The organism is Streptomyces nanhaiensis (genome assembly GCF_046614825.1).
GTDB lineage: Bacteria > Actinomycetota > Actinomycetes > Streptomycetales > Streptomycetaceae > Streptomyces > Streptomyces radiopugnans.
Genome location: NZ_JBKJFM010000030.1, coordinates 1 through 44,252, shown reverse-complemented (window position 1 = coordinate 44,252; position 44,252 = coordinate 1). Strand labels below are relative to the sequence as shown.

Genomic DNA, 44,252 nt, shown 5'->3' with positions numbered 1-44,252 from the left:
AGGGCGATGTCAGGTTAAGCGCATATATGACAGGTATGGTGGATTGCGTGCGGGGCGGTGTCCGCCCGGCCGCCGCCCCCGGGGCCGGAGGCGCGCAACCCGGCCAGCAACCGCCCGCGCCGGGACAGCAGTTCGGTGCGCCGGGCCTCCAGCCGCCACAACTCGGCGTCGATCTCCCGCACCTGCTGCGGCACCGGGCCGGTGAGCGGCAGCGCGCACCGGGGGCAGGCGGCCGCCGGCGGACCGGGGGCGAGTGGCAGTGAGCAGCCGGGGCAGTAGGCAGGCGGTGGGAGGTTCGGCATGCGCGGAGTGTGGCGCGTACGAGGGCGATCGGTCATGCGCGGTGGTACTCAGGGCCGTCTGAGTACCACCGCGCCCCGTGCGGAGGGAGGGTGACGCGATGGGCCTGAGCCACTACCGCTTCCGCAGCGTCTGGGATCTGGACACACCGCCCGGGGACGTCTACGCCGTCCTGGAGCGGGCCGCGGAGTACCCCGAGTGGTGGCCGCAGGTGCGCGAGGTCGTCTGGCGGGAGGACGGCGGCGGCGGGGGAGGGGAGCGGGCGGCCGGCTCCGCCCGTATCCGCTCCCTGCTCCCCTACGACCTGCGGATCACCGCCCGGCTCACCCTCCGAGACCCCGCCGCCCGGGTCCTGGCGATCGAGCTGGACGGCGACCTGGAGGGCTGGGCCCGCTGGCGGCTCGCCCCGCGCGCCACCTCGCACGGCGCTCCGCACGGCTCCGCCCCGCGTGCCGTCAGCGGCACCCGGGCGGTCTTCGAGCAGGAGGTGGAGGCCCGCAGACCCCTCCTGAGGCTGCTGGCGCTGCCCGGCCGTCCGCTGTTCGCGGCCAACCACGCGCTGATGATGCGCGCCGGGCACCGCGGGCTGCGCCGCCGGCTGGGGGAGGGCCCACCGGGAGGGCGCGGGAAGGAGTTTGGATGAACACCCGCGATCCCTGTATGGTTCTCGTCGTGCCGCAGGGCACCGCGAGGGCGATTAGCTCAGCGGGAGAGCGCTTCGTTCACACCGAAGAGGTCACTGGTTCGATCCCAGTATCGCCCACCGCCCGGGAGGCCGGTTCCGTCAGACGGAACCGGCCTCCCGCGTTTCGCGCCCATGCTCCCGGCCCGTCTCCTCCGGGACGGTCCCGGACGGCTCTCGGACCGCTCCCGGCTCGGACCGCTCTCAGACCGCGGCCGGGACCTCCGTCCGCAGCGGCCACGCCGGATCGACCACCTCGTCGGACCCGTTGCGGGCGAACCACGCCTGCAACCCGCGCGCCTGGGCCGCGTGCCAGACCGACTGCAGGGTGTGCAGCTCGGCCGGCGACAGCGAGGACAGCCGCCGCGAGTGGCGGCGCCCCACCTCCCGCACGACCTCCAGCGCCGCCGTGGCGTCCGCGGCGGCGTCGTGGGCCTCGGCCAGTTCCACGCCGTAGTGCTCGCACAGCGCGGCCAGGGTGCGGCGGCCCTTGCGGTAGCGGTCCAGGTGCTTGTCCAGCACCCGCGGGTCGAGCACGCACAGCGTCCCGGAGCCGGAGGTGTCGCCCAGCGAGGCGCCGTGGTGCCGCCGCAACTCCCGGTCCAGCAGCGTCAGGTCGAACGGCGCGTTCATCACCACCAGCGGCAGCCCCTCGGCGGTGCGCTCCGCCAGGGCCGCCGCGATCTCCCCGAGGGCCTCCGCGGGGCGGCGGCCGTGCTCGCGCAGATGCTCCCCGGTCAGGCCGTGCACCTCAGCCGCCCGTTCGGGCACCGGCACCCCCGGGTCCACCAGCCAGCGCACGGCGCGCACCTCGGCCCCCGGTGCGTCCTGCACCACCAGCGCGGCCGAGACGATCCGGTCCCGCTCCGGATCCACCCCCGTGGTCTCGGTGTCGAATGCGGCGAGCGGTCCCTCGTACCACACCGTCATGCTCTGCTTCCCCTCCGTGTCGAGACCGGGACCGTCCCGGCGGGCGGGCGCACACGGCGGCGCGTACGCCCGTCGCCCGTCTTGATACCTCACCCGGCTCGCGGCCAACCCCGGCCGCCCTGGACCGGGCCGTAACCGTTTCGCGGCGGGGGCGTCCGGCTCGGTACGATTCACGGTGCGCGGCGATCGCCCGCGCCTCGGGCCGATCCCGAGACGGGGAGACCCGAGACGACAGCAGTCAGGAGAGACCGGTGACGGACGTCCGTGTGATCATCCAACGCGATTCCGAGCGGGAAGAACGCGTGGTGACCACGGGCACCACGGCCGCCGATCTCTTCGCCGGCGACCGCGCGATCGTCGCCGCCCGCGTCGGCGGGCAGCTGAAGGACCTGGCGTACGCCGTCGCCGACGGCGACGAGGTCGAGCCCGTGGAGATCTCCTCCGAGGACGGGCTGAACATCCTGCGGCACTCCACCGCGCACGTCATGGCCCAGGCCGTGCAGGACCTCTTCCCCGAGGCCAAGCTCGGCATCGGCCCGCCGATCAAGGACGGCTTCTACTACGACTTCGACGTCGCCGAGCCGTTCACCCCGGACGATCTGAAGCGCATCGAGAAGCGGATGCAGGAGATCGTCAAGCGCGGCCAGCGCTTCTCCCGCCGTGTGACCAGCGACGAGGAGGCCCGCGAGGAGCTGGCCGGCGAGCCGTACAAGCTGGAGCTGATCGGCCTCAAGGGCAATGCGGCCGAGGCCGCCGAGGGGGCCTCGGCCGAGGTCGGCGCGGGCGAGCTGACCATCTACGACAACCTCGACGCCAGGACCGGCGAGCTGTGCTGGAAGGACCTGTGCCGCGGTCCTCACCTGCCCACCACCCGCACCGTCCCGGCGTTCAAGCTGATGCGGTCGGCCGCCGCGTACTGGCGGGGCAGCGAGAAGAACCCGCAGCTCCAGCGGATCTACGGCACCGCCTGGCCGTCGAAGGACGAGCTGAAGGCGTACCTGGAGTTCCTGGCGGAGGCCGAGAAGCGCGACCACCGCAGGCTCGGCGCGGAGCTGGACCTGTTCTCCATCCCCGAGGACATCGGCTCCGGCCTGGCCGTCTTCCACCCCAGGGGCGGCATCATCCGCCGCGTGATGGAGGACTACTCGCGCAGGCGGCACGAGGAGGCGGGCTACGAGTTCGTCTACACCCCGCACGCCACCAAGGGGAAGCTGTTCGAGAAGTCGGGCCACCTGGACTGGTACGCCGACGGCATGTATCCGCCCATGCAGCTCGACGAGGGCGTGGACTACTACCTCAAGCCCATGAACTGCCCCATGCACAACCTGATCTTCGACGCGCGGGGGCGCTCCTACCGCGAACTGCCGCTGCGGCTGTTCGAGTTCGGCACCGTGTACCGCTACGAGAAGTCGGGCGTCGTCCACGGCCTGACCCGGGCGCGGGGCTTCACCCAGGACGACGCGCACATCTACTGCACCAAGGAGCAGATGGCGGACGAGCTCGACTCGCTGCTGACCTTCGTGCTGAACCTGCTGCGCGACTACGGCCTGGAGGACTTCTACCTGGAGCTGTCCACCAAGGACCCGGAGAAGTTCATCGGGACGGACGAGAACTGGGAGGAGGCCACCGAGACCCTGCGCCGGGCCGCCGAGAAGCAGGGTCTGGAGCTGGTCATGGACCCGGGCGGCGCCGCCTTCTACGGCCCGAAGATCTCGGTGCAGGCGCGCGACGCCATCGGCCGGACCTGGCAGATGTCGACCATCCAGGTCGACTTCAACCTTCCCGAGCGCTTCGACCTGGAGTACACCGCCCCCGACGGCTCCCGGCAGCGGCCGGTGATGATCCACCGCGCGCTGTTCGGCTCCATCGAGCGGTTCTTCGCCGTGCTGCTGGAGCACTACGCGGGCGCCTTCCCGGCCTGGCTGGCACCTGTCCAGGCGGTCGGCATCCCGATCGGCGACACCCATGTGCCCTACCTGGAGGAGTTCGCCGCCAGGGCGAAGGCGAAGGGGCTGCGGGTGGAGGTGGACTCCTCCTCGGACCGGATGCAGAAGAAGATCAGGAACGCCCAGAAGAGCAAGGTGCCGTTCATGGTCATCGCCGGTGACGAGGACATGGCCAACGGCGCGGTCAGCTTCCGCTACCGCGACGGCTCGCAGAAGAACGGCGTGCCCCTCGACGATGCGATCGCGGAGATCGCCAAGGCCGTCGAGGACCGCGTCCAGGTCTGACCGCCGCACAAGGGGGCGTGCCTGCGGAGCACCGGTGCTCCGCAGGCACGCCCCCGTCGTCGTCCCGCCCCACCGGCCCGCCGCGGCCCGGTGAAGTCCTATGCTGGCCCGCATGAGCAGCGAGCCGGAGCAGCAGATCGGAGTGGGGTCGCCGGACGCCTTCCAGCGCCTGTGGACGCCTCACCGGATGGCCTACATCCAGGGGGAGAACAAGCCGAGCGGCCCGGGCGCCGGTGACGGCTGCCCGTTCTGCACGATCCCGGCCAAGTCCGACGAGGACGGGCTGGTGATCGCCCGGGGCGAGCTGGTGTACGCGGTGCTCAACCTCTACCCGTACAACGGCGGCCACCTGATGGTGGTGCCCTTCCGGCACGTCGCCGACTACACCGGTCTCACCGAGGAGGAGACGGTGGAGCTGGGCGACTACACCAAGCGGGCCATGAAGGCGCTGCGCGCGGCCTCCGGGGCGCAGGGGTTCAACATCGGCATGAACCAGGGCGAGGTCGCGGGCGCCGGGATCGCCGCCCACCTCCACCAGCACATCGTGCCGCGCTGGGGAGGCGACACCAACTTCATGCCGGTGGTGGGCCACACCAAGGTGCTGCCGCAACTGCTGGCCGACACCCGGCGGATGCTGGCCGAGAAGTGGCCCGCGGGGGCCTGAGGCACCCAGGCCCCCGCCGCCGCACGCACGGCAGGCACCGCAACACCGCGCAGACCACCGCGCACGGCCCGCGGGGCCCGTACGACCGGAAACCGGTACCCGTACGGATCACGCGGGCCGTGCGCGAGGCCCGGAGGGGCTGATCAGGCGTTGTACGCGTCTGCGTTGCCCGGCTCGGCGGCCTGCACCTGGCCGCTGAGGCTCAGGGAGCGGGCGTTGAACTTCTCGACGTCCACGTTGTTCTCCTTGAGCACCTTCAGGGCCGCCGTGTGCACCACCCGCAGCACCGGGGTGGCCGCGCGCAGGGCGTCGTCGGCCATGAAGCGGTGGCGCCAGGGCTTGTCGGCCCACACGTGCCGCAGCCCGAAGGGCTCGGGAAGGCTCAGCTTGCCGCCCAGGAAGTCCAGCACCGGCGGGAACCACGTCAGCGGGGCGCGCGCCGCCAGCCGCACCACCTCGCGGGCCTCGATCAGCGGCAGCTCGATGTCCTTGGTCTCCCAGAACCGGACGGTCTTGGAGACCGTCTTCTTCCTCGGCGAGGGCTTGGAGAAGAACACCGGGTGCACCGGGCCGAGCGCGTGGCCGGTGACCTCGATGCGCAGGGTGTGGTGCAGCACGGTCACGTTGACCAGCAGGGTGAGCACGAGCTGGCCGTCCCACAGCACGAACTGGACGCCGAGGTAGTGGCGGTTGCCGCTGCCGAACTGCTGCTCGTTGCAGATCCGCTGGACCTCGAACTCCTTGACGCTGTACGCCTCGACGTTCTGGCCGTCGGGCCGGGAGACGTCCGAGGCGCCCTCCCCGACCGGGGCGACGACCCAGTGCCGGACGGAGGGCCTGGGGAAACCGCCGGTGTGCAGCGGGGTGCGCTCCAGCATCCGGAGCTGGTCGTGGATCGCGCGCGCCACGTCCCAGCTGCGGAAGGGGTTGATCTCGGTGCCGGGGGAGGCCGGCACCAGCTCCTCGGCGAGCTGCCAGCTCCCCCAGCGGGTGCCCATGCCGAGTATCCCCTTGGGGCCGGCGTAGAAGACCACGTTGCTGCGCTGCTCGGCCGTCAGCTTGGCCAGGTTCAGCCTGATGCTCTCCGCGCCCGCGTCGCCGGGGGCGTGCGGCACCGCCTCGGGGATCTTGGCGCCGATGCCGCCGCCCGACAGCAGGCCCTCCCAGCGGGAGCGCAGGTCCTTGGCGTACCGCTCGCAGATCTGCTTGGCCAGCAGCCAGCCCACGACCGGGGCGACCAGCATCACGCGCAGGTAGATCGCCCAGAAGCCGGTGAACGGCAGCTTCAGCACGAAGACCGCCGCCAGCACGCCGAGCGCGACGAGCACGCCCATGCCCAGCGCCCCGGCCCGGCGGTCCTGCGCGCCCGCCAGCGTCCGGCGCAGCTGGAAGCCTCCGAGCCACAGCAGGACGCCGGGCAGGAAGAGGACTCCGAAGAGCACCATCACCGCCGTCAGCCGGGCGTCGCGCTCCCGGCGGATGCGGTTGGCCGCCAGGCAGTGCTCGACCACGACCTGCGGCTCGCAGCCGAAGGACTGGATCAGCGCTTTGCGGGCGCCGCCGAGCATCCGGGACTGGACCGCGCGGGAGAAGGCCTCGCCCAGGTTCGGCTCGAACAGCGAGAAACGGGGCGCGGAGACCTTGGCCGCGTCGTTCGCCGCGAGCAGGTCCGTCACCGGGCCGTCGCGGTAGGCGGCCGAGGCCAGCGCCTGGGTGGCGGCGGTCTGCCCGCCGCCCGCGCCGGTCAACGGGACCTGCGCGCCGGGACTGAAGTCGTACGCGCCGTTCCCGTCATCGAAGCCCGCCAATGGTGCCCCCACTCCGCTCGCGCCGTCCGACGTCAGGCTCGTACCGACCGTTCCCAACCACGGCCCGCCGCACACCTTCTCGGTGCCCGCCCGTGCCGGACCCGACGCCGCGGCGTTCAGCGTACCGTCACCGCGGGGTCACGCCACGCGGCTTTCGGCCTGCCCGCGGATCCGCTCCGCGACCTGCCGCGGCACCGGCTCGTGGCGCAGGTAGGAGCGGGAGAAGCGGCCCGTGCCGTGCGAGAGGGACCGCAGGTCCACCGCGTAGCGGCCGATCTCCGACTGGGGGGCCTCCGCGCGCACCAGGGTGCTGCCGCCGGGGATCTGCTCGGTGCCCACCACCCGGCCGCGCCGCCCCGACAGATCGCTCATCACCGCGCCCACGTACTCGTCGGCGACCGTCACCCGCACCTCGTCGACCGGTTCCAGCAGGTGGATCCGCGCGCCGGCGGCGGCCTCGCGCAGCGCCAGGGCGCCCGCCGTCTGGAAGGCGGCGTCGGAGGAGTCCACCGAGTGGGCCTTGCCGTCGACGAGGGTGACGCGCACGTCCACCAGCGGATGGCCGGTGGCCACCCCGCGTGCCGCCTGGGCCCGCACCCCCTTCTCCACCGAGGGGATGAACTGGCGCGGCACCGCGCCCCCCACCACCTCGTCGGCGAACTCGACGCCCGAACCGGCCGGCAGCGGCTCCACGGTGATCTCGCAGACGGCGTACTGGCCGTGGCCGCCGGACTGCTTGACGTGCCGCCCCCGCGCCGAGGCCCGTTCGGCGAAGGTCTCGCGCAGGGCCACCCGGTGGGGCACGGCGTCCACCCGGACGCCGTAGCGGGTGCGCAGCCGCTCCAGCGCCACGTCCCGGTGGGCCTCGCCCATGCACCACAGCACCAGCTGGCGGGTGTCGGGGTTCTGCTCCAGGCGGAGGGTGGGGTCCTCGGCGGTCAGCCGCGCCAGCCCCTGGGAGAGCCTGTCCTCGTCGCTCCTGGCGTGCGCCTGGACGGCCACCGGCAGCAGCGGGTCGGGCATCACCCACGGTTCCATCATCAGCGGATCGCCCTTGTCCGACAGGGTGTCGCCGGTCTCGGCCCTGGTGAGTTTGGCGACACAGGCCAGATCGCCCGCCACGGCCAGCGGCACGTGCCGCTGCTGCCCGCCGAAGGGGCTGGTCAGGGCGCCGACGCGCTCGTCCACGTCATGGGGCCGCCCGGTGGGGGCGCCGTCGTGGTCCGTCAGCCCGTGGCCGCAGACGTGCACGGGGACGTCCGGGCGCAGGGTGCCGGAGAAGACCCGCACCAGCGACATCCGCCCGACGTAGGGGTCGGAGGACGTCCTTATCACCTCGGCCGCCAGCGGGCCGTCGGGGTCGCACTCCAGCGGGGGGCGGGGCCGTCCGTCGGGGGTGGTGACCGGGGGTATCTCGCGCTCCTGCGGGGTGGGGAAGCCGCGGGTGACCAGCTCCAGCAGCTCCACCGTGCCCAGGCCCTGCCGGGCTCCCTCCGCGGCGGGGGCCGCGGCCAGGACGGGGTGGAACACACCGCGGGCGACGGCCTTCTCCAGGTCCCGCACCAGCGTCTCCACCTCGACGTCCGCACCGCCGAGGTAGCGGTCCATCAGGGTCTCGTCCTCGCTCTCGGCGATGATGCCCTCGATCAGCCGGGCGCGGGCGTCGGCGATCAGCGGAAGGTGCTCGGGGTCCGGGGCGCGCTCGGCGCGCTCGCCGGTGGAGTAGTCGCAGATCCGCTGCGACAGCAGCCCGATCAGCCCGGCGACCGGTGCGTGCCCGTCGGGTCCCGGCTCTCCGAACATGGGCAGGTACAGCGGGAGCACGGCGTCGGGGTCGTCGCCGCCGAAGACCCGCCGGCAGATGTCGGTCATCTCCGCGAAGTCGGCGCGGGCCGCCTCCAGACGGGTGACGACGATGGCGCGCGGCATCCCGACCGCGGCGCACTCCTCCCACACCAGCCGGGTCGACCCGTCCACGCCGTCGGCGGCCGATACGACGAAGAGGGCCGCGTCCGCGGCCCGCAGGCCGGCCCGCAGCTCCCCGGTGAAGTCGGCGTAGCCGGGGGTGTCCAGGAGGTTGACCTTGACCCCGTCCCACTCCAGGGGGACCAGGGAGAGCTGGACCGAGCGCTGCTGCCGGTGCTCGATGTCGTCGTGGTCGGAGACGGTGGTGCCGTCCTCGACCCGGCCCGCGCGGACCAGCGCACCCGAGGTCCGGGCGAGCGCCTCGACCAGTGTCGTCTTCCCCGCGCCGCTGTGGCCGACCAGCACCACGTTCCGGATGGAACCGGGCCGGTCGGCCACCGGCGCCCTTCCCGCGGCCCCGGTGTGCGTGCTCGTCCTGTCGCCCATGTCCTCCGCCTCCCGGTCCGTGCGGCTGGGTCGGATGGTCGTGCCGGATCGCACGAGAGGTGCTCCTTCGAGCTTTCCACCGCCACCGGAGTACGTCCATACGTGGCATTAGCCGCTACTCGGCGTAAGAGCGCGGGAAATCTCCGTTCGCGCGCGAAGCGCGCCCGACAGGGCGAAACCGGCCTCCCCGGTCCGCCCTTCGAGGCCGCAGCCGCGGCCGCCGTGACGCACCGGCGGCGCCCCGGACGCGGCTGGCTACGATGGGCGCGCCGACGGCCCCCCGGCCGCCGGCCCACCTCGACCTCCGGGAAGGCCATGCTGAACAAGTACGCGCGTGCGTTCTTCACGCGTGTTCTCACACCGTTCGCCGCCCTGCTCCTCCGGCTGGGGGTCAGTCCCGACACGGTCACGCTCATCGGCACCGGCGGAGTCATGGCGGGGGCGCTGGCCTTCTTCCCCCGCGGCGAGTTCTTCTGGGGCACCGTCGTCATCACCCTGTTCGTCTTCTCCGACCTGGTCGACGGCACCATGGCGCGGCAGTCGGGCCGCTCCAGCCGCTGGGGCGCCTTCCTGGACTCCACCCTCGACCGCATCGCCGACGCGGCCGTCTTCGGCGGCATCGCGCTGTGGTACGCGGGCGGGGGCGACGACCCGGTGCTGTGCGCGGTGGCGATCTTCTGCCTGGCGAGCGGCCAGGTGGTGTCGTACACCAAGGCGCGCGGCGAGAGCATCGGCCTGCCGGTGAACGTCAACGGCCTGGTCGAGCGCGCCGAGCGGCTGGTGATCACCCTGGTGTGCGCCGGGCTCGCCGGGTTCGAGACCACCTTCGGCGTCCCGTACATCGGGATCCTGCTGCCCGTCGCCCTGTGGGTGGTGGCCGTGGGCAGCCTGGTGACGATCCTGCAGCGCATGGTGACGGTCCGGCGGGAGGCCGCCGAGGCCGAGGCCGGCCGGGCCGGGGGAGAGGCCGCCGGGCCGGGACGCGACGGAGCCGCCGCGACCGAGCAGGGGGGCGGCAGCTCGTGAGGGAGCGGATGACCGACGCCCTGTACGGGCTGGGCTGGGGCGCGGTCAAGCGCCTCCCCGAGCCCGCGGCCGCGGCCCTGGGCCGCACCATCGCCGACGCCGCCTGGCGGCGCCGGGGCCAGGGTGTGCTGCGCCTGGAGGCCAACTACGCCCGGGTGGTCCCCGGCGCGGGCCCCGAGCGGCTCGCCGAGCTGTCCCGCGCGGGCATGCGCTCGTACCTGCGCTACTGGATGGAGTCCTTCCGGCTGCCGGTGTGGGACGCGGCGCGCATCCGCGACGGCGTCGAGGTCACCGACCTGCACCGGCTCACCGGCACGCTCGGCTCCGGCCGCGGCGTGATCCTGGCGCTGCCGCACATGGGCAACTGGGACCTGGCCGGCGCCTACCTCACCACCGGCCTGGGCATCCCGTTCACCACCGTCGCCGAACGCCTCAGGCCCGAGACCCTGTACGACCGCTTCGTCGCCTACCGCGAGGGCCTGGGCATGGAGGTGCTGCCGCACACCGGCGGCGCGGCCTTCGGCACCCTGGCCCGTCGGCTGCGCGCGGGCGGGCTGGTGGCACTGGTGGCCGACCGGGACCTGTCCTCCTCCGGCATCGAGGTGGACTTCTTCGGCGAACCGGCCCGGATGCCCGCCGGCCCCGCCATGCTGGCGCTGCAGACCGGGGCCGCACTGCTGCCGGCGTACCTGTGGTTCGACGACTCGCCCGTGATGAAGGGGCGCGTCCTGCCGCCGGTTCAGGCACCCGCCGAAGGAACCCGCAAGGAGAAGGCCGCCGCCATGACCCAGGCGGTGGCGGACGGCTTCGCGACCGGCATCGCCGAGCACCCCGAGGACTGGCACATGCTGCAGAGACTGTGGTCGGCGGACCTCACGCCGCGGACCGGGACGGAGAACGGGACCGGTACGGGCCCGGACGGCCGGGAGGCGGGACGGCGGTGAGGATCGGCATCGTCTGCCCCTACTCCTGGGACGTCCCCGGCGGCGTCCAGTTCCACATCCGGGACCTGGCCCAGCACCTCACCGGCCTCGGGCACGAGGTGTCCGTCCTCGCCCCGGCCGAGGAGGAGACCCCCCTGCCGCCGTACGTCGTGCCGGCCGGGCGGGCCGTCCCCGTCCCGTACAACGGCTCGGTCGCCCGGCTGAACTTCGGCTTCCTGTCGGCGGCGAGGGTGCGCCGCTGGGTGCACGAGGGCGCCTTCGACGTCCTGCACATCCACGAGCCCGCCACGCCCTCGCTCTCCCTGCTGGCCTGCTGGGCGGCGCAGGGGCCGATCGTGGCCACCTTCCACACCTCCAACCCGCGCTCGCGGGCGATGATCGCCGCCTACCCGATCCTGCAGCCCGCGCTGGAGAAGATCAGCGCGCGGATCGCGGTCAGCGAGTACGCCCGCCGCACCCTGGTCGAGCACCTGGGCGGCGACGCGGTCGTCATCCCCAACGGCGTGGACGTGGGCTTCTTCGCGGCCGCCGAGCCCAAGGCCGAGTGGCAGGGCCGCGACGGCGGGAACACCATCGGCTTCATAGGGCGCATCGACGAGCCCCGCAAGGGCCTGCCCGTGCTGATGCGGGCGCTGCCGCGCATCCTCGCCGAGCGCCCCGGCACCCGGCTGCTGGTGGCCGGGCGCGGCGACGAGGAGGAGGCCGTCGCCGGCCTGCCGCGCGAGCTGCGCGACCGCGTGGAGTTCCTGGGCATGGTCAGCGACGAGGACAAGGCGCGGCTGCTGCGCAGCGTGGACCTGTACATCGCCCCCAACACCGGCGGCGAGTCCTTCGGCATCATCCTGGTGGAGGCGATGTCCGCCGGGGCCCCGGTGCTCGCCAGCGACCTGGACGCCTTCGCCCAGGTGCTGGACGGGGGAGAGGCCGGTGAGCTGTACGCCAACGAGGACGCCGGCGCGCCGCGCTGCGCGAGCGCGGCAGCCGCCACGTACGCCGCTTCGACTGGTCCACCGTCGGAGCCGACGTCCTGGCCGTCTACGAGACCGTCACCGACGGCGCCGCCTCGGTCGCGCCGGACGAGCGGGTGGGACTGCGTGCCCGGCTGGGCCTGGCCCGCGACTGACGCGACCGAACCGAGGGGAACCTTCCGACCGTGACCACCACGATCGTCTGGATCGCGGCGGCGCTGCTGCTCGTCGCCGTCTACCTGAGCTGGACCGCCGGACGCCTGGACCGGCTGCACGCCCGGATCGACGCGGCCCGCGCCGCCCTGGACGCGCAGTTGCTGCGGCGCGCCTCCGTCGCGCAGGAGCTGGCCACCGCGGGGGTGCTGGACCCGGCCGCCTCCATCGTCCTGTACCAGGCCGCGCACGACGCCCGGCAGGCCGAGGAGGAGCAGCGTGAGGTCGCCGAGAGCGAGCTCAGCCAGGCCCTGCGCGCGGTGTTCGCCGAGAGCGCGCAACTGGAGGCGGTACGGGCGGCGCCCGGCGGCGAGGCGACGGCCGAGGAGCTGGCCGCGGCGGTGCGCCGGGTGCCGATGGCGCGGCGCTTCCACAACGACGCGGTGCGGGCCGCCCGCGCGCTGCGCCGGCACCGCAAGGTGCGCTGGTTCCGGCTGGCCGGACACGCCCCCTTCCCGCTCGCCTTCGAGATGGACGACGAGCCGCCGGCGGTCCTGGCGGACCGGGCGGGGAAGGCTGGGGAAGGCCACTGACTTCCGATTGGCCCTTTCGCGGGGGCCGGTCGCCCCGTTTCATCGGTCCTGTAGCAGGGATCACCGTGAACTGGACCGGACGGCGGGGCCGGCAGGGAATCGAACGGCTCTACGATGGGTTCACAGTACGGTCGCCGCGCCCGTCCGCGCGGGCGGCCCGGTCGTCCGCAGGCCGGCGCCGTCCGCCGAGGTCCACGCTCCCGGCCGTCCCAACCCGTTCCAGTCGCTGTCACCGTCGCCGAGTGAGGTCACACCTTGTCCACCACGCCTTCCAGCACGCCCGAAACCGCCACCGCGTCGATGCCCGAGACCGGTACCGCGCGCGTCAAGCGCGGCATGGCCGAGCAGCTCAAGGGCGGTGTGATCATGGACGTGGTCACCCCGGAGCAGGCGAAGATCGCCGAGGACGCCGGCGCCGTCGCGGTCATGGCCCTGGAGCGGGTGCCCGCCGACATCCGCAAGGACGGCGGTGTCGCCCGCATGTCCGACCCGGACATGATCGAGGGGATCATCGACGCCGTCTCCATCCCGGTGATGGCCAAGTCCCGCATCGGCCACTTCGTCGAGGCCCAGGTGCTCCAGGCCCTCGGCGTGGACTACATCGACGAGTCCGAGGTCCTCACCCCGGCCGACGAGGTCAACCACAGCGACAAGTGGGCCTTCACCACGCCCTTCGTCTGCGGCGCCACCAACCTGGGCGAGGCCCTGCGCCGGATCGCCGAGGGCGCGGCCATGATCCGCTCCAAGGGCGAGGCCGGCACCGGCAACGTCGTCGAGGCCGTACGCCACCTGCGCCAGATCAAGAACGAGATCGCCCGCCTGCGCGGCTACGACAACAACGAGCTGTACGCCGCCGCCAAGGAGCTGCGCGCCCCCTACGAGCTGGTCAAGGAGGTCGCCGAGCTGGGCAAGCTGCCGGTCGTGCTGTTCTCCGCCGGCGGTGTGGCCACCCCGGCCGACGCCGCGCTGATGCGCCAGCTCGGCGCCGAGGGCGTCTTCGTCGGCTCGGGCATCTTCAAGTCCGGCGACCCGGTCAAGCGCGCCGCCGCCATCGTGAAGGCCACCACCTTCTTCGACGACCCCAAGGTCGTCGCGGACGCCTCCCGCGGGCTGGGAGAGGCCATGGTCGGCATCAACTGCGACACCCTGACCGAGGCCGAGAGGTTCGCCGGCCGGGGCTGGTGACCCGCGGCGCGCACCGCGCCGCCACCGCGCCCCCGTACGTTCCGCCCCCGTCCCACCCGTCCCCCACGCCATTTCCGTACGTCCGTGAAGAGGTGCGCCCCGTGACCACCCCCGCCATCGGAGTCCTCGCCCTCCAGGGCGACGTCCGCGAACACCTCGCCGCGCTGGAGGCGGCCGGCGCCGAGGCCCGCACCGTCCGCCGCCCCGAGGAGCTCGCCGCGGTCGACGGCCTGGTGATCCCCGGCGGCGAGTCCACCACCATCTCCAAGCTGGCCACCGCCTTCGGGCTGATGGAGCCGCTGCGCGAGCGGGTCGGCGCGGGCATGCCCGCCTACGGGTCCTGCGCGGGCATGATCATGCTGGCCGACAAGATCCTCGACCCCCGCTCCGGCCAGGAGACCGTCGGCGGGATCGACATGATCGTGCGCCGCAACGCCTTCGGCAGGCAGAACGAGTCGTTCGAGGCGTCCGTCGAGATGGCCGGGGTGGAGGGCGGGCCGGTCGAGGGCGTCTTCATCCGCGCGCCCTGGGTGGAGTCCACCGGCGCGGAAGTGGAGGTGCTGGCGGCCTTCGACGGCCACCCCGTCGCCGTGCGCCAGGGCTCCCTGCTGGCCACCGCCTTCCACCCCGAACTCACCGGCGACCACCGCGTGCACCGGCTGTTCACCGCGATGGTGCGCTCGGCGGCACGGTGATCCGCCGGTGTCACCGGCTGTAGTATCGGCCCGTTGATTCCTCCGTTGGCGACATGAAGGAGCGAGGCTGTGTCCGGCCACTCCAAGTGGGCAACCACCAAGCACAAGAAGGCCGTGATCGATGCCAAGCGCGGCAAGCTCTTCGCCAAGCTGATCAAGAACATCGAGGTCGCGGCCCGGATGGGCGGCCCCGACCCCGACGGCAACCCCACCCTCTACGACGCCATCCAGAAGGCGAAGAAGAGCTCCGTCCCCAACAACAACATCGACCGTGCGGTCAAGCGGGGCGCGGGCCTGGAGGCGGGCGGCGCCGACTACCAGACGATCATGTACGAGGGCTACGGCCCCAACGGCGTCGCGGTCCTGATCGAGTGCCTCACCGACAACCGCAACCGCGCGGCCTCCGACGTGCGCGTCGCCATGACCCGCAACGGCGGCTCCATGGCCGACCCGGGCTCGGTGTCGTACCTGTTCAACCGCAAGGGCGTCGTGATCGTCCCCAAGGGCGAGCTGACCGAGGACGACGTGCTGGCCGCCGTCCTGGAGGCGGGCGCCGAGGAGGTCAACGACCTCGGCGAGTCCTTCGAGGTCATCAGCGAGGCGAGCGATCTGGTCGAGGTGCGCACCGCGCTGCAGAAGGCGGGCATCGACTACGACTCGGCGGACGCGAACTTCGTCCCCACCATGCAGGTGGAGCTGGACGAGGAGGGCGCCCGCAAGATCTTCAAGCTGATCGACGCGCTGGAGGACAGCGACGACGTGCAGAACGTCTTCGCCAACTTCGACGTGTCCGACGACGTCATGGCCAAGGTCGAGGCCTGACCTTCCGCGCGCCCGGGCGCAGCCCGGCGCGGGCCCGGCACCGGCCCTCTTCCGTGTCGCCCTCCGGCGTTGTCGGTGGCAGCCGATAACCTGCGGGAACAGGTGATCGAACGACCAGTGGACGGAAGGGGGCCGCGGTGCGCGTGCTCGGCGTGGACCCGGGACTGACCCGCTGCGGCATCGGCGTGGTGGAGGGGACCGCGGGCCGCCCGCTGCGGATGGGCGGGGTCGGCGTCGTGCGGACCCCCGCCGACGCCGAGGTCCCCGACCGGCTGGTGCTCGTAGAGCGCGGCATAGAGGAGTGGCTGGAGGAGCACCGGCCCGACGTCGTCGCCGTGGAGCGCGTGTTCAGCCAGCACAACGTGCGCACCGTGATGGGCACCGCGCAGGCCAGCGCGGTCGCCATGCTCTGCGCGGCCCGGCGCGGCCTCCCGGTGGCCCTGCACACCCCCAGCGAGGTCAAGGCCGCCGTCACCGGCACCGGCCGGGCGGACAAGGCCCAGGTCGGCGCGATGGTCACCAGGCTGCTGCGGCTGGACGCCCCGCCCAGGCCCGCCGACGCCGCCGACGCCCTGGCACTGGCCATCTGCCACATCTGGCGCGCCCCCGCCCAGGACCGCCTCCAGCAGGCCAGACTCCAGCAGGCCCGGCACCAGCAGCTCCACCGCCGGCAGACCCGTGCCGCCCGGGCCGTCCCCGAGGCGACGGCGAGAGCGGAGCCGGATCCGGCGCCCGCGTCCGCGCCGCCCGCCCGACGAACCCAGCGCACCCCGGAGGACAGCCGATGATCGCCTTCGTATCCGGACCGGTCGCAGCCCTCTCCCCGGACACCGCCGTGATCGAGGTCGGCGGCGTCGGGATGGTCCTCCACTGCACCCCCGGCACCCTCGCCGACCTGCGTGTCGGCGAGCACACCCGGCTGGCCGCCTCACTGGTGGTCCGCGAGGACTCCCTGACGCTCTACGGCTTCGCCGACGACGACGAGCGGCAGGTATTCGAACTTCTCCAGACCGCCAGCGGCGTCGGCCCGCGGCTGGCCCAGGCCATGCTCGCCGTCCACAGCCCCGACGCGCTGCGGCTGGCGGTCTCCACCGGAGACGAGAAGGCGCTCACCGCCGTGCCCGGCATCGGGAAGAAGGGCGCGCAGAAACTGCTGCTGGAGCTGAAGGACAGGCTCGGCGAGCCGCTGGGCACCGGGGCCGCGGCGGCCGGCCGCGTCCCCGGCCCGGCCGCGGGCGAACCCGGCTGGCGCGAGCAGCTCCACGCCGCCCTGGTGGGCCTGGGCTACGCGCCACGTGAGGCGGAGGACGCGGTCGCCGCCGTCACCCCGCAGGCCGAGGCGGCGCTGGCCGAGGGCGGCCGGCCGCCGGTGCCCCAGCTCCTCCGCGCCGCCCTGCAGACCCTGAACCGCGCACGCTGAGACGCCGGTCCGTGCCGCCGCGGCGGCACGGACCGGCGACGGACCGACGAGAGACCGACCATGACGCCGTACTCCCCGCCCCGCCCCCGCCCCACGGACCGGATCCCCGCCCCGGCCGCGTTCCCGGCCGCCGTCCCGCCCACCGCCCAGGGGAGGCCGTCATGACCTGGGAGGAGCACTCCGGCCACACCGACGGCGCCGAGCGCCTGGTCGGAGCCACCGCCGACGGCGAGGACACGGCCGTAGAGGCCGCGCTGCGCCCCAAGGACCTCGCGGAGTTCGTCGGGCAGTCCAAGGTGCGCGAACAGCTCGACCTGGTGCTGCGCGCGGCCCGGGCCCGCGGCGGCACCGCCGACCACGTGCTGCTCTCCGGCGCCCCCGGCCTGGGCAAGACCACCCTGTCCATGATCATCGCGGCGGAGATGGGCGCCCCCATCCGCATCACCTCCGGGCCGGCCATCCAGCACGCCGGGGACCTGGCCGCGATCCTCTCCTCCCTCACGGAAGGAGAGGTCCTCTTCCTCGACGAGATCCACCGCATGTCGCGGCCCGCCGAGGAGATGCTCTACATGGCGATGGAGGACTTCCGCGTCGACGTCATCGTCGGCAAGGGGCCCGGCGCCACCGCCATCCCCCTGGAACTGCCGCCCTTCACCCTGGTCGGCGCCACCACCCGGGCCGGCCTGCTGCCGCCGCCGCTGCGCGACCGCTTCGGCTTCACCGCCCACATGGAGTTCTACGAGCCGGCCGAACTGGAGCAGGTCATCCACCGCTCCGCCCGGCTGCTGGACGTGGAGATAGACGCCGAGGGCGCCGCCGAGATCGCCGGGCGCTCCCGCGGCACCCCCCGCATCGCCAACCGGCTGCTGCGCCGGGTGCGCGACTACGCCCAGGTCAGGGCCGACGGACTGATCACCCGGGAGATCGCCGGGCAGGCCCTGGCGGTCTACGAGGTGGACGACCGCGGCCTGGACCGCCTGGACCGGGCGGTGCTGGACGCCCTGCTCAGGCTGTTCGGCGGCGGCCCGGTCGGCCTGTCCACGCTGGCCGTCGCGGTGGGCGAGGAGCGTGAGACGGTGGAGGAGGTCGCCGAGCCGTTCCTCGTCCGGGAGGGGCTGCTGGCCCGCACCCCCCGGGGCCGGATCGCCACTCCCGCCGCATGGGAGCACATGGGGATCACCCCGCCCCGGCAGCCGCCGGCGTCCGCACCGGGAGGACCGGGCCAACCCGGTCTCTTCGGATCGTGACGGCGTGCGAACTCGCCTCCGGCGGAACCTCAGTGCGATGCTTGACGTTGTTCCCCAGGCGCGGGCTCGCTTAGACTCCGCCGACGCCCTCCGTCCCGGAGGGCATGACCACCCCCGAATACCAGGCCGCTTCCCAGCGGTCGTGTGAAGGAAACCTTCCGCCGTGGATATTGGACTTCTCCTCCCCTTCATCATCCTCATCGGGGCCATGCTCCTGATGACGCGCTCGGCCAAGAAGAAGCAGCAGCAGGCCATGCAGATGCGCGACCGGATGGAGCCAGGCACCGGCATCCGTACGATCGGTGGCATGTACGCGTTGGTGAAGGAGGTCCACTCCGACACGGTTCTCCTGGAGGTGGCGCCGGGCGTGCACGCGGTCTACGCGAAGAACGCCGTCGGCGCGGTGCTGGAGGCCGACGAGTACGAGCGCATCGTCAACGGCGAGGACCACGACGCGGACACCCCCGTCGTCCCGGACGACGCCTCCTCGCTGGTCTCCGACGGCAGCGCCGGCAAGACCGACCTGAGCAAGACGGACCCCTCCGCCGACGACGCGGAGACCGGGGACGCCAAGCGGAAGGGCGACACCGACTCCAACTGAGTCGCCCCGCCGCCGGCCCCGACGGGCCCGGCGGCGGTGCCGCACGTCCTTACGACCACTTCGCGCGCCGCGCGGCGACCATTCGAGCGCGGGCGGTTGGACAGGGAGATACGAGAAGGTGGCAGCACCGAAGAAAGGTCGCAGATCACCGGGCACCCAGGGACGGCCGTGGCGCTCCCTGGCGCTCATCCTGGTGGCCATGGTGGCGCTCACCGGAGGCATGTTCCTCTCCGGGCACACCACGCCCCGCCTGGGCATCGACCTCGCCGGCGGCACGAGCATCACGCTGACGGCCAAGGCCCAGCCCGGCAAGGAGGAGGCGATCAACGAGACCAACATGGACACCGCCGTCTCCATCATCGAGCGGCGGGTCAACGGTCTGGGCGTCGCCGAGGCCGAGGTGCGGACGCAGGGTGCCGAGAACATCGTCGTCAACATCCCGCGGGGCACCGACGAGAAGCAGGCCCGGGAGCAGGTCGGCACCACCGCCCAGCTCGCGTTCCGCCCGGTCCTGACCGTCGCGTCCGGAGCCCCCGCCCAGCCGGACCCCTCCGCGAGTCCCTCGGGCGCCGCCGGTGAGAAGGACGAGAAGGCGGAGGACGGCGAGAAGGCCGAGGAGGCGACGGACGGCGAGAAGTCCGGCGACTCCTCCGCGGCCCCCTCGCCCGAGGCCTCCACCCAGGGCCGGGCCGTCACCGAGGACCTGCTGGCCGAAGGCTCCCAGTCGCCCACCCCCTCGGCGTCCGGGAGCGAGGAGGCCGAGGAGGCCGCCGAGCCCGAGCCCTCCCAGCCGGCGCCGGACGCCGGCATCCCGGCCGGCCTGCAGAAGAAGCTCGACGCACTGGACTGCGCCACCGACGAGGGCCGCTCCAAGGCCAGCCGGGCCGCCGCCGAGGCGGAGAACTCCGAGTCCGTCGCGTCCTGCGACGAGAGCGGGTTCTACAAGTACGCGCTCGGCCCCGTCGCCGTCCCCGGCACCGACGTCACCGACGCCGCGGCCCTCTTCGACGACCAGCGCGCCCAGGGCTGGATCGTCACCATGGAGTTCGACTCCAACGGCGCCGAGAAGTTCGCCGACATCACCGAGGAGCTCTCCACCCAGGCCGAGCCGCGCAACCAGTTCGCGATCGTGCTGGACGGCGAGGTCGTCTCCGCCCCCCGCGTCTCCGAGCGGCTCGGCGGCGGCAGCGCCGAGATCTCCGGCAGCTTCAACCAGCAGTCCGCCGAGGAACTGGCCAACATCCTGTCCTACGGCGCCCTGCCGCTCTCCTTCGAGGAGAGCAACGTGACCACCATCTCGCCCACGCTCGGCTCCGAGCAGCTCAAGGCGGGCCTGATCGCCGGAGCCATCGGCCTGGTGCTGGTCGTCGTGTACCTGCTCTTCTACTACCGGGTGCTGGCGCTGGTGGCGATCTCCAGCCTGGTGGCCGCGGCCGTCCTCACCTACGTCATCATGACCCTGCTCGGCCCGGCCATCGGCTTCGCGCTGAGCCTGCCGGCCATCTGCGGTGCCATCGTGGCCATCGGCATCACCACGGACTCCTTCATCGTCTACTTCGAGAGGATCCGCGACGAGATCCGCGAGGGCCGCTCCATCCGGGCCGCCTTCGAGCGGGCCTGGCCCAGCGCCCGGCGGACCATCCTGGTCTCCGACGTGGTCTCGATCATCGCCGCGATCGTGCTGTTCATCGTCTCGATCGGCTCGGTCCAGGGCTTCGCCTTCGTGCTCGGCCTGACGACCGCGCTGGACCTGGCCATCGTCTTCCTGCTGACCAAGCCGATGATGACGATCATGGCAGGCCGCAAGTTCTTCACCAGCGGCCATCCGTGGTCCGGACTCGACCCGAAGCGGCTCGGGGTCACCCCGCCGCTGTACCGGGGCCGCCGCGCCGCGGTCGCCGCCCCCGCCGAACCGAAGGAGGCCTGAGATGTCACGATTCGGTGATCTCGGCGGCAAGCTGTACCGCGGCGAGGCCAGCTACGACTTCGTCGGCAGGCGGAAGCTCTGGTACGGCGTCACGCTGCTGCTGATGCTGATCTCCCTGGTGGGCCTGGGGGCCCGCGGCCTGTACATGGGCATCGAGTTCCAGGGCGGCGCCGTCTTCACCACCCCGCCCACCCAGATGTCGATCGAGGACGCCCGCGAGACCGCCCAGGAGGTCTCCGGCACCGAGCCCCGCATCCAGGAGCTGGGCAGCGGCGCGCTGCGCATCCAGGTCACCGGGCTGGACAACGAGCAGTCGGAGAGGACCCGCGCGGCCCTCGCCGACGAGCTCGGCCTGGAGACCCAGGAGCTGGACACCGAGCTGGTGGGCCCGAGCTGGGGCGACCAGATGAGCAGCAAGGCGATCCAGGGCCTGATCGTCTTCCTCATCCTGGTCAGCGTCTACCTGGCCATCGCCTTCGAGTGGCGGATGGCGGTGGGCGCCATGGGCGCCCTGATGCACGACCTGGTCGTCACCGTCGGCGTCTACGCCATCGTCGGCTTCGAGGTGACCCCGGGCACGGTGGTCGGCGTCCTGACGATCCTCAGCTACTCGCTGTACGACACGGTGGTGGTCTTCGACAAGGTCAAGGAGAAGACCCGGGGCCTGCTCAAGCAGAACCGCCACACCTACGGCGAGCTGGCCAACCTCGGCATCAACGCCACCGTGGTCCGCTCCGTCAACACCTCGGTGGTCGCCCTGCTGCCCGTGGCCGGACTGCTGTTCATCGGCACCGGCCTGCTCGGCGGCGGCATGCTCAAGGACATCTCGCTGTCGCTGTTCATCGGCCTCGCCGCCGGTACGTTCTCCTCCATCTTCATCGCCACCCCGATCGTGGTGGACCTCAAGCTCCGCTCGCCGGAGATCAAGGCCCACGACCGGCGGACGCTGGCCAAGCGGGCCAAGGGCGGCGACGGAGCCGAGGAGACCGAGGAGACGGGCGAGAACGCGGACTCCGGTGCCCGGCGGCCGGCGGAGGCCGGCGCCGCGACGGCCGGGGCCGTCGGCAGCCCCCGCTCGCCGGAGTCCGGCAGCCGCGGGCGCGGGCGTCCCTCCGGACGGCGGCGGTGACCAGGTGATCTCCGTGACCGCCGACTTCGAGAGGCTGCGCGGCCTGCTGCTCAGCAGGATCCGCGACGTGCCCGACTACCCCAAGCCGGGAGTGCTGTTCAAGGACATCACCCCGCTCCTGGCCGACCCCGAGGCCTTCACCGCCCTCACCGACGCACTGGCCGGCCTCGCCCGGGAGCGCGGCGCCACCAAGGTGGTCGGCCTGGAGGCGCGCGGCTTCATCCTGGCCGCCCCGGCGGCGGTGCGGGCGGGCGTCGGCTTCATCCCCGTGCGCAAGGCGGGCAAGCTGCCCGGCGCCACCCTGTCGCAGGCGTACGAGCTGGAGTACGGCAGCGCCGAGATCGAGATCCACGCCGAGGACCTCGACCCCGAGGACCGGGTGCTGGTGATCGACGACGTGCTGGCCACCGGCGGCACCGCCGAGGCGTCGCTGCGCCTGATCCGCCGATCGGGGGCGCAGGTCGCCGGCGTCGCGGTCCTGATGGAGCTGGGCTTCCTGCCCGGCCGGACCAGACTGGAGGCGGCCCTGGAGGGCGCTCCGCTGGACGTCGTGATCACCGTCTGAGAGCAGCCGGTGCCGCCGCGGCACCGGCTTCGCGGAGGGGACGGCCCGGAGCGCTCCGGGCCGTCCCCTCCGTCGCGTCCGGCCCTCCGTCTGTGACACCCTCGAAGACGTCCGAAGACATCCGAGGCCGCCCCGCGCCGGCGCCCGGCTCGTTCCGGGGCCGGGGTGGATACCATGGCAGTCCGGCCTGTTCCCGGCCGGAACCGCCCTCCTCATGCCGTGACCGGCGAGGAGGGGCCCACCGAGGAGTTGCCCTTGCCAGACGAGGCCAAGCCGCTCACCGCAGCGCAGCAGCAGGAAGCCGGCAGGCCGGCGAAGCCCTCCACGGCAGGCGCCACCGCGGCCGGGAAGCGCGGCGGCACCCCCAAGCCGTCGCCGTCCACCGCCCCGCCGGCGGGCGGGAAGCGCGATGACGCGGCCTCCCGCGACAAGGCCTCGGCCACCCGCGCCGTCTCGGGCGTCTCCGGGCGCTCGGGCTCCTCCAACCGCGTCCGCGCCCGCCTGGCCCGCCTCGGCGTCCAGCGGTCCAGCCCCTACAACCCCGTGCTGGAACCGCTGCTGCGGATCGTCCGGGGCAACGACCCCAAGGCCGACACCTCCACCCTGCGCCAGATCGAGCGCGCCTACCAGGTCGCCGAGCGGTGGCACCGCGGGCAGAAGCGCAAGAGCGGCGACCCGTACATCACCCACCCGCTGGCCGTCACCACCATCCTCGCCGAGCTGGGCATGGATCCGGCCACCCTGATGGCCGGCCTGCTGCACGACACGGTCGAGGACACCGAGTACGGCCTGGACACCCTGCGCCGCGACTTCGGCGACCAGGTGGCCCTCCTCGTCGACGGCGTCACCAAGCTGGACAAGGTCAAGTTCGGCGAGGCGGCCCAGGCCGAGACGGTCCGCAAGATGGTCGTCGCCATGGCCAAGGACCCCAGGGTGCTGGTCATCAAGCTCGCCGACCGCCTGCACAACATGCGCACCATGCGCTACCTCAAGCGGGAGAAGCAGGAGCAGAAGGCCCGCGAGACGCTGGAGATCTACGCCCCGCTCGCCCACCGCCTGGGCATGAACACCATCAAGTGGGAGCTGGAGGACCTCGCCTTCGCGATCCTCTACCCCAAGATGTACGACGAGATCGTCCGGCTGGTCGCCGAGCGCGCGCCCAAGCGCGACGAGTACCTGGCGACCGTCATCGACGAGGTCCAGGCCGACCTGCGCGGCGCCCGCATCAAGGCGACCGTCACGGGCCGCCCCAAGCACTACTACAGCGTCTACCAGAAGATGATCGTGCGGGGCCGCGACTTCGCCGAGATCTACGACCTGGTGGGCATCCGCGTCCTGGTCGACACCGTCCGCGACTGCTACGCGGCGCTGGGGACCGTCCACGCCCGCTGGAACCCGGTGCCGGGGCGGTTCAAGGACTACATCGCGATGCCCAAGTTCAACATGTACCAGTCGCTGCACACGACGGTCATCGGGCCCGGCGGCAAGCCGGTCGAGCTGCAGATCCGCACCTACGACATGCACCGCCGCGCCGAGTACGGCATCGCCGCGCACTGGAAGTACAAGCAGGAGGCCGTCGCCGGCGCCTCCAAGGTCCGCACCGACGCGCCCGCGAAGAAGGGCGACGCCGTCAACGACATGGCGTGGCTGCGGCAGCTGCTGGACTGGCAGAAGGAGACCGAGGACCCGGGCGAGTTCCTGGAGTCGCTGCGCTTCGACCTCTCGCGCAACGAGGTCTTCGTCTTCACGCCCAAGGGCGACGTCATAGCGCTCCCGGCGGGCGCCACCCCCGTGGACTTCGCCTACGCCGTCCACACCGAGGTCGGCCACCGCACCATCGGCGCACGCGTCAACGGGCGCCTGGTGCCGCTGGAGTCCACCCTGGACAACGGCGACCTGGTGGAGGTCTTCACCTCCAAGTCGCCCGGCGCCGGCCCCTCCCGCGACTGGCTGAGCTTCGTGAAGTCGCCGCGCGCCCGCAACAAGATCCGCGCCTGGTTCTCCAAGGAGCGGCGCGAGGAGGCCATCGAGCAGGGCAAGGACGCCATCGTGCGGGCCATGCGCAAGCAGAACCTGCCGATCCAGCGCATCCTCACCGGAGACTCCCTGGTCACCCAGGCGCACGAGATGCGCTACCCCGACATCTCGGCGCTCTACGCGGCCATCGGCGAGGGCCACGTCTCCGCGCAGAACGTCGTCCAGAAGCTGATCCAGGCCATCGGCGGCGAGGAGGCCGCCAACGAGGACATCGCCGAGACCGCCCCGCCCCTGCGCCGGCGCACCAAGCGGCGCTCCAGCGCGGACCCGGGCGTGATCGTCAAGGGCGTGGAGGACGTGTGGGTCAAGCTGGCCCGCTGCTGCACGCCCGTGCCCGGCGACCCGATCCTCGGGTTCGTCACCCGCGGCAACGGCGTCTCCGTCCACCGCGCCGACTGCGTCAACGTCGACTCGCTCTCGCGCGAGCCGGAGCGGATGCTGGAGGTGGAGTGGGCGCCCACCCAGTCCTCGGTCTTCCTGGTCGCCATCCAGGTCGAGGCGCTGGACCGCTCCCGGCTGCTGTCGGACGTCACCCGCGTGCTGTCCGACCAGCACGTGAACATCCTCTCCGCGGCCGTCCAGACCTCCCGGGACCGGGTGGCCATCTCCCGCTTCACCTTCGAGATGGGCGACCCCAAGCACCTGGGGCACGTGCTGAAGGCGGTACGCGGGGTGGAGGGCGTCTACGACGTCTACCGCGTCACCTCGGCCCGCCGGTCGTAACCCGGCACCCGGCGCCCGGCCGGACCGGACACGGGGTTGGCCCCGGCGCCTTCGAAGGCGCCGGGGCCAACCGTCGTGCACCCGCGTCCCGCTCTGTCAGCCGCTGAACTCCCGCAGCCCCTTGAGGGCCTGGTCCAGCAGGGCCTGCCGGCCCTCGAGCTCGCGCTCCAGCTTCTCCGCCTTGGCGGTGTTGCCGGCCGCGCGGGCCTTCTCGATCTGCGCGCGGAGCTTGTCCACGGCGTCCTGGAGCTGGCCGGTCAGGCCCTCCGCGCGCGCCCGGGCCTCGGGGTTGGTGCGGCGCCACTCGGCCTCCTCGGCCTCCTGGATCGCCCGCTCCACCGCGTGCATCCGGCCCTCGATCCCGGCCCGGGCGTCCCGGGGCACGTGGCCGACGGCGTCCCAGCGCTCGTTGATCGCGCGGAAGGCCGCCCGGGCCGCCTTCAGGTCGGTGACCGGGAGCAGCTTCTCCGCCTCGGCGGCCAGCTCCTCCTTGCGGGCCAGGTTCTCCCGCTGCTCGGCGTCCCGCTCGGCGAAGACCTCGCCGCGGGCGGCGAAGAAGACGTCCTGGGCGCCGCGGAAGCGCTGCCACAGCGCGTCCTCGTGCTCGCGCTGGGCCCGGCCCGCGGCCTTCCACTCCTGCATCAGCTCGCGGTAGCGGGCGGCCGTCGGGCCCCAGTCCGTCGAGCCGGACAGGGCCTCCGCCTCGGCGACCAGCTTCTCCTTGCGCCGCCGGGCCTCCTCGCGCTGGGCGTCCAGCGACGCGAAGTGGGCCTTGCGCCGCTTGGAGAAGGCCGAGCGGGCGTGCGAGAAGCGGTGCCACAGCTCGTCGTCGGACTTGCGGTCCAGCCGGGGCAGGCCCTTCCAGGTGTCCACCAGGGCGCGCAGCCGCTCCCCGGCGGCCCGCCACTGGTCGCTGGCGGCGAGCTCCTCGGCCTCGGCGACCAGCGCCTCCTTGGCCTTGCGCGCCTCCTCGGCCTGCCGGGCCCGGGCCGCCTTGCGCTCCTCCCGGCGGGTCTCGATCAGCTCGGTGAGCTGGTCCAGCCGCCTGCCCAGGGCCTCCAGGTCGCCCACCGCGTGCGCCTCGTCGACCTGCTGACGCAGATGCCCGACGGCGGCCAGGGCGTCCTTGGCCGACAGATCGGTGGTCTTCACCCGGCGCTCAAGGAGGTCGATCTCCACGACCAGGCCGTCGTACTTGCGCTCGAAGTAGGCCAGGGCCTCCTCGGGGGCTCCGGCCTGCCACGAGCCGACGACCTTCTCGCCGTCGGCGGTACGCACGTAAACGGTCCCCGTCTCATCGACGCGGCCCCACGGGTCGCTGCTCACAGCGCCTCCTCCACATGATGCCGACGGGAGGCGTGCGCTCCCCGGCATCGTCCACGGTTGTCATACGGCCGACGGTCGGACTCGACCGGTCGGGCCGGTCCGGCCGCACCGGTTCGACCGGCCGGCCGGAGGGTTTGCCCGGCCGTCGGCGCAGGCACCCCGTACAACGCCCAACATAGGCGACCGGTGCCCGCCCTGTCCGCATCCCGGGCGACCGAAATCCGGGTGCGCGGCGGTCGGGAGCGGCCGCCGGGCACGGACGCGGCACCGGCCGCCGGGATCACTTCTTCCGCACCGTCGCCTTGTCGATCACCACGGTCGCGTTCGGCTTGGTGTTGCCCGTCTGCGGGTCCGGGGTCATACCGGCGTCGGCGATCTTCTTCAGCACGTCCATGCCCTTGGTGACGGTGCCGAAGGGGGTGTAGTCCGGGGGCAGCTGGCTGTCCTCGTAGACCAGGAAGAACTGGCTGCCGCCGGTGTCCCGGCCCTCCTCGGTCTGGGCGTTGTACCGGTTGGCCATGGCGACCGTGCCCGCCGGATAGGTGCCCTTCTTCACCCTCGGGTCGTCGAGGTTCTCGTCCGGGATCGAGTAGCCGGGCTGCTGGACCTTGCCGTCCTTCGACATGCCGGTGCCGGTGCCGGTCGGATCGCCGCACTGCAGCACGTAGATGCCCTGGTTCACCAGGCGGTGGCACGGGGAGTGGTCGAGATAGCCCTCACCGGCCAGGAACTCGAAGGAGTTCACGGTGCGCGGCGTCTTGGCGGCGTCCATCTCGATCTCGATGTCGCCGCAGGTGGTCTCCAGCTTCATCGTGTAGGCGGCCGAGGTGTCGATCGACATCTTCGGCTCCTTCTTCCAGTGCTTCCCGCTCGGCTCGCCCTTCGCCGGCTTCTCGCAGGGGTCCGGGGCCTTGCTGGTGGGCGGGGCGGAGGGCTCGGCGGAGGCCTTGTCGGCCTTCTTGTCGTCCGCCGCCAGGCCGCCCGCGGCCGCGTAGGCGCCGCCGGCCGCCAGGACCAGGGCCAGGCCGCCCGCGATGGAGGCGTTGCGGATCCGCCCCTTGCGCCGTGCCTCGGCCCGCCGCTGCTGCTGACGCAGGTACTTCTCGCGGGCGAGCTGCTTGCGCCGCTGCTCACTGCTGACCACGGGTCGTCTCCTTCGAATCCTTCGGGGCGTCTGTACGAGGCGTGCGTACGCACACGTGTGCCACAGCTTGGGCCGTACGGTATACGGGATACGGGTTCGCGGGCTCCGTCCCGTCGCCGGTAGGCTCTGTAACCGCTGCCTGCGGCCGGTTCGACGGCCGCGGCATCCCTGCCGGACGACCGAAGGACGATCGTGCTCATTGCCGGGTTCCCCGCCGGGGCCTGGGGGACCAACTGCTATCTGGTCGCCCCCGCCGCGGGCGAGGAGTGCGTGATCATCGACCCGGGCCACCAGGCCGCCGAAGGCGTCGAGGAGGCCATAGCCAGGCACCGCCTCAAGCCGGTCGCCGTCGTCCTCACCCACGGCCACATCGACCACGTGGCCTCCGTGGTCCCGGTGTGCGGCGCGCACGGTGTGCCCGCCTGGATCCACCCGGAGGACCGGGAGATGATGAGCGACCCCGAGAAGTGGCTGGGCCGCTCCATCGGGCAGCCGCTGATGGGCGAGCTCTCCGTGGGGGAGCCGGACGACGTGGAGGAACTGGCCGACGGCGCCGTGCTGTCCCTGGCCGGACTGGAGCTGACCGTCTCGCACGCGCCGGGCCATACCAGGGGGTCGGTGACCTTCCGGACGCCCGGGCAGGCCGACGTCCCGCCGGTGCTGTTCTCGGGCGACCTGCTGTTCGCCGGCTCCATCGGACGCACCGACCTGCCCGGTGGCGACCACGCCGAGATCCTGCGGTCGCTGGCACGCGTGTGCCTGCCCCTGGACGACTCGACCGTGGTGCTCTCCGGCCACGGCCCCCAGACCACCATCGGCCGCGAGCGCGCCACCAACCCGTTCCTGCGGGAGGTGGCCGCAGGCGGCCCGTTCGGAACGGGAGGCGGCACCGCCGCCCCGCGACGAGGAATGTGACGACGAAGAAGACGTGAGCACCTTCTCCGCCCCCAGGGGCACCTATGACCTGATCCCCCCGGAGTCGGCCGACTACCTCGCGGTGCGCGAGGCGATCGCCGCGCCGCTGCGGCGCGCCGGCTACGGCTACATCGAGACGCCCGGCTTCGAGAACGTCGAGCTGTTCGCCCGCGGCGTCGGCGAGTCCACCGACATCGTGACCAAGGAGATGTACACCCTCACCACCAAGGGGGGCAGCCGCCTGGCGCTGCGGCCCGAGGGCACCGCGCCGGTCGTCCGCGCGGTGCTGGAGCACAACCTGCACCGCGGCGCGCTGCCGGTGAAGGTCTGGTACTCCGGCTCGCAGTACCGTTACGAGCGCCCCCAGGCCGGCCGCTACCGGCACTTCTCCCAGGTCGGCGCCGAGGCGCTGGGCGCCGAGGACCCGGCCCTGGACGCCGAGCTGATCATCCTGGCGGTGGACGCGTACCGCTCGCTGGGGCTGCGGAACTTCCGGCTGCTGCTGAACTCCCTGGGCGACCGCGAGTGCCGCCCGGTCTACCGAGCGGCCCTCCAGGACTTCCTGCGCGGGCTCGACCTGGACGAGGACACCCGCGCCCGCGTCGAGATCAACCCGCTGCGGGTGCTGGACGACAAGCGCGAGGCCGTCCAGAAGCAGCTCGCCGGTGCCCCGATGATGCCCGACCACCTGTGCGAGGCGTGCAAGGACTACCACGAGCAGGTGCGCGGGCTGCTGACGGCGGCCGGGGTGGAGTTCGAGGACGACGAGAAGCTGGTGCGCGGCCTGGACTACTACACCCGCACCACCTTCGAGTTCGTCCACGACGGGCTCGGCTCGCAGTCCGCCGTCGGCGGCGGCGGCCGCTACGACGGCCTGTCGGAGATGATCGGCGGCCCGCCGCTGCCGTCGGTGGGCTGGGCGCTGGGTGTGGACCGCACGGTCCTGGCCCTGCGGGCCGAGGGCGTGGAGCTACCGCAGCCCTCGCGCACCCAGGTCTTCGCCGTCCCGCTGGGGGAGGAGGCGCGGCGCGCGCTGTTCGGCGTGGTCACCGAGCTGCGCCGGCAGGGGATCGCGACGGACTTCGCGTACGGCGGCCGCGGTCTGAAGAACGGCATGAAGTCGGCCAACCGCTCGGGGGCGGCGTACGCCGTCGTGGCCGGGGAGCGGGATCTGGCCGAGGGGGTCGTCCAGGTCAAGAATCTCGACAGCGGTGAGCAGGTGCCGGTGCCGCTGGACGGGGTGGTGGCGGAACTGCGACGGAATCTCGCCTGACTCGTTGTGCGTTGTGCACAATGAAGAACCCCACCTGAGACGACGGGATGACTCGACCATGACGACGACCACGGCACCCCGGGACGAAGCGGCCCGCACCGGCGACGACGGCGGCGGGCCGCCCGCACGGGGTCCCGTGGGCGCGGGCCGCTCCTACGCCCTGCTGCTGGTGATCACCGGCCTTGCCGGGGTGCTCGCCGCCTGGGTGATCACGGTCGACAAGTTCAGGCTGCTGGAGGCCAAGCTCACCGGGGACACGCTGGACATGGCGTGCGACCTGAACCCGATCGTCTCCTGCGGCAGCGTGATGGAGAGCTCGCAGGCCGAGGTGTTCGGCTTCCCCAACCCGGTGCTCGGCCTGGTCACCTACGGCATGATCGTCGCCGTCGGCATGAGCCTGCTGGCCGGGGCGCGCTTCCCCCGCTGGTACTGGCTGACCATGAACGCCGGCATGCTCTTCGGCGTCGGCTTCTGCACCTGGCTGATGTACCAGTCGCTGTACAACATCGGCGCGCTGTGCCTGTGGTGCAACCTGGCCTGGGTCGCCACCCTGCTGATGTTCTGGTACACGACCTTCCGCAACATCCACAACGGCTTCCTGCCCGCCCCGGCCTGGCTGCGCGAGGGCGTGCGGGAGTTCCACTGGGTGGTCCCGGCGGTCCACATCGGCATCATCGGCATGCTGATCCTGACCCGCTGGTGGAACTTCTGGACGAGCTGAACCGCGAGACGGCCGGAGGGCCGCCCCGCACCGGTGACGGCGCGGGGCGGCCCTCCGGCGGTTCGTCCCGGGGCGCCCGCGCTGCCGGCACGGCTGTCGGCGGCGTGACTTAGGGTTGCGTTCCGTGGAACCGGATCTGTTCACCGCCGCCGCCGAGGAGCGCCAGGAGAAGGACCCGTCCGCCTCCCCCCTGGCGGTCCGGATGCGGCCGCGCACCCTGGACGAGGTCGTCGGCCAGCAGCACCTGCTGCGCCCCGGCTCCCCGCTGCGCCGCCTGGTCGGCCAGGGCGGGAAGGGGCCCGCGGGGCCGTCGTCGGTGATCCTGTGGGGGCCGCCGGGCACCGGCAAGACGACCCTGGCCCACGTCGTCAGCAGGGCCACCGACAAGCGCTTCACGGAGCTGTCGGCCATCACCGCCGGGGTCAAGGAGGTCCGGGCCGTCATCGACGGCGCGCGGCGCTCTTCGGGCGCCTACGGCAAGGACACCGTGCTGTTCCTGGACGAGATCCACCGCTTCAGCAAGGCGCAGCAGGACTCGCTGCTGCCGGCCGTGGAGAACCGCTGGGTCACCCTCGTCGCGGCGACGACGGAGAACCCGTACTTCTCGGTGATCTCCCCGTTGCTGTCCCGCTCGCTGCTGCTGACCCTGGAGCCGCTGACCGACGACGACCTGCGCGGGCTGCTGCGCCGCGCGGTCGCCGACGAGCGCGGGCTGGCGGGTGCGGTGGAGCTGCCGGAGGACGCCGAGGCGCATCTGCTGCGGATCGCCGGCGGCGACGCGCGCCGGGCGCTCACCGCGCTGGAGGCGGGCGCGGGCGCGGCTCTGGACAAGGGCGAGCGGGAGATCACCCTGGCGACGCTGGAGGAGGCCGTCGACCGGGCCGCGGTGAAGTACGACCGCGACGGGGACCAGCACTACGACGTGGCCAGCGCGCTCATCAAGTCCATCAGGGGATCGGACGTGGACGCGGCCCTGCACTACCTGGCCCGGATGATAGAGGCGGGGGAGGACCCGCGGTTCATCGCCCGGCGGCTGATGATCTCCGCCAGCGAGGACATCGGCCTGGCCGATCCCACGGCCCTGCAGACCGCCGTGGCCGCGGCCCAGGCGGTGGCGATGATCGGCTTCCCCGAGGCGCGGATCACGCTCGCCCAGGCGACCGTCGCCCTGGCCCTCGCCCCGAAGTCCAACGCCGCCTACCTGGCGATCGACGCGGCCCTGGCGGACGTACGGGCGGGCCTGGCCGGCCCCGTGCCGCGGCATCTGCGCGACGGCCACTACCGGGGCGCCGAGAAGATGGGCCACGGCGAGGGCTACCGGTACCCGCACGACCTGCCCGGCGGCATCGCCGCGCAGCAGTACGCCCCGGACGGCGTCCACGGCAGGCGCTACTACGAGCCGACGCGGTACGGGGCGGAGGCCCGGTACGCCGAGGTGGCGGAGCGGGTGCGGGCCAGGCTGCGGGGGGAGGGGGCGCCGGACAAGCCCTGAGGGCCCGCGGGTGCCCGGGGGCCCGCCGGCCCCTCGCGCCTCCGCACCGGCCCGGTCAGGGCGCGGAGCCCGCCTCGAACAGGGCCCGGATCGCGTGGCGCAGCCCGGAGACGTCCCGCACCGGCCGGGGGAAGTCGAAGAGGGCGTCGAAGCTCCGCCCGTCCGCGCGGAACCGCACCCGCAGCCCGAAGCGGTCCAGGGCCACGGGCACCACCGCCTCCCAGGCGCCGCAGGTCCGCTCCCGCTCGCCCAGCAGCGAGCACAGTCCGCGCAGCAGGTCGCCGTGGGCGGCGGCGAGGTGCTGCAGGAACCCGGCCTCGTGGCGTGCCAGGGGGTCGGGCGCCGCGGCGGCGAACTCGTCCGGCTCGACGTGCCCCTCGCCCCGCAGGTCGCCGATCCACCCCTCGCCGACCTCCAGCCGCAGCGGTGTCCACGCCGCGCCCGGGAACGGCCCCGAGGGGTGCCGCTCGGCCATCAGCCGGGCGCAGGAGGCCCGCTCGCCGCCGGAGACGGGGGTGAGCCAGCCCGCGACCCGTGCCCGGCCGCGGACGCGGTGCGGCATCGCGACGGGCGCGACGTCGGTGATCTCCATCACGGCGGCCGGATCGCCGTCCCGGGCCCGGGCCGCGGCCCGGGCGGCCGGGGAACCGGCCGGGACCAGCAGGAGTACGTCCCCCTCGGGGGTGAAGGCGCGGGCCTCGCAGGCGCCCTGGCCCGGCCACTCCGGATCGCCCGGGTCCGCACCGGGAATGACCAGGGCGGCCGAGGCGTTCGACTCGACGAGGGTACGCATCCGCTCGGCGGCTCCGGGTCGCCGTTCGTCAGGCTCCGCCTCGGGACGCGGCTGACCCCTCCCCGCGCTCTCCGCCCCGGCGGCGGCTCCGGCACTGCGGCCGGGGCCGCCGCCGCGTGCGGAACCGGTGCCGGGCAGGGGGCTCCCAGGTCGAAACATGCGTTCTCCTCCGCTAAGGTTAGCCTCACCTAAATTACACGGAGGTCCGTTCAACGTGAACCAGTCGCGTCCCAAGGTCAAGAAGTCGCGTGCGCTCGGCATCGCGCTGACCCCGAAGGCCGTGAAGTACTTCGAGCAGCGCCCGTACCCGCCGGGCGAGCACGGCCGGGGCCGCAAGCAGAACAGCGACTACAAGGTCCGGCTGCTGGAGAAGCAGCGGCTGCGCGCCCAGTACGACATCAGCGAGCGCCAGATGGCCCGCGCCTACGACCGCGCCCGCAAGGCCGAGGGCAAGACGGGCGAGGCCCTGGTCGTCGAGCTGGAGCGCCGCCTGGACGCGCTCGTCCTGCGCTCGGGGATCGCCCGCACCATCTACCAGGCCCGCCAGATGGTCGTGCACGGCCACATCGAGGTCAACGGACGCAAGGTCGACAAGCCCTCCTTCCGCGTCCGCCCGGAGGACGTGGTGTCCGTCCGCGAGCGCAGCCGCGCCAAGCACCCCTTCCAGGTGGCGCGCGAGGGCGGTTACGCGCCCGACGGCGAGACCCCGCGCTACCTCCAGGTCAACCTCCAGGCGCTGGCCTTCCGCCTGGACCGCGAGCCGAACCGCAAGGAGATCCCGGTCGTCTGCGACGAGCAGCTCGTCGTCGAGTACTACGCCCGCTGATCCTCCGGCCTGTCCGTACGCCCGGTCCCGGGCGGCGCGGACGCCCCGGACCTCCCGGTCCCCGGCCCCCCTGACGCACCCCGCGGCAGGGGGGCCGCGGCGTACCGCCCCCGGCGCGCGGTACGCGGGCGCGCACGCCGCCCCGCCCGCCGGGCCGGAAGGAATGCGGTACGGGCGACGGCCCGCGGCGCGATAAGGTCGGTATCCGCCGTCGCATCCGTGAGATCGGTGGGCAGGTACCCCCCACGAACCGCAGGACGCGGCGGCCGACCCCATACGACCCGAGGGAAGCGGTGCAGCGTGTCCGGTGGAGAGGTGGCCGGCCTCCTGGTGGCCGTCTTCTGGGCGATCCTGGTGTCGTTCCTCGCCGTGGTTCTGGTGAGGCTCGCGCAGACGCTCAAGGCGGCGACCAAGCTGGTGACGGGTGTGACGGAGCAGGCGGTCCCCCTCCTCACCGAGGCGTCCGAGACCGTCCGCTCGGCACAGAGCCAGCTCAGCCGGGTGGACGCCATCGCCTCGGACGTCCAGGAGGTCACCGCCAACGCCTCGGCGCTCTCCTCCACCGTCTCCACCGCCTTCGGCGGCCCGCTGGTCAAGGTGGCCGCGTTCGGCTACGGAGTGCGCCGCGCCCTCGGCCGCAGGAGCGACCCGCCGCGGTCCAGGCGCCCCGTCGTCGTGGGCCGGTCCGTGCCGGCCGCGCGCCGGGGGTCCGGCCGGCGCCGCGACGGAAAGGACTGATCCCACCGTGTTCCGCCGTGCCTTCTGGTTCAGCGCCGGCGCCGCCACCGGCGTCTGGGCCACCACCAAGGTCAACCGCAAGCTGCGCAGCCTCGCGCCCGACAGCCTCGCCGTACGAGCGGCGGACCAGGCCGTGGCGGCCGGGCACCGGCTCAAGGACTTCGCCCTCGACGTCCGCGCCGGAATGGCACAGCGGGAGATCGAGTTGAACGACGCACTGGGACTGACGGCCCCCGCCGACCCCGGGGCCGCCGGCCAGGCGGAAGAACGCCGGGGGATCGCCGGACGGGCCCCGCACCGTCCCGCCCTCGGAGCCACCCACCCGTACGACCGGAATGAGGACCACTGATGGAGTCGGCTGAAATCCGCCGCCGCTGGCTGCGCTTCTTCGAGGAGCGGGGGCACACCGTCGTGCCGTCGGCGTCGCTGATCGCGGACGACCCGACGCTGCTGCTGGTCAACGCGGGCATGGTGCCCTTCAAGCCCTACTTCCTTGGTGAGGCCACCCCGCCGTACGAGCGCGCCGTCAGCGTGCAGAAGTGCGTGCGCACCCCGGACATCGAGGAGGTCGGCAAGACCACCCGGCACGGCACCTTCTTCCAGATGTGCGGCAACTTCTCCTTCGGCGACTACTTCAAGGAGGGCGCCGCCAAGCTCGCCTGGGAGCTGCTCACCACGCCGCAGGACAAGGGCGGCTACGGCCTGGAGCCGGAGAAGCTGTGGATCACCGTCTACGAGGAGGACGACGAGGCCGAGCGCATCTGGCGCGACGTCGTCGGCGTCCCCGCCGAGCGGATCCAGCGGCTGGGCAAGAAGGAGAACTACTGGGACATGGGCGTGCCCGGTCCCTGCGGCCCCTGCTCGGAGATCAACTACGACCGCGGTCCGGAGTTCGGCGCCGAGGGCGGCCCCGCCGTCAACGACGAGCGCTACGTGGAGATCTGGAACCTGGTCTTCATGCAGTACGAGCGCGGGCCGGGCGAGGGCAAGGACTACCCGATCCTCGGTGAGCTGCCCAGCAAGAACATCGACACCGGCCTCGGCCTGGAGCGCCTGGCGATGATCCTGCAGGGCGTGCACAACATGTACGAGACCGACACCCTGCGCGCGGTCATCGACAAGGCCGGCGAGCTGACCGGGGTGCGCTACGGCGCCGCCGAGGGCAGCGACGTCTCCCTGCGCGTGGTCGCCGACCACCTGCGCACCTCCGTGATGCTCATCGGCGACGGCGTCACCCCCGGCAACGAGGGCCGCGGCTACGTGCTGCGCCGCATCATGCGCCGCGCCATCCGCAACATGCGCATCCTGGGCGCCGACAAGCCGGTCGTCGGCGAGCTGGTCGACACCGTGATCGGCACGATGGGGCAGCAGTACCCGGAGCTGATCACCGACCGGCAGCGCATCGAGACCGTCGCGCTCGCCGAGGAGGCCGCCTTCCTCAAGACCCTCAAGGCCGGCACCAACATCCTCGACACCGCCGTCACCGAGACCAAGGCCGCCGGCGGGGCCGTCCTGCCGGGCGAGAAGGCCTTCCTGCTCCACGACACCTGGGGCTTCCCCATCGACCTCACCCTGGAGATGGCCGCCGAGCAGGGCCTGTCCGTGGACGAGGAGGGCTTCCGCCGCCTGATGAAGGAGCAGCGGGAGCGCGCCAAGGCCGACGCCAGGGCCAAGAAGACCGGCCACGCCGACCTGAGCTCCTACCGCGAGGTCGCCGACACCGCCGGGACGACCGTCTTCACCGGCTACACCGACACCGAGGGCGAGGCGTCCGTCGTCGGCCTGCTGGTGAACGGCCTGCCCTCGCCGGCCGCCTCCGAGGGCGACGACGTCGAGGTCGTGCTCGACCGCACCCCGTTCTACGCCGAGGGCGGCGGCCAGCAGCCCGACACCGGCCGCATCCGCCTGGACTCCGGCGCGGTCGTCGAGATCCGCGACGTCCAGCAGCCGGTCCCCGGCGTCACCGTGCACAAGGGCACCGTCCAGGTCGGCGAGGTCACCGTCGGCGCCTCGGCGTACGCCGCCATCGACGTCACGCGCCGCCGGGCCATCGCCCGCGCCCACAGCGCCACCCACCTCACCCACCAGGCGCTGCGCGACGCGCTCGGCCCGACGGCCGCCCAGGCCGGCTCCGAGAACGCCCCGGGCCGCTTCCGCTTCGACTTCGGCTCGCCGACCGCCGTGCCCGGCGCCGTCCTCACCGACGTCGAGCAGAGGATCAACGAGGTCCTCGCCCGTGAACTCGACGTCATGGCCGAGGTGATGAGCATGGAGGAGGCCAGGAAGCAGGGCGCCATCGCCGAGTTCGGCGAGAAGTACGGCGACCGGGTGCGCGTGGTGACCATCGGCGACTTCTCCAAGGAGCTGTGCGGCGGCACCCATGTGCACAACACCGCCCAGCTCGGCCTGGTGAAGCTGCTGGGCGAGTCCTCCATCGGCTCCGGCGTGCGCCGCGTGGAGGCCCTGGTCGGCGTGGACGCCTACAACTTCCTCGCCCGCGAGCACACGGTGGTCTCCCAGCTCACCGATCTGCTCAAGGGCCGCCCCGAGGAGCTGCCGGAGAAGATCTCCGGGATGCTCGCCAAGCTGAGGGACGCCGAGAAGGAGATCGAGCGCTTCCGCGCCGAGAAGGTCCTGGCCGCCGCCGCGGGCCTGGCCTCCTCCGCCCGCGACGTCGACGGGACCGCGTTCGTCGGCGCCCGGGTCCCCGACGGCACGACCGCCGACGACCTGCGCAAGCTCGTCCTCGACGTGCGCGGCCGCATCCAGGGCGGGCGTCCGGCCGTGGTGGCCCTGTTCTCGGTCGCCAACGGCCGTCCGCTGACCGTCATCGCCACCAACGACGCCGCCCGCGACCGCGGCCTCAAGGCCGGCGACCTCGTCCGCGCCGCCGCCAAGGCCCTCGGCGGCGGGGGCGGCGGCAAGCCGGACGTGGCCCAGGGCGGCGGCCAGGACCCCCAGGCGGTCGACGAGGCCGTCGCCGCCGTCGAGCGCCTGGTGGCGGCCGCCTGATGAGGCGCGGCAGGCGGCTGGCCGTGGACGTCGGGGAAGCCCGGATCGGGGTCGCCTCCTGCGACCCCGACGGGCTCCTGGCCACACCGGTGGAGACCGTGCCGGGACGCGACGTCCCGGCCGCCCGCCGCCGGCTGGCCGAACTCGTCGCGGAGTACGAACCGCTGGAGGTCGTGGTCGGGCTCCCCCGCTCCCTCAACGGGCGCGAGGGCCCGGCCGCGGCCCGGGTGCGGGCCTTCGCCCGGGAGCTGGCCCAGGCAGTCGCCCCGGTGGCGGTACGCCTGGTGGACGAGCGGATGAGCACCGTCACCGCGGCCCAGTCCATGCGCGCCTCGGGCGTCTCGTCGAAGAAGGGCCGCGGCCGGATCGACCAGGCCGCGGCCGTGGTCATCCTGCAGAGCGCCCTGGAGACCGAGCGGGTGTCCGGCCGGGCCCCGGGGGAGTGCGTCGGGGCGGGCGGCCGATAGCGGTACGGTAACGTTCCGCTTCGGACGGCGCCGTTCGAACACCAAGCCGTACGCCGGAGACGGCTGTTCGGGCAGCGGAGTCCGCGAGTACCGCAACCGGCTGCCGTCCGACGGCTCTAGGGGATCGATGACTGAGTATGGCCGGGGCACCGGCTCCGAACCGTGGTACCCCGACGACCCGCTCTACGGGGACCAGGGGTGGAACGACGGAGCCCACCACGGGGCCCAGGAGGGAACCCGGCACGGCGACTGGGACACCTACGGCGGGCAGAGTCAGTACCACCCCCAGCAGCACCAGGGCCAGCAGCAGCCCGGTTACGGGCAGCAGGGCTGGGACACCCAGGGCGGCGGACAGCAGTACGGGCACCAGCAGCAGTACGGCGATCCGTACGGCCACCAGGACCAGCAGCACCAGGGGCACCAGGGGCACCAGGGCGACCCCTACGGGCACCAGCAGCAGTACGGCGATCCGTACGGCCACCAGGACCAGCAGCACCAGCAGCACCAGGGCGACCCCCACGGACAGCACCAGGGGCAGCACCAGGGCGATCCGTACGGCGGCGGGCAGTACGCGGACCACACCGCCCACCCCGGAGCACAGGACGCCTACCCGCAGTACCCCGAGCAGCACGGACACCCCGAGCAGCACGGGCGGCACGAGGAGTACGGACAGCAGTCCCCGCACCCCCGGCAGCCGGGGCGACGGCGCCGCGACGAGCCCGACCCCGGCCCCGGGCCCGACGAGGAGACCGGCTGGGACCCGGGCCCGGACCAGGGCGAGCACGCCTTCTTCTCGGACGACGGCGACGACGAGTACGGCGACGAGGGCGGCGGCCGGTCCGGACGCGGACGCAAGGGCAGGGGCGGCAGGAAGGGCAGGAACGGCATCGCCTGCCTGACCGTCGCACTCGTCCTGGTCGGCGGCGTCGGCACGGCCGGCTACTTCGCCTACGACTTCTACCGGAGCCACTTCGCCGCCGCGCCCGACTTCTCGGGTCAGGGCGAGGGCGAGACCCAGGTGGAGATCCCCGAGAACAGCACACTGGCCCAGATGGGCGCCATCCTGGAGAAGGCCGGCGTGGTCAAGAGCCAGCAGGGCTTCATCGAGGCGTCCAACGCCAACCCCAAGGCGCAGAGCATCCAGCCGGGCGTCTACATGCTGCGCAAGGAGATGTCCTCGGCGGCGGCCATCGAGATGATGCTCGACCCCTCCAGCCAGAACGCCCTGATCATCGCCGAGGGCAAGCGGTCGTCGGAGATCTACGCGCTGATCGACGAGAAGCTCGGCCTGGCGGAGGGCACCACGGAGAAGGCCGCCGAGAAGGCCGACCTCGGCCTGCCCGAGTGGGCCGAGGGCAACCCCGAGGGTTTCCTCTTCCCGGCCAAGTACACCGTGGGCGACAAGACCAAGCCCGAGGACCTGCTCAGGAAGATGGTGGAGCGGGCCGAGCGGGAGTTCGCCAAGATCGACCTGGAGACCCAGGCGGCGAAGGTGGACAAGACCCCGTACGAGGTCGTCATCATCGCCTCGCTGATCCAGGCGGAGGCGCAGGAGGACGACGAGTTCGGCAAGGTCTCGCGGGTCATCTACAACCGTCTCGACCCCGGCAACACCGCCACCAACGGCAGGCTCGAGTTCGACTCGACCATCAACTACGCGATGGGACGCTCCACCCTGGACGTCTCGATCGAGGACACCGACCTGGACTCGCCCTACAACACCTACCGGAACAAGGGGCTGCCACCCGGCCCCATCGACAATCCCGGGCACCAGGCGTTCGAGGCGGCCCTCAACCCGACCGAGGGCGGCTGGCTGTACTTCGTGACCGTCAAGCCGGGCGACACCCGCTTCTCCGAGGACATCGAGGAGCACAACCGGCACGTGGAGGACTTCAACGCGGAGCAGAAGAAGAACAGGGAGAACCAGTGAGCCCGGCCGGAAGGCGGGCGGCGGTCCTGGGGGCGCCCATCGCCCACTCCCTCTCCCCGGTGCTCCACCGGGCCGCCTACCGTGAGATGGGCCTGACCGGCTGGTCGTACGACCGCTTCGAGGTGGACGAGGACGGCATCGCGCCGTTCCTGGGGGAGATCGCCGCCGGCGGCGATGACTGGGCCGGCCTGTCGCTGACCATGCCGCTCAAGCGGGCCGTCATCCCCCTGCTGGACGGGATCGGCGACACCGCGGCCTCGGTCGGGGCCGTCAACACCGTGGTCTTCACCGCGGACGGCCGCCGCCTCGGCGAGAACACCGACGTCCCCGGCATGATCGCCGCGCTGCGCGAACGCGGCGTGGAGAGCGTTCCGCGCGCCGCGGTGCTGGGCGCCGGCGCCACGGCCTCTTCCGCGCTCGCCGCGCTCGCCCGGGTCTGCACCGGCGAGGTCACCGCGTACGTCCGCAGCCGGGAGCGGGCCGAGGAGATGCGCGGCTGGGGCGAGCGGCTGGGCGTGGCGGTGGCGACCGCCGACTGGGCGGACGCGCCGCGGGCGCTGACCGCGCCCCTGGTGATCGCCACCACGCCCGCGGGCGCCGCCGACGCCCTGGCGGCGGCCGTGCCCGAGCGGCCCGGCACCCTGTTCGACGTCCTCTACGAGCCCTGGCCGACCCCGCTGGCCGCGGCCTGGGCCGGACGCGGCGGGCAGGTCCTCGGCGGCCTGGACCTCCTGGTGCACCAGGCGGCCCTCCAGGTCGAGATGATGACCGGCCGCGCCCCGGCCCCGCTGGCCGCGATGCGCGCGGCGGGCGAGGCCGCGCTGGCCGCGCGCACGGCCTGACACACCGGAGCAGGGGACCGGCAGCCGAGACGGGCGTCCCGCCTGCTGGACGGACGGCCGGTCCCGCGGTGCGATCGTGAAAGGATCGGGACCGAGCACGTACGGGCCTGGACTGAGGAGCACCGTTGAGCAGGTTGCGCTGGCTGACCGCGGGGGAGTCGCACGGCCCCGCACTGGTGGCGACGCTGGAGGGGCTGCCCTACGGCGTGCCGGTCACCACGGACATGGTGGCGGACGAGCTGGCGCGGCGGCGGCTGGGCTACGGTCGCGGCGCGCGGATGAAGTTCGAGCGGGACGAGGTCACCTTCCTCGGCGGGGTGAGGCACGGGCTGACTCTGGGCTCCCCGGTCGCGGTCATGATCGGCAACACCGAGTGGCCCAAGTGGGAGAAGGTGATGGCGGCCGACCCGGTGGACGAGGCCGAGCTGGCCGAGCTGGCCCGCAACGCGCCGCTGACCCGGCCCCGCCCCGGCCACGCCGATCTGGCCGGGATGCAGAAGTACGGGGTGGGCGACGCCCGGCCGATCCTGGAGCGGGCCTCGGCGCGGGAGACGGCCGCCCGGGTGGCGCTGGGCGCGGTCGCCCGGTCGTACCTGAGGCAGACGGCCGGCATCGAGATCGTCTCCCACGTGGTGGCGCTGGGCGGGGCCGAGGCCCCGGCCGGGACGCTGCCGGAGCCGGGGGACGTGGCGCGGCTGGACGCCGACCCCGTGCGCTGCCTGGATCCGGCGGCGAGCCGGGCGATGGTGGAGGTCATCGACGCCGCCCACAAGGACGGCGACACCCTCGGCGGCGTCGTCGAGGTCGTCGCCTACGGGGTGCCGGTCGGGCTTGGCTCCCATGTGCACTGGGACCGCCGGCTGGACGCCCGGCTGGCCTCGGCGCTGATGGGCATCCAGGCCATCAAGGGCGTGGAGGTCGGTGACGGCTTCGAGCTGGCCCGGGTGCCCGGCTCGAAGGCGCACGACGAGATCGTGCCCGGCGAGGACGGCATCCGGCGCGCCTCGGGGCGGTCGGGCGGCACCGAGGGAGGGCTGTCCACCGGCGAGGTGCTGCGGGTGCGGGCGGCGATGAAGCCGATCGCCACCGTGCCGCGGGCGCTGGCCACCGTGGACGTCACCACCGGCGAGGCCACCCGCGCCCACCACCAGCGCTCGGACGTGTGCGCGGTGCCGGCCGCCGGGATCGTCGCCGAGGCGATGGTCGCGCTGGTGCTGGCCGACGCGGTCGCCGAGAAGTTCGGCGGCGACTCGGTCACCGAGACCCGCCGAAACGTGACCGGCTTCCTGGACAACCTGGAGATCCGGTGAGCGCCGGGCGGCCGCGGGAAGCCGGCGCCGGCCCGGCCGTGGTCCTGGTGGGCCCGCCCGGCGCGGGCAAGACCACCGTGGGGAAGGTGCTGGCCCGCCGGCTGGGGGTGGAGCTGCGCGACACCGACGCGGACATCGAGACCGCCGCGGGCAAGGCCATCCCCGAGATCTTCGTCGACGACGGGGAGGCGCACTTCCGCGCGCTGGAGCGGGAAGCGGTACGCGCGGCCCTGACCGGGCACGAGGGCGTGGTCTCGCTCGGCGGCGGTGCCGTCATGGACGCCGGCACCCGCGAGCTGCTGGCCGGCCTTCCGGTGGTCTTCCTGGACGTGGCACTGGCCGACGCCGTCAAACGCGTCGGGCTGGACGCCCCGCGCCCCCTGCTGGCGGTCAACCCCCGCAAGCAGTGGCGCACGCTGATGGAACAGCGCCGCCCGCTGTACACCGAGGTGGCCCGCGCGGTCGTCACCACCGAGGGCCGCGACCCGGAGGAGACCGCCCAGGCGGTCCTGGACGCACTCGAGTTGAAGGAAGCATGACCACCACACCTCCCATCCGCATCACCGTCGGCGGCACCGCGGGCACCGCGCCCTACGACGTCCTCGTCGGACGGCGGCTCCTGGACGAACTGCCGGGCCTGATCGGCGCCGAGGCCCGCCGGGTGGCCGTGATCCACCCCGAGGCGCTGGCCGAGACCGGCCAGGTGCTCCGCGAGGACCTGGCGGAGCAGGGGTACGAGGCCATCGCCGTCCAGGTGCCCAACGCCGAGGAGGCCAAGACCGCCGAGGTCGCCGCGTACTGCTGGAAGGCGCTGGGGCAGTCCGGTTTCACCCGCACCGACGTCGTCGTCGGCGTCGGCGGGGGAGCGACCACCGATCTGGCGGGCTTCGTCGCGGCGACCTGGCTGCGCGGGGTGCGCTGGATCGCGGTGCCCACCACGGTGCTGGGCATGGTGGACGCGGCCGTCGGCGGCAAGACCGGCATCAACACCGCCGAGGGCAAGAACCTGGTGGGCGCCTTCCACCCCCCGGCCGGGGTGCTGTGCGACCTGGCCGCGCTGGAGTCGCTGCCGGTGCACGACTACGTCAGCGGCCTGGCCGAGATCATCAAGGCGGGCTTCATCGCCGACCCGGCCATCCTGGACCTGATCGAGGCCGACCCCGAGGCCGCCCGCACCCCCGCCGGCCCGCACACCTCCGAGCTGATCGAGCGCTCCATCCGGGTCAAGGCCGAGGTGGTCTCCTCCGACCTGAAGGAGTCGGGGCCGCGGGAGATCCTCAACTACGGGCACACCCTGGCCCACGCCATCGAGAAGAACGAGCGCTACAACTGGCGGCACGGCGCGGCCGTCGCCGTCGGCATGGTCTTCGCCGCCGAGCTGGGCCGCATCGCGGGCCGGCTGGACGACGCCACCGCCGACCGGCACCGGGCGATCCTCACCGCCGTCGGGCTGCCCGTCACCTACCGGGGCGACCAGTGGCCCAAGCTGCTGGAGACGATGAAGGTCGACAAGAAGACCCGCGGCGACCGGCTGCGCTTCATCGTCCTGGACGGACTGGCCAGGCCCGCCGTCCTGGAGGGACCGGACCCGGCGATGCTGCTCGCCGCCCACGCGGAGATCGCCGCGTGAGCGCCGCCGGGTCCCGCAGGGTCCTCGTCCTCAACGGCCCCAACCTCGGCCGCCTGGGCTCCCGCGAGCCCGACGTCTACGGCTCCACCTCCTACGCCGGGCTCGTCGAGCGGTGCACGGAACTGGGCAGGGAGCTGGGCCTGGAGGTCGAGGTCCGCGAGACCAACGACGAGGGCGAGATGATCCGCTGGCTCCACGAGGCCGCCGACGCCTGTCTGCCGGTCGTCCTCAACCCCGCCGCGTTCACCCACTACTCGTACGGGATGCGCGACGCCGCCGCCCAGCGCACCGCCCCGCTGATCGAGGTGCACATCTCCAACCCCCACGCCCGCGAGGAGTTCCGCCACACCTCGGTCGTGGCGGCCGTGGCCTCCGGCACCATCGCGGGCTTCGGCATCGGCTCCTACGAACTGGCCCTGCGCGCCCTGGCCGGCGACCGGCCGCAGGGCTGAGACGGGCCGGGACGGGGCGCGGGCACCACTTCGGACCGCCGGCCGTTCACACGGCACCGGACGGGGAGGGTACCGTTCGGTGCCGGACGGACGAGGTGACGTCCGGCCGGGCCCACCGCGCCCGGCCGGCGCACCGGACGGAAACGGAGTTGGGACCGGATGCAGCAGTACGGGGCGCAGCGGCCCGTCCCGCCCTCGGGCTCACCCCAGGGCCATTCCCAGGGACACCCACCCCACCCCCACCCCCACCCGCAGCCCGCCGCCCACCCCGGCTGGAACACCCCCCACCGGGTCCCCCCGCCTCCGCCACCGCCACCCTCGCACCCGGCACCGCCCGCCGGACCGCCCGCCGCGCCGCCCGCCGCCGTGCCCGCGGCAC

39 protein-coding genes, 1 tRNA gene and 1 pseudogene are annotated in these 44,252 nt (G+C 73.1%); 34 read left to right on the top strand and 7 right to left on the bottom strand.

Annotated elements, in window-relative coordinates:
* Positions 1 to 14: 14 nt before the first annotated feature.
* Positions 15 to 302 carry a hypothetical protein gene (locus tag ACLIYP_RS10300; protein ID WP_412712827.1) on the bottom strand — a complete coding sequence of 96 codons (288 nt, stop codon included), beginning with the start codon at positions 300 to 302 and terminating at the stop codon, positions 15 to 17.
* Between the two features lie 98 nt (positions 303 to 400).
* Here ACLIYP_RS10300 and ACLIYP_RS10295 point away from each other — a divergent pair, with 98 nt between their 5' ends.
* A complete protein-coding gene (locus tag ACLIYP_RS10295) occupies positions 401 to 943 on the top strand; it encodes an SRPBCC family protein (RefSeq protein ID WP_412712826.1) in 543 nt (180 codons plus the stop codon).
* 48 nt (positions 944 to 991) lie between these two features.
* Positions 992 to 1,063, top strand: a tRNA-Val gene (locus tag ACLIYP_RS10290).
* 123 nt (positions 1,064 to 1,186) lie between these two features.
* On the opposite strand, the gene ACLIYP_RS10285 is transcribed toward ACLIYP_RS10290, so the two are convergent.
* Complete coding sequence (locus ACLIYP_RS10285; RefSeq protein ID WP_412712825.1) at positions 1,187 to 1,912, bottom strand: exonuclease domain-containing protein; 726 nt, start codon at positions 1,910 to 1,912, stop codon at positions 1,187 to 1,189.
* 251 nt (positions 1,913 to 2,163) lie between these two features.
* Here ACLIYP_RS10285 and thrS point away from each other — a divergent pair, with 251 nt between their 5' ends.
* A complete protein-coding gene (gene thrS / locus ACLIYP_RS10280; protein WP_412712824.1) occupies positions 2,164 to 4,143 on the top strand; it encodes a threonine--tRNA ligase in 1,980 nt (659 codons plus the stop codon).
* A gap of 100 nt (positions 4,144 to 4,243) precedes the next feature.
* Complete coding sequence (locus tag ACLIYP_RS10275) at positions 4,244 to 4,807, top strand: HIT family protein (RefSeq protein ID WP_412712823.1); 564 nt, start codon at positions 4,244 to 4,246, stop codon at positions 4,805 to 4,807.
* A gap of 143 nt (positions 4,808 to 4,950) precedes the next feature.
* Here the strand turns inward: ACLIYP_RS10275 and ACLIYP_RS10270 are convergent, their stop codons facing one another.
* Both ACLIYP_RS10270 and ACLIYP_RS10265 read right to left on the bottom strand, forming a co-directional pair.
* Positions 4,951 to 6,615 carry a hypothetical protein gene (locus ACLIYP_RS10270; protein ID WP_412712822.1) on the bottom strand — a complete coding sequence of 555 codons (1,665 nt, stop codon included), beginning with the start codon at positions 6,613 to 6,615 and terminating at the stop codon, positions 4,951 to 4,953.
* 138 nt (positions 6,616 to 6,753) lie between these two features.
* Positions 6,754 to 8,967, bottom strand: a complete 2,214-nt coding sequence (locus ACLIYP_RS10265) for an elongation factor G-like protein EF-G2 (protein ID WP_412712829.1) — start codon at positions 8,965 to 8,967, stop codon at positions 6,754 to 6,756.
* 315 nt (positions 8,968 to 9,282) lie between these two features.
* Between ACLIYP_RS10265 and pgsA the strand changes: the two genes are divergently transcribed.
* From pgsA to ACLIYP_RS10190, 15 genes and pseudogenes are all read left to right on the top strand, one after another.
* Entirely contained in the window at positions 9,283 to 9,993 is a 711-nt protein-coding gene (gene pgsA, locus ACLIYP_RS10260) for a phosphatidylinositol phosphate synthase (RefSeq protein WP_412712821.1), read from the top strand.
* 8 nt (positions 9,994 to 10,001) lie between these two features.
* Entirely contained in the window at positions 10,002 to 10,937 is a 936-nt protein-coding gene (locus ACLIYP_RS10255; RefSeq protein ID WP_412712820.1) for a phosphatidylinositol mannoside acyltransferase, read from the top strand.
* Positions 10,934 to 12,060: pseudogene (locus ACLIYP_RS10250) on the top strand (glycosyltransferase family 4 protein). Before ACLIYP_RS10255 ends, ACLIYP_RS10250 begins: the two are co-directional and overlap by 4 nt.
* 30 nt (positions 12,061 to 12,090) lie before the next feature.
* Positions 12,091 to 12,651, top strand: coding sequence for a LemA family protein (locus ACLIYP_RS10245; RefSeq protein ID WP_412712819.1), 561 nt, complete (start codon positions 12,091 to 12,093; stop codon positions 12,649 to 12,651).
* Positions 12,652 to 12,951: 300 nt separating this feature from the next.
* Positions 12,952 to 13,836, top strand: coding sequence for a pyridoxal 5'-phosphate synthase lyase subunit PdxS (gene pdxS, locus ACLIYP_RS10240; RefSeq protein ID WP_412712828.1), 885 nt, complete (start codon positions 12,952 to 12,954; stop codon positions 13,834 to 13,836).
* A gap of 101 nt (positions 13,837 to 13,937) precedes the next feature.
* Positions 13,938 to 14,531 carry a pyridoxal 5'-phosphate synthase glutaminase subunit PdxT gene (pdxT, locus tag ACLIYP_RS10235; RefSeq protein ID WP_412712818.1) on the top strand — a complete coding sequence of 198 codons (594 nt, stop codon included), beginning with the start codon at positions 13,938 to 13,940 and terminating at the stop codon, positions 14,529 to 14,531.
* A gap of 69 nt (positions 14,532 to 14,600) precedes the next feature.
* Positions 14,601 to 15,353: a YebC/PmpR family DNA-binding transcriptional regulator gene (locus tag ACLIYP_RS10230; protein ID WP_412712817.1), complete on the top strand. Its 753-nt coding sequence runs from the start codon at positions 14,601 to 14,603 to the stop codon at positions 15,351 to 15,353.
* Between the two features lie 137 nt (positions 15,354 to 15,490).
* Positions 15,491 to 16,141 carry a crossover junction endodeoxyribonuclease RuvC gene (gene ruvC / locus ACLIYP_RS10225; RefSeq protein WP_412712816.1) on the top strand — a complete coding sequence of 217 codons (651 nt, stop codon included), beginning with the start codon at positions 15,491 to 15,493 and terminating at the stop codon, positions 16,139 to 16,141.
* On the top strand, positions 16,138 to 16,773 hold the full coding sequence (ruvA, locus tag ACLIYP_RS10220; RefSeq protein ID WP_412712815.1) for a Holliday junction branch migration protein RuvA: 636 nt from the start codon (positions 16,138 to 16,140) through the stop codon (positions 16,771 to 16,773). Before ruvC ends, ruvA begins: the two co-directional genes overlap by 4 nt.
* Before the next feature lie 161 nt (positions 16,774 to 16,934).
* The gene (gene ruvB, locus ACLIYP_RS10215) at positions 16,935 to 18,020 is read left to right on the top strand and encodes a Holliday junction branch migration DNA helicase RuvB (RefSeq protein WP_412712814.1); all 1,086 of its coding nucleotides are present in this window, start codon (positions 16,935 to 16,937) and stop codon (positions 18,018 to 18,020) included.
* 163 nt (positions 18,021 to 18,183) lie between these two features.
* Positions 18,184 to 18,621, top strand: a complete 438-nt coding sequence (yajC, locus tag ACLIYP_RS10210; RefSeq protein WP_412712813.1) for a preprotein translocase subunit YajC — start codon at positions 18,184 to 18,186, stop codon at positions 18,619 to 18,621.
* A gap of 118 nt (positions 18,622 to 18,739) precedes the next feature.
* The gene (secD, locus tag ACLIYP_RS10205) at positions 18,740 to 20,548 is read left to right on the top strand and encodes a protein translocase subunit SecD (protein ID WP_412712812.1); all 1,809 of its coding nucleotides are present in this window, start codon (positions 18,740 to 18,742) and stop codon (positions 20,546 to 20,548) included.
* A 1-nt stretch (position 20,549) separates the two neighbouring features.
* Positions 20,550 to 21,677 carry a protein translocase subunit SecF gene (gene secF / locus ACLIYP_RS10200; protein ID WP_412712811.1) on the top strand — a complete coding sequence of 376 codons (1,128 nt, stop codon included), beginning with the start codon at positions 20,550 to 20,552 and terminating at the stop codon, positions 21,675 to 21,677.
* A gap of 13 nt (positions 21,678 to 21,690) precedes the next feature.
* The gene (locus tag ACLIYP_RS10195; RefSeq protein WP_412712810.1) at positions 21,691 to 22,242 is read left to right on the top strand and encodes an adenine phosphoribosyltransferase; all 552 of its coding nucleotides are present in this window, start codon (positions 21,691 to 21,693) and stop codon (positions 22,240 to 22,242) included.
* 255 nt (positions 22,243 to 22,497) lie between these two features.
* The gene (locus ACLIYP_RS10190; protein ID WP_412712809.1) at positions 22,498 to 25,002 is read left to right on the top strand and encodes a RelA/SpoT family protein; all 2,505 of its coding nucleotides are present in this window, start codon (positions 22,498 to 22,500) and stop codon (positions 25,000 to 25,002) included.
* Positions 25,003 to 25,098: 96 nt separating this feature from the next.
* Here the strand turns inward: ACLIYP_RS10190 and ACLIYP_RS10185 are convergent, their stop codons facing one another.
* Together ACLIYP_RS10185 and ACLIYP_RS10180 are read right to left on the bottom strand one after the other, a co-directional pair.
* Positions 25,099 to 26,328, bottom strand: coding sequence for a DUF349 domain-containing protein (locus ACLIYP_RS10185; protein ID WP_412712808.1), 1,230 nt, complete (start codon positions 26,326 to 26,328; stop codon positions 25,099 to 25,101).
* A gap of 280 nt (positions 26,329 to 26,608) precedes the next feature.
* Entirely contained in the window at positions 26,609 to 27,472 is an 864-nt protein-coding gene (locus tag ACLIYP_RS10180) for a peptidylprolyl isomerase (RefSeq protein WP_412712807.1), read from the bottom strand.
* Between the two features lie 192 nt (positions 27,473 to 27,664).
* Between ACLIYP_RS10180 and ACLIYP_RS10175 the strand changes: the two genes are divergently transcribed.
* From ACLIYP_RS10175 to ACLIYP_RS10160, 4 genes are all read left to right on the top strand, one after another.
* Entirely contained in the window at positions 27,665 to 28,387 is a 723-nt protein-coding gene (locus ACLIYP_RS10175) for an MBL fold metallo-hydrolase (protein WP_412712806.1), read from the top strand.
* 13 nt (positions 28,388 to 28,400) lie between these two features.
* A complete protein-coding gene (gene hisS, locus ACLIYP_RS10170) occupies positions 28,401 to 29,660 on the top strand; it encodes a histidine--tRNA ligase (protein WP_412712805.1) in 1,260 nt (419 codons plus the stop codon).
* Between the two features lie 58 nt (positions 29,661 to 29,718).
* On the top strand, positions 29,719 to 30,381 hold the full coding sequence (locus ACLIYP_RS10165; RefSeq protein WP_412712804.1) for a vitamin K epoxide reductase family protein: 663 nt from the start codon (positions 29,719 to 29,721) through the stop codon (positions 30,379 to 30,381).
* A 124-nt stretch (positions 30,382 to 30,505) separates the two neighbouring features.
* Complete coding sequence (locus ACLIYP_RS10160) at positions 30,506 to 31,873, top strand: replication-associated recombination protein A (RefSeq protein ID WP_412712803.1); 1,368 nt, start codon at positions 30,506 to 30,508, stop codon at positions 31,871 to 31,873.
* A 55-nt stretch (positions 31,874 to 31,928) separates the two neighbouring features.
* On the opposite strand, the gene ACLIYP_RS10155 is transcribed toward ACLIYP_RS10160, so the two are convergent.
* Positions 31,929 to 32,666 (bottom strand): DUF2470 domain-containing protein, encoded by a 738-nt coding sequence (locus tag ACLIYP_RS10155; protein ID WP_412712802.1) that lies wholly within the window; start codon positions 32,664 to 32,666, stop codon positions 31,929 to 31,931.
* 214 nt (positions 32,667 to 32,880) lie between these two features.
* On the opposite strand from ACLIYP_RS10155, the gene rpsD reads away from it, so the two are divergent.
* The 11 genes from rpsD (at position 32,881) to aroQ (ending at position 43,873) form a co-directional block, all read left to right on the top strand.
* Entirely contained in the window at positions 32,881 to 33,492 is a 612-nt protein-coding gene (gene rpsD, locus ACLIYP_RS10150) for a 30S ribosomal protein S4 (protein ID WP_412696402.1), read from the top strand.
* Positions 33,493 to 33,792: 300 nt separating this feature from the next.
* Complete coding sequence (locus ACLIYP_RS10145; protein WP_412712801.1) at positions 33,793 to 34,230, top strand: DUF948 domain-containing protein; 438 nt, start codon at positions 33,793 to 33,795, stop codon at positions 34,228 to 34,230.
* A gap of 7 nt (positions 34,231 to 34,237) precedes the next feature.
* The gene (locus ACLIYP_RS10140) at positions 34,238 to 34,579 is read left to right on the top strand and encodes a DUF6167 family protein (RefSeq protein ID WP_412712800.1); all 342 of its coding nucleotides are present in this window, start codon (positions 34,238 to 34,240) and stop codon (positions 34,577 to 34,579) included.
* Positions 34,579 to 37,242 carry an alanine--tRNA ligase gene (alaS, locus tag ACLIYP_RS10135; RefSeq protein WP_412712799.1) on the top strand — a complete coding sequence of 888 codons (2,664 nt, stop codon included), beginning with the start codon at positions 34,579 to 34,581 and terminating at the stop codon, positions 37,240 to 37,242. Before ACLIYP_RS10140 ends, alaS begins: the two co-directional genes overlap by 1 nt.
* Positions 37,242 to 37,709, top strand: a complete 468-nt coding sequence (ruvX, locus tag ACLIYP_RS10130; RefSeq protein ID WP_412712798.1) for a Holliday junction resolvase RuvX — start codon at positions 37,242 to 37,244, stop codon at positions 37,707 to 37,709. Before alaS ends, ruvX begins: the two co-directional genes overlap by 1 nt.
* Before the next feature lie 127 nt (positions 37,710 to 37,836).
* Entirely contained in the window at positions 37,837 to 39,639 is a 1,803-nt protein-coding gene (mltG, locus tag ACLIYP_RS10125) for an endolytic transglycosylase MltG (RefSeq protein ID WP_412712797.1), read from the top strand.
* Complete coding sequence (locus ACLIYP_RS10120) at positions 39,636 to 40,481, top strand: shikimate dehydrogenase (RefSeq protein ID WP_412712796.1); 846 nt, start codon at positions 39,636 to 39,638, stop codon at positions 40,479 to 40,481. The genes mltG and ACLIYP_RS10120 overlap by 4 nt, the downstream gene beginning before the upstream one ends.
* Positions 40,482 to 40,606: 125 nt before the next feature.
* A complete protein-coding gene (gene aroC, locus ACLIYP_RS10115; protein ID WP_412712795.1) occupies positions 40,607 to 41,791 on the top strand; it encodes a chorismate synthase in 1,185 nt (394 codons plus the stop codon).
* Positions 41,788 to 42,330 (top strand): shikimate kinase, encoded by a 543-nt coding sequence (locus ACLIYP_RS10110; RefSeq protein WP_412712794.1) that lies wholly within the window; start codon positions 41,788 to 41,790, stop codon positions 42,328 to 42,330. The genes aroC and ACLIYP_RS10110 overlap by 4 nt, the downstream gene beginning before the upstream one ends.
* Positions 42,327 to 43,421 carry a 3-dehydroquinate synthase gene (gene aroB, locus ACLIYP_RS10105; RefSeq protein ID WP_412712793.1) on the top strand — a complete coding sequence of 365 codons (1,095 nt, stop codon included), beginning with the start codon at positions 42,327 to 42,329 and terminating at the stop codon, positions 43,419 to 43,421. Before ACLIYP_RS10110 ends, aroB begins: the two co-directional genes overlap by 4 nt.
* Positions 43,418 to 43,873: a type II 3-dehydroquinate dehydratase gene (gene aroQ, locus ACLIYP_RS10100; RefSeq protein ID WP_412712792.1), complete on the top strand. Its 456-nt coding sequence runs from the start codon at positions 43,418 to 43,420 to the stop codon at positions 43,871 to 43,873. Before aroB ends, aroQ begins: the two co-directional genes overlap by 4 nt.
* Positions 43,874 to 44,252: the final 379 nt, after the last annotated feature.

Coding starts and splice junctions, on each gene's coding strand:
- ACLIYP_RS10300 (WP_412712827.1), bottom strand. CDS start 302: ATGCCGAACCTCCCACCGCCTGCCTACTGCCCCGGCTGCTCACTGCCA.
- ACLIYP_RS10295 (WP_412712826.1), top strand. CDS start 401: ATGGGCCTGAGCCACTACCGCTTCCGCAGCGTCTGGGATCTGGACACA.
- ACLIYP_RS10285 (WP_412712825.1), bottom strand. CDS start 1,912: ATGACGGTGTGGTACGAGGGACCGCTCGCCGCATTCGACACCGAGACC.
- ACLIYP_RS10275 (WP_412712823.1), top strand. CDS start 4,244: ATGCTGGCCCGCATGAGCAGCGAGCCGGAGCAGCAGATCGGAGTGGGG.
- ACLIYP_RS10265 (WP_412712829.1), bottom strand. CDS start 8,967: ATGGGCGACAGGACGAGCACGCACACCGGGGCCGCGGGAAGGGCGCCG.
- pgsA (WP_412712821.1), top strand. CDS start 9,283: ATGCTGAACAAGTACGCGCGTGCGTTCTTCACGCGTGTTCTCACACCG.
- ACLIYP_RS10255 (WP_412712820.1), top strand. CDS start 10,002: ATGACCGACGCCCTGTACGGGCTGGGCTGGGGCGCGGTCAAGCGCCTC.
- pdxS (WP_412712828.1), top strand. CDS start 12,952: ATGCCCGAGACCGGTACCGCGCGCGTCAAGCGCGGCATGGCCGAGCAG.
- ruvA (WP_412712815.1), top strand. CDS start 16,138: ATGATCGCCTTCGTATCCGGACCGGTCGCAGCCCTCTCCCCGGACACC.
- ruvB (WP_412712814.1), top strand. CDS start 16,935: ATGACCTGGGAGGAGCACTCCGGCCACACCGACGGCGCCGAGCGCCTG.
- secF (WP_412712811.1), top strand. CDS start 20,550: ATGTCACGATTCGGTGATCTCGGCGGCAAGCTGTACCGCGGCGAGGCC.
- ACLIYP_RS10165 (WP_412712804.1), top strand. CDS start 29,719: ATGACGACGACCACGGCACCCCGGGACGAAGCGGCCCGCACCGGCGAC.
- ACLIYP_RS10155 (WP_412712802.1), bottom strand. CDS start 32,666: ATGCGTACCCTCGTCGAGTCGAACGCCTCGGCCGCCCTGGTCATTCCC.
- alaS (WP_412712799.1), top strand. CDS start 34,579: ATGGAGTCGGCTGAAATCCGCCGCCGCTGGCTGCGCTTCTTCGAGGAG.
- ruvX (WP_412712798.1), top strand. CDS start 37,242: ATGAGGCGCGGCAGGCGGCTGGCCGTGGACGTCGGGGAAGCCCGGATC.
- mltG (WP_412712797.1), top strand. CDS start 37,837: ATGACTGAGTATGGCCGGGGCACCGGCTCCGAACCGTGGTACCCCGAC.
- aroB (WP_412712793.1), top strand. CDS start 42,327: ATGACCACCACACCTCCCATCCGCATCACCGTCGGCGGCACCGCGGGC.